The sequence below is a fragment of the Clostridium sp. AF36-4 genome, assembly GCF_003435975.1.
In the GTDB taxonomy this organism is placed as follows: Bacteria; Bacillota; Clostridia; order Lachnospirales; family Lachnospiraceae; genus Eubacterium_F.
Genome location: NZ_QTVH01000005.1, coordinates 1 through 57671 on the forward strand (window position 1 = coordinate 1; position 57671 = coordinate 57671).

Here is a 57671-nt window from a genome sequence, read left to right on the forward strand (position 1 = left end):
TGTATTATTAACCTTGCCAGTCAGTCAGAAACGACAATCCGCCAGTATCAATCGGATTTTAAATACATAGTCCGTTATCTGTGCTGTAGAAATGACAGAAAAAAACTGGATGAATATTTTCAAACAACGGAGTTTGAATTAGACCATCCGGAGGCGTTTTTAGACTGGTTGTCTGCGGTGACAAACGACAGGAGATATCGGAAAGCAAAAGAATTAATAGAAGAAACTGAAGGAAAAGGAGGAAAAATCAATATGTGTGTATTGTTAGATATGTATGAGGAACGAGGAGTAGAGAAAGGAATTTCACAAGGAATCTCACAAGGAATCTCACAAGGAATTGAGGAAATCAACACATTATATCATTGTTTGTTAGCAGATAATCGAATGGAAGATATACAAAAAGCAATCATGGATACAGAATACCAGAAAGAATTGTTACAGGAGTATGGGATTGGAGAGTAGGAAGAAAGAAAACTCCACAGAAAATATGTGGAGTATCCTATGTTGATTTTATAATTAGTTCTCTTTACAGACTTCTTTTGCCATATTAAAGGCAGCCCAGGCTTTTGGCCAGCCGGCATAAAAAGCGGCGTGTGTGATAATTTCAGCAATTTCTTCTTGTGTTACGCCATGTTTTTTTGCAATTGCGAGGTGAAATTTCAAAGAACTATCAAGGATACCGCTTGCCATTAGGGTGGTTACGGTTACGATGTTTCGGTCTCTGGAAGAAAGTTTGTCCTCTCTGGACCATACCTATCCAAACAATACATCATCGTTTAATTCAGCAAATTGTTCAAAAAAAGTGAAGACGGCCATCGGCATGGTGCCCCAGTAATTTGGGTGGCCAAGGTAGATTACATCATATGAGTCGATACTTTTCAGGTATTCTGCAAGAGCAGGTATTGATTTTAGTATAACATGGCGAGTCTTGACAGAGAATTTCCAATATGTTATTGTTGCATCAACTAAAAGTTTACGCGAAGAGAAATCGTTATTGCATGAGGGGAAAGCAGTATGTATGAACCAATGTTGGATACATTTCTTGCCGTTGCGGATTGTGGAAGCTTTACGAAAGCGGCGGAACAATTATTTATTTCACCGACAGCAATTATGAAGCAGATGAATTCGTTAGAAAATTCCGAATTATAAGCTGCATTTGATTCCTTTTGAGGATGACCACAATGGTATTTTGTTGGAGATTGAACAGCTTGGCGAAAAATTTGATTTTTTAATTGGCGTATGTGATTCGCAGACATGGCTTTCTATGTGCGACTTTCTTTCGATTGGACGTTATAAGAAAAATATATTCAAAAAAATTAGAAGTGGAAAGGAACTGACGATGAAAGCAAATTATCATACACACACAACACGGTGTCAGCATGCGTTCGGAGAGGACAGAGAGTATGTAGAAGAAGCAATTCGGGCAGGACTTCGGATATTGGGATTTTCCGACCATTGTCCGTGGATTTATAAAAGTGATTATGTGTCGAATATCCGAATGACGCCACAGGAAACGGATGGTTATTTTTCATCACTTGAAAAGCTTCGCAGGGAATATGAAAAGGATATTGATATTTTTATCGGATTTGAATCCGAATATCTGCCGGAACTGATGGAGGAGCAGGATGCTTTTTTGAAGGATTACCCGGTGGATTACATGATACTTGGACAACATTTTCTTGATTCTGAGAGTGATTTTAATTACAGTGGACGTATGGCAGATGATGAAGACAGATTGATTCGTTATGTGGATTTGTGTATTGAGGGAGCAAGGTCCGGACGCTACTTATATTTGGCACATCCGGATTTGATATACTATACCGGTTCTGATAAAAATTATCAAAGAGAAATGAAACGGTTGTGCGAAGCAATGAAACAGATGAATATTCCGTTGGAATATAATTTGCTTGGTTTGGCAATTCACCGCAACTATCCGGAGGAGCGATTCTGGCAGATTGTACGAAATACAGGTAATTCAGTGATTTTTGGAGTAGACGCTCACAGACCGGAACAGTTTGCCGATAGACAGACATTAGAACTGGCGAAAAAACAGTGTGAGGGAATGAATGTTGTGGAACAATTGACGCTTGACAGATGTAAGACAGAATGATAAGATAACAGCGTTATGTTGCGTATCAACAGGAAAGGAAAGAAAATGGCAGAAGAGCAAAAAGACAGTGAAACAAAAGAGAGGTTGCTAGCATGTGCGAAAAAGGAATTTGTGGAAAAAGGGTACGCAAAAGCTTCACTTCGTGCAATTTGTAGAGAAGCTGGCGTTACGACAGGTGCATTGTATTTCTTTTTTCAGGATAAAGATGATTTATTCTGCTCCCTTGTTTCGCATGTGCTTATTCGTGTTCGGGAACTTATTGTGGCTCATCGTGAGACGGAAGCGGATGAAGCGGCAAAATCGGTTATCTCCAGCGGACATGATGATTCGAGTGAGGTCGAGTTGACAAAGATTTTGGTACATGAACTCTACCGGAATCGAGAGGAAGTTCTGCTTTTGATTAATGGAGCCGGCGGCTCTTCGATGGAAAATGCAGTGGATTTGATTATTGATGAAATGGATGAGCATAATTTAATGCTGACAAAGGCGATGTGTGACGAATTGCAGATTCCGATGATTCATCAAGCGCTTGTGCATTGGATGTCGCATAATCAAGTTGACATGTTCCTTTATATGATTCAACATATTGAGGAGGAAGAACAGGCACTCGCATTTGCCGGACAGGCGATGAATTATCTGCTTGGTGGATGGTATGGAATGTTTGGTGTGCGTGGGTAATATTTTAAGACCTTTTACAGGTCTTTTTAAATAACATCAACATAACAATGTTATGTCAGAAAGGAAAAAATTATGTATTTAGAAATCAAAGATGTCAAGAAAAGTTATGGAGAAGATGGTAGTTTTGTACAGGTGTTAAACGGGATTACTACAGAGGTAGGACAAGGAGAAATGTGTGTTATTCAGGGAACTTCAGGCTCTGGTAAGTCAACCCTTTTAAACTGTATTGGAGGACTGGATACGATGGATTCCGGTTCTGTAAAAGTGGCGGGGACAGAAATTTTTGGAATGAAAAGGGAAGATTTGTTAGAATACCGCCGTGCAAATTTAGGATTTATTTTTCAGTTTTACAACCTTGTACCAAATCTTACGGTAAGAGAAAATATTCAGGTGTGTGAATTTCTGACAGATAATCCGCTTTCGGTCGATGAATTATTAGATACTCTGGGATTGACAGAACACCAGAATAAGTTTCCATTCCAACTTTCCGGTGGACAGCAGCAGCGCTGCGCAATTGCAAGGGCATTAGTGAAAAATCCAAAGTTGTTATTGTGTGATGAACCGACCGGAGCGCTGGACTCAAAGACGTCACGGGAAATTTTGATTTTGCTCGAGAAAATCAATGCGCGTTACGGAACAACAATGCTGATTGTAACGCATAACAACAGTATTAAACAAATGGTTCATCGTGTGATTTTTTTGAAGGATGGACAGATTAAAAAATCGTATACGAATGAAACAAGAGTACCGGCAGACAAGTTGGAGGATTTATAAGATGCAGAAAATTTTAAGAAAAAGAGTTTTACGGGATTTGAAAGAAAATTTCTTTCGGTATCTGGCACTGGGACTTTTAATTATTCTTTGCATGTATATGATTGGCTCTTTAGTTGGTGCAGGAGAAACAATTGTGCAGGGAGTGGATGAACAGGCTGAGAAAAATCACATGGAAGATGGTCAGTTTACCTGTTTTGTGCCGTTATCAAAAGATAATAAAAAAGTGCTTGCAGAACACGATGTGGAACTGGAAAAGATGTTTTACCTGGATTTTGCCAAGCAGAAAGAGACGATTCGTGTATTCCAAAACCGTCAAAAAATCAATTTAGTTGCACTGCGCGAGGGCCGTTTGGCAGAAAAAGAGAACGAAATTGTGTTAGAGAGACGTTATGCGGAGGAACATCAATATACGGTAGGCAGTCAGATTACGCTTGGAAAAATCAAGCTTCGGGTGACCGGTATTGCAACGACGCCGGACTATGATGCTCCGCTTCGCAAAATGTCGGATACGATTGTAGACAGTAAAAATTTTGGTACGGCGTTTGTCGGTAAACGAGCGTACATTAAATTGAAACAGTCTCATCTGGCAGCACAGTCAGAGGAATACTTGTATGCTTACCGTCTCAAAGGAACGACAACTTCTGACGACGTCAAAGATATTTTGAATGATTTTAAAGTGGATGCGGACGAAATATCGGATTCATTCTTTCAGGATTATTGGGATAGAACCGGTGGTAAAGTGACCGATATCGATGATGGAATTGATGATTTGTCAAAAGGTGCAAAAAAACTGGCAGATGGACTTCGGAAACTTAACCGTTATAAAAACAAACTGAACCTTGTGCCGGAAAAATTGTTTGAAAGCGCATTAGAGCAGACCGAAGATGCATTAAAGGAAAATGGCACATCAGTATCGTTGTCTGAGAAAAATTATGCCGATGAGTTGGAGCGTATGATTGCATCACAGTCGGGTATTACTGTTATGGCGTGGAAGAGTGCCAAAGAAAATCTGGATGCCCTTAAACAGTATAAGGATGGACTGTTGTCGTATACCGATGGCGTGGAAAAAGCAGGTGAAGGTGCTTCTAAATTGCAGGATGGTATGGATGAACTGAAAAATGGCGCAGATGAATTTATCGATGAGATGGATGTGAATCTTGCCAATTTGCAGTCTTTTGTGACGGCGGAAGATAATCCGAGAATTGGTGCCTCGGCAGATGATCAGAAAATTAATATTTCGGCAGGGCTTGTGTTTGGTGTCATTTTGATTGTTTTATTTGCCTATGTGATTTCTGTCTTTACTGTACATAGCATTGAAAAAGAGAGTTCTATCATTGGAACTTTGTATGCACTTGGGGTAGCCAGACGCGAACTGATGCGTCATTATCTGATGCTGCCGGTCGTGGTAACGACCCTTGCCGGAATCCTTGGCTTTTTGGCAGCAGTCAGTCCGGTCGGAATCCCTGTACAGATGCAGGATTGCCTTGCGTACTTTTCTATGCCGGAAATCACAGTTCAAGTACCGATATATTTGATTCTTTACGGCGTATTTATGCCGCCGGTTATGGCGTGTGTTGTCAATTATATTGTAATTCGGAAGAAACTTTCAAGAACAGCTCTTTCGCTGATACGAAATGAGACGAAAAAGAAAAAGCAGAAAGCGGTACAATTAGGGAAAATGAGCTTTTTGAAAATGTTCCGTATCCGCCAGATGTTGAGAGAATCCCGTGCGGGTATTACAGTGGCGGTCGGTATGTTTATTGCTTTGCTCTGTATGATGATTAGTTTAGACTGCTATGAGCTGTGTGTTCATGTGCGTGATAATAACATTGCAGACACGAATTACGATTATATGTATACGCTGAAATATCCGGAAAAAGAGGTGCCGGATGGTGGTAGTCCGGCGCTTGCTAAGACGATGAAAAAACAGATTTACGGTTATAACTGGGATGTTACGGTTCTTGGAATCGAAAAGGGAAATTCGTACTTTGATGCTAATGTTGAGAAGGGAAAAGGGAAAGTAGTTGCTTCGTCTGCCCTTGCCCAGAAATATGAGTTGTCTATTGGTGACGAATTTACGTTAAAAGATGAGGAAACGGATACCTTATATGCGTTCGAGGTGACCGATATCTGCCAGTATGCTCCGGCGTTTTATGTCTTTATGGACATTGATAGTGCCAGAGATTTGTTTGGTGAGCAGGATGATTATTATAATACCATTTTTTCGAATAAAGATTTAAAGATTCCTTCCGGACGTTTATACGCAACAACGACGAAGGAAGATATTGAGAAATCAGCGGATGTATTTATGCAGATGATGGTCAGCATGGTCATTACCATAACGATTGTTTCCACGTTAATCTTTATCCTTGTGATGTATTTAATGATGAAAGTGATGATTGACCGCTCTGCATATTCCATTTCATTAATGAAGGTATTTGGATTCCGGACAAGAGAAATTCGGAAACTTTATCTGGATGGAAACTTTTATATTGTACTTGTTTCCGCAATTGTCAATATACCGTTATCAAAGGCAATTATGGATTGGATGTACCCAAGATATCTGGTAAGCAACATTGCATGTGGACTGGATTTATCGTTTGAGCCATGGCTGTATGTGGCAGTTTTTGCTTTGATAATGATTTGTTATTTTGTTATCAATCGTGTACTGGTTGGCAGATTAAAGAAGATGACACCGGCAGAGGTACTTAAAAATCGAGAGTAAAAAAATGTGGTGGGAATTGAAAGGATGTGTTAGAATAGAGAAAATTGCAATGGAAATAAGTGAGTGATAGGTATGAGCCGGTACAAAAAAGAGATTGTTAAGCATTTGTCTGCTCTGATGCAGGAAGGGCCAATTGAAGAAAATAAAAATTATATCCAGCACGGCGATGTGACGGTTTTTGAACACTGCATCGCTGTTGCGGAATACAGTTGTAGAATAGCGGAGTTTCTGCATCTTTCCGTGAATCGAAAGGTGCTGATACGGGGAGCGCTGCTTCATGATTACTTTTTGTATGACTGGCATAATCCGGACAACGGTCATCGGCTGCATGGGTTTTCTCATCCTTATACATCACTAAAAAATGCGAAAAGGGATTATTCGATTACAAAACGGGAAGCTGATATTATCGTAAAGCATATGTTTCCATTAACGATTGTACCACCACAGACAAAGGAGGCATGGATTGTCTGCTTAGCAGATAAAATATGTGCCGGCGAGGAAACAATAAAAGGGATACGAAAAAGAAAACGGAGAAAAAGCAGATGATAATATGGAGCTGTACAATTGTTTTAAGTTTTTTTGTGTATAGTTTTTTGGGATGGCTGTGGGAGTCGACAGTTTGTTCTTTGTATAATGAGAAACAGTTGATTAACCGGGGATTTTTGGTGGGGCCGTTATGCCCGATTTACGGTGCAGGGGCATTGTGCTGTTATTTTGCACTGTATCACGTGCAGAATCCGGCAGCTGTATTCGTTTTGTCCACTCTTTTGTGCTGTGCATTGGAATATCTTGTCTCGTATATGATGGAAAAGATGTTTCACACAAGGTGGTGGGATTATAGTGATTTCCCATTTCATTTAAATGGGCGGATTTGTCTGTACGGTGCGCTGGCATTTGGAATTGGGTGCTTTTCCGTGAGGTTTTTTGTGCAGCCGGCGCTGTTTCGTTTATTTTCCTATATGGAACCACGGGGCTTATTCGTGGTGAGCGTAGTTTTTTTTGTGTTGTTTATTACTGATTTGCTTTTAACGATAGCAAACTGGAAGCAGTTAAACAAGCACTTGGCAACCATTCATGCCTACCTGAATGGTTCCGCAAATCAAATTATGGAAAATTTCTCAGAGAAAATCCCAGAGTCGCTCATTAGCGATGAAAACGGTATACGAGTAAAAATCCGCAGGGTATCAGTCCTTTTGCAGAAAAGAGAACTGCGCTTTTTTGGGGCATTTCCGAAGTTAAAGATTTATGCGTATGATAAGACGATTAAAAAACTTCAGTTGAAAGAGAGATGGAGTGAGTTTCGGGAGCGGAAATTAAAGCGGTAAAGGAGGACGATTTGTGAAAAAAGAGCAATTGGTACGTCATGAATTTGAGCCGGTATATGATAAAAATTCTGAAATTTTAATTCTGGGAAGTTTTCCTTCCGTGAAGTCGAGAGAACAGGGCTTTTATTATGGGCATCCACAGAACCGTTTTTGGAAGGTGTTAGCTGCCATTGTACAGGAGAAGATACCGGATTCCATTGAAGAGAAAAAGGAAATGTTGTTAAGAAATCACATCGCAGTATATGACGTGATTTGGCAGTGTAAGATTACCGGTTCGAGTGACAGCAGCATTAAAGATGTGGTGCCGGCAGATATTACGACTATAGTAGAACTCTCGAAAATAAGGAAAATCTATGCAAATGGAAAACTGGCGGAAAAACTTTTTTCGAAGTATCAGGAAAAGAAGGTTGGAATAAAAGCAATTGGACTTCCCTCGACGAGTCCGGCAAACGCAGCCTATTCTTTGGAGCGGCTTGTTGAAATCTGGTCAGAACAGATAAAACAGATATAAAGGACTACGAATCATAAGCGATGGATCGTAGTCCTTTTTCGATAGGCAATTGCTAATAATTACGGAGCTGCCGGTACCGGTGTCTCGGTAGGTACAGCAGTTGCATCCGTGTAATTATCCGGATTTGCTGGTGTGTTATCGGATGGTGTACCGCCAATGTCCGGTGTTTCCTGTTTTGCCGGAAGTGTTTTGGCATGTTTTACGGCGCTGTCAAATGAGGCTTTATAGGAATCATATTCACTGTATCCTTTCAGCCGTTTGATAGCAGCGTTTCCATCTTTAATCAAGGCTTTTGTTGTTGCATTATAGTATGTTCTCTTTTTCAAGGTATCAATATACCATTTTGCCTTTTTTAAACGGTTTGCCTTTAACGTATTGTTTGCCTCAGTTGCTGCGTTTTCTGCATCAATCTTTTGCTGTTTCTGTATTTTATCTGCCTCATCGGCTTTTGCTTCTTTAATAGCCTTTTCCCATTTGTTTTTAACAATATCTTTTAGTGAGTTATATTTGGTAGCAACTCGCTCTTTATAAGGACCTTGTGCATATTCGTCCGGGATTTTTGCAATAATTGCATTTACCTTGTCATATTCATCTTCAAATGCAGAAGCAGTTCTGACATCCTTAATTTTATATTTTTCAAATGCGGAAACAGCTTTTTCTGCTTCTTTTTTTGAAGCAGATATTTTGTATTCTTTCTCCCAGTTTGATTTTCTGTCATTGTTTTGCTGCGAATAATAGTCATAGCCGCCAGGACGCTGGCTGTAATAGCGTTTTAACGGATTATAACTGATTTCCTTTGTCGAGGAAGATAAGTTTCCACCGGATATTCTTCGCAGTTCAATGGTTTCCGGTAGATCAAAATTTGCCTGTTTTTTGTTTTTATGAAGTCCGTTCATAAAACTTGACCAGATACGGAGAGGATAGGTGCTTCCGTACATACCGGGCATTTTTCGAGGCGTATCGTAACCGATCCAGACTGCCGTTGTGTAATAACTTGAGAAGCCGCAGAACCAAGCATCCTTGTTGCTGCTAGTTGTACCGGTTTTGCCGGCGTAGATTTGATTGCTGTTATATCCTGCATGACCGGTTCCGTAAGCTTCATTAAATGTACCCTGCATCATATCCTTCATAATGAAAGATGTGTCTGCGGAGTAAACTTCCGTTTCACTGTCCTCAATTTCCGGTGCTTCGTAAACGGTTCCGTTTGTTTCGTGTTCAATCTTGACAAGACAGGTACGGGAACTCATTTTACCATTATTTTCCAGTGTAGCATAACCTCGGCACATATCGTTAATCGTAACACCATAAGTGAATCCGCCTAAAGAAACTGCCGGAGCCAGATTATCGGCATAGGAGAGGGAAGAAAACTGCAGTTTATCTAAATAGTTCATTGCAGTTTCCGTACCGACTTCTTTGAAAATCTGGAAAGCAACGGTATTTAAACTTCGCGCTAGTCCTTCGCGGACGGTGACATTTCCGTGATAGCCGCCGCCACTGTTACTTGGACTGTAGCTTTTTTTGTTGGTGTTATCCCAATAGACCTTGTGATCATTGATAACGGTTGAGCCATTAATAACGCCATTGTCAATAGCCGGTGCGTAATCCAAAAGTGGTTTGATGGTAGAACCGGGCTGCCGCTTTGAAAGAAAGGCACGGTTATACTGGTCGTTCTGCGTTCTGCCACCCACCACGGCAACTACATATTGAGTTTCATTGTCAATACACATGGCGGCACTCTGTAACGCATATTTTTTCGTTTTTTTACTTTTCTCCGTAAAAGTCGATAAGGTTTTTGATACGGATTTTTGCAGGCGCTTTTGAATCTTTGGATTCAGCGAAGTGTATATTTTATAACCACCTGCACGAATCTCTGCTGAACGTTTGCTGTATTCCGTGGAATATTTTTTGTTATAAGTATCCTGCTCTTTTTTGGAAGAAAAGTTGTACTGGAATTTAAAACCATGTTCCTTCATTAATTGGATGGCTGCCCGGTCAATGGCATAACTCATCATATAATTTTCTGAGGAGGAACTGGTATCCAGACCGACAATGGTTATTTCTTCATTTTTTGCCTTATTAAACTGTTTTTTCGTGATATAACCCTGTTCTAACATGTTATTAAGAACTTGAAGCTGTTTTTCTTTCGCAAGTTTCATGCTCGCAATTGGATTATAATTATTTGGGCTGTTGGAAATACCACAGAGCATGGCAGCCTGACCAAGTGTTACATCTTTGGCAGAGCAGCCAAAGTAAAATTTGCTTGCGGTTTCTACGCCATAACACCGGTTGCCGTAGAAGTTACTATTGCAGTAGAACTCCATAATATCAGCTTTGTTGTATTTTTGTTCCAGTGCCGGTGCAAGTAAAACTTCGGTTAATTTTCTGCCGAAAGACTGCTTTTGCGACAGCAGATTATTTTTGATGACCTGCTGGGTAATGGTACTTCCACCTTGAGTGATTTCTCCTTTATTTGTAATGAGGGAAATGCCCGCACGTGTAATCGACTGTAAATCAATGCCGCGGTGTTCCATAAATTTTTTGTCTTCGGTTGCTATGTATCCGTATTGGATATATTCCGAAATTTTATTGATTTTTACATATTTATAAGAACCACTGTCGATTTCGCCAATTTTCTTCCCATCTTTGTCGTAGATGACGGTGTTGGAAAACATATGAAAACTGTTTTCGTTCAGGTTTGACAGTTTGTCGTATGCCTGCTCACAGGAATCCTGATACATTGGAAGCATTTTGGCATACAAAATTCCACCGGCAATTCCACCAATAATTAAAACCAGTAAAATTACATTCAGAATTACTTTTGAAAATGTCAGGCAGAAATTCAAAATATGGTAGAGCAGGACAAAAGGGAAGGAAATAATTTTGCAGGTGATGTCAAACCAACGTTTGTCAACACGCATTTGTTTGATGCTATTTTTCCATTCGTTCCATTTGGCTTTCATGTGTTGCCTCCTTCTTCTTTTTATGCAGCTTAATGATATTATGGATCCAGACCCCCAATAATAGGAGAAGAATCCAGTTTACCACATTTTTATAAAATGGCTGCTGTATCAAACAGTAATTTGGTGATGTTTTATTTACATAAATTGTAATCTGTTGTCCGGCCTCATTGGATATGCCAAAGAGATGTGGCAGGATAAAAAATTTATCTTCCTTATACTCTGTTCCTTCATATTGATAAGAAAGTGCTGCCATCGGAATCAGGAGAAGAAAACCGTCCGTCTTTTTTGCAACAATGGTGGCGGTAGTTTTTTCATAGCTTCCGTAGTTAAGTATACGGCTGCACATATCGATGTTCATAAAGAGCAGAACCATCAAAAGAAAGAATAGTATTACCAAACGGGGCAGTAACGGCGGTGTCTTGCGAACCCGCTGTTTCCGTTCTTTTTTTTGCATAAAAGTCCTCCATTTTTCGTAAAGTATTCTTTATTATACAATTAAAAAGGCAATTTGTAAAACCTTATATGCCAATTTGTCCTTCTTTTGATGCTATTTTTCACAGAAGAGGGGTGAAAAATAGAATAGACAATTACAGAGGGATTGGATATAATAAGGACAAATGCAGGAGAGGAAAGATGGTTATGAGCAGACGAAGAATGCATCAAAAGGATGCGATTATTTTGGCAGGATTATTAGGCGGTGTGTTATTGCTGTTGTTTTCTCCACTTTGGGGACCGATGATCTGGCGTGCACCGGCATCGTTTTCAGAACCGGTGGCTGTATCCGGTCAGGCAACAAAAAAAGAAGAAAAAAAAGAAACGAAAGAAGAGCAAAAACAGCTTCCTATCGTAAATGAGGAAGGGATGACGCTTGCAGAGCGTATCAACACGCCGAAAGGATATACAAGAGAAGAGGCAGAAAAGGGAAGCCTTGCGGAGTTTTTACGAAATTATTCCTTAAAAAAATCTACAGGTGTAGTAAAAACATGGGATGGAAAAAAGGCAAAGGACATCACCAACACGCCGGCGGTTTTCAAACTTCCGTTAGCAAAGGAGAATCTTCAGTGGGCCGGCGGTTCCGTGATTCGATTATATACCGAGTATTTGTGGGAAAATCAAATGTATGACAAAATCTCTTTTCAGTTTTCCGATGGCTTTGCAGCACAGTATCAAAAGTGGAGAGAAGGATTCCGCATCCGCAAAGATGCGACCGGCGCAATTTGGGTCAATGGTGGTGAACTGGATAAAACGAGGAAAAATTTGGAAGCGTATCTGCACTGTGTTTTGACTTATACATCGGTTTCAACATTGGAAAAAGAGACGAAAAAGATTAAAAAAGATAAATTGCAGACCGGTGATTTGTTTTTGGATGTGGCGACCGGTGATGCGGCAGTGGTTGTTGATGTGTGTGTCAATGAAAATGGCGAGAAGGCATTTTTACTAGGAAAGGGAGGAAAGCCCGCAAAACAGTTCCATCTGCTCACAAATCCGGCACACGAGGAGGATCCATGGTATTATTACGAATCGGAATTACAGTACCCGTTTGTAACATCAGAGGGAGAATTTAAGAAAGGTTCTCTTCGTCATCCGACCTATTTGGATTGATTGTAGAAAATATGCACAAAAAAGCATGTAATATTGTTATTTTTTTGACAAAGTGACAAAAACCTCAAAAAATCGATAAAAAAGGTTGAAGAATTTGTCGATTGCCTATATAATGGGAAATGTTGAAAAGTTTAGTTAAAAAGAAAATTTCGAAAGGAGTTCATTATGAGCGAAAATACTTGTCTTGAGAAGCAGCCTCTGTGTGATGAGATGCTGCAGAAGATGGACACATATTGGCGTGCAGCAAACTATTTATCCGCTGGTCAGTTGTATCTGTTGGATAACCCGCTGCTTCGCAAACCACTTACTATGGATCATGTTAAAAAGAAAATTGTAGGTCACTGGGGAACAGTACCGGGACAGAACTTTGTCTGGACTCACTGTAACCGTGTTATCAAACGGTATGATTTGGATATGATTTACATTTCCGGTCCTGGACACGGCGGAAACTTCCAGATTGCAAATACCTACATTGATGGAACATACAGTGAAATCTATCCTAATATTTCTCAGGATGTTGAGGGTATGCAGAAGATGTTCAAACAGTTCTCATTCCCATGTGGAGTACCAAGTCACTGTGCACCGGAGACTCCAGGTTCAATTAATGAAGGTGGAGAACTTGGTTATTCAGTCGCTCATGCGTTTGGTGCCGTATTTGATAACCCGGATTTGATTGCAGTTCCAGTAGTTGGTGACGGTGAATCTGAGACAGGCCCACTGGCAACTTCCTGGCAGTCCAATAAATTCTTAAATCCGATCACAGATGGTGCGGTTCTTCCAATCCTTCATATGAATGGATACAAGATTAGCAACCCTACTGTATTTGCACGTATGTCTCATGAAGAAGTAGAGAATTTCTTCAAGGGATGCGGATGGGATCCGATCTTTGTAGAAGCAAAAGATGAAATGAACGATGGTATCGATCCGGAAGATCATATTGCTATGCACAAGGCTATGTGCGAGGCAATGGACAGCTGTATCGAGAAAATTAAAGCAATTCAGAAACATGCTCGTGAAAACAACGATGCAAAGAGAGTTGCTTGGCCAATGATCGTACTTCGTACTCCAAAGGGATGGACAGGCCCAAGAGTAGTAGACGGACAGAAAATCGAAGGTTCTTTCCGTGCACATCAGGTTCCTATGTCAATGGAAAAACCAGAGCATTTGGATCAGTTGAGAGAGTGGCTGCTTAGCTACAAACCAGAAGAACTCTTCAATGAAGACGGAAGCGTTAAACAGGAGATCGTTGATATGGCTCCTAAGGGAAATGCTCGTATGGGTGCTAACCCACATGCAAACGGTGGTCTTCTTTTGAAAGATCTTCGTCTCCCGGATTTCCGTGAGTATGGTGTAAAAGATGTTGTTCCTGGTGAGACTCAGGCACAGGATATGATCGAGCTTGGTGCTTATGTGCGTGACATCTTCACATTGAATAAAGAAAATAAAAACTTCCGTATTTTCGGACCGGACGAATCTATGTCTAACCGTCTGTATCATGCATTCGAAGTTGAGAATCGTCCTTGGAATGCAAATATGTACAGTGATGATGACAACCTTGCACTGGACGGACGTATCATGGATGGTATGCTTTCTGAGCATATGTGTGAAGCATGGCTGGAAGCTTATCTTCTTACCGGACGTCATGGTTTCTTTGCTTCTTACGAAGCATTTATCCGTGTTGTAGATTCGATGGCAGCACAGCATGCAAAATGGTTGAAAGTAACAAACCAGCTTTCCTGGAGACAGCCAATTGCATCCTTGAACTTCATTTTGACATCGAATGTATGGCAGCAGGATCATAATGGATTTACACATCAGGATCCAGGTTTCTTAGATCATTTGGCTAACAAGAAGGCAGACGTTGTACGTATGTACCTTCCACCAGATGCAAACTGCTTGCTTTCCTGCTTTGATCATTGTGTAAAGAGCAAGAACTATGTTAATGCAATTGTTGCATCCAAACATCCAAGCAAACAGTGGCTGACAATGGAGCAGGCTGTTAAACACTGTACACAGGGTATCAGTGTTTGGGAATGGGCTAGTAACGACCAGAATGCTGAGCCGGATCTTGTTATGGCATGTTGTGGTGATACACCAACACTTGAGACTCTTGCTGCTACAACAATTCTTCGTGATGCAATGCCTGAATTGAAGATTCGTGTAATTAACGTAGTAGACTTGTTTAAACTTGAGTCTGACAGTAAACATCCACATGGTCTTTCTGACCGTGAGTATGATGCTCTGTTTACAAAGGATACACCGGTTATCTTTGCATTCCACGGATATCCAACACTCATTCATGAGTTGACTTATGAGCGTCATAATAAAAATGTTTCTGTACATGGTTATCAGGAAGAGGGTACAATTACTACTCCATTTGATATGCGTGTTCAGAACGAGATTGACCGCTTCAATCTTGTTAAAGATGCAATTATGCACCTTCCACAGCTTGGAAACAAAGGTTCTTACCTTATCCAGCAGATGAACGACAAATTGGTTGAGCATAAACAGTATATTGCGGAATATGGTCAGGATCTTCCTGAAATTCGCGATTGGAAATGGCACAAATAATTTCACTGTAAGGTGAATGAGAGGGGGCTGTCAGTGGGCAGCCCTCTTTGTTTTGGAAAAATAAAGGGGAATGAAAATGAAGGTAGTTGCAACCATTTATACAGATTTTTCTGAAAAATTTGGAATCCCAAGGCAAGGAGCGTTGGCTCATGAGTCCGAAGGAATTATCGTATTTGAACCGGAATACCGCATGGAAGAGGCACTGCGTGGTATTGAGAAATATTCTCATTTGTGGCTTTTGTGGCAGTTTTCAGAAAATGTATCGAAAAAATGGTCGCCTACTGTCAGACCTCCGAGACTGGGAGGAAATAAGCGAGTAGGCGTGTTTGCCACCCGCTCACCATTTCGCCCGAATCCGATTGGACTAACTGCCGTTCGACTCATTGGTGTGGAGCAGACAAAAAATAAGGGAGCGGTGCTTCAGGTTGCCGGCGTAGACTTAATGAATGGAACGCCGATTTATGATATTAAGCCTTATTTACCGTATGCGGACAGTATCCCGGAGGCATCTTTAGGCTTTGCCGGTGAGCATTTAATGGATGTGCTTGAGGTAGTATGTTCTGATGAATTATGGGGGAAAATACCAGAGGATAAAAGAGGAGCATTAGAAGAGGTATTGAGCCAGGATCCAAGACCGGCTTATCATGAAGATGAGACGAGAAAATATGGTATGGAGTTTTCCGGGTTTGATATTATTTTCCATGTAAAGGAAAAGGTTTTATATGTGGACGAGATTAAGAAAGGAAACTTGACAACAAAATCAAAGTTGTTATAATAAGTATATCCTATCAAAATTATATGAAAAGGAGTGCGAATTATGGACTCATTAATATATTTAGACAATGCTGCAACGACAGCAGTTAAGCCGGAAGTTTTTGAACAGATGATGCCTTACTTTATGGACACATATAGTAATCCGGCGAGTGTTTACAGTTTTGCCGGAAAAGCAAAGAAAGCGGTTGACGATGCGAGAGAGCAGATTGCAAATGCTTTGAATGCGAAAACACCGGCAGAAGTTTATTTTACCGGAGGCGGAAGCGAGGCTGACAACTGGGCAATTAAGATGACAGCAGAAGCTTATCAGAATAAAGGAAAACACATTATTACAACGAAAATTGAGCATCACGCCGTACTTCATACGACTGCATGGTTAGAGCGCAAAGGCTTTGAAGTGACTTATCTCGATGTGGATGAAGATGGTTTGATTTCGTTGGACGAACTGGAGAAAGCTATTCGTCCGGATACGATTTTGATTTCTGTGATGTTTGCCAATAATGAAATTGGAACGATGGAGCCTATTAAAGAGATTGGTGCCATTGCAAAAAAACATGATATTTTGTTCCACACGGATGCGGTTCAGGCATTTGGTCATGTGCCGATTGACGTGCAGGAAATGAACATTGATATGCTCAGTGCAAGCGGTCATAAATTCCATGGTCCGAAAGGAATTGGATTTATGTATCTGCGCAACGGCGTAAAGATTGGACCATTGATTCATGGTGGTGCGCAGGAGCGATCCCGTCGTGCCGGCACACATAATGTACCGGGAATCGTTGGTATGGGTGCAGCGACTGCACTGGCTGTACAGAATATGGAAGAAAATGCGAAAAAGCAGATTGAAGTCCGCGACTATTTGATTTCCCGTATTGAGAAGGAAATTCCTTATGTAAAAGTGAATGGTCACAGAGAGAAGAGACTTCCAAATAATGTAAATGTATGCTTCCGATTTATTGAGGGAGAGTCCCTTCTGATTATGCTTGACCAAAAAGGAATTTGTGCATCGAGCGGCTCGGCATGTACATCCGGTTCTTTGGATCCTTCACATGTATTGCTGGCAATTGGACTTCCTCATGAGATTGCACATGGTTCGCTTCGTTTGACGTTGTCCGAAGAAACAACCAAAGAAGATGCTGATTATGTTGTGGACAATCTGAAAATGATTGTTGAGAGACTTCGCAGCATGTCACCTCTTTATGATGATTTTGTAAAGAAAGAAAGCGAGGGAAAATAAATGTACAGTGAAAAAGTAATGGATCATTTTTCAAATCCGAGAAATGTTGGCGAGATTGAAAATGCCAGTGGTGTAGGAACAGTCGGAAATGCTAAGTGCGGCGATATCATGAGAATGTACTTAGACATTGATGAAGATACAAAAATTATTAAAGAATGTAAATTTAAGACATTTGGATGCGGTGCAGCAGTTGCGACCAGCAGTATGGCAACGGAACTGGTAAAAGGAAAAACGATTTACGAGGCACTGGAAGTGACAAACAAAGCAGTAATGGAAGCTTTGGATGGACTTCCGCCGGTAAAAGTTCACTGCTCGCTTTTGGCAGAGGAAGCCATTCATGCTGCTTTGTGGGATTACGCTGAGAAGCATGGAATTAAGATTGAAGGATTGGATAAACCAAAGGCAGACATTAATGATGAAGAATAAGAAAACCGTAGTGGTAGGCATGTCCGGAGGGGTTGATTCCTCTGCGGCTGCCTACCTTTTAAAACAACAGGGATACGATGTGATTGGCGTAACGATGCAAATCTGGCAGCAGGAAGATACCTGCACCATCGAGCACGAAGGCGGATGCTGCGGTCTGAGTGCTGTCGAGGATGCCAGACGTGTGGCAAATCAGATTGGAATCCCTTATTATGTGATGAATTTCCGTGAAGAATTTCAGGAAAATGTCATTGATTATTTTGTGAAGGAATATAGAGCGGGAAGAACACCGAATCCGTGTATAGCGTGCAACCGGTATGTGAAATGGGAATCTCTGCTGCAAAAAAGTCTGGCGATTGGTGCTGATTATATTGCGACCGGTCACTATGCTAAGATTGTGCAGTTAGAAAATGGAAGATATACGCTGATTCGCTCGGATGCAAAAGGAAAAGACCAGACTTATGCCTTATATAATCTGACACAGAATCAGTTATCGCATACACTTTTTCCGATTGGCTCATACGAAAAACCGCAGATTCGTGCAATTGCGGAAAAGGCAGGCCTTCAGGTGGCACATAAGCCGGATAGTCAGGAAATTTGCTTTGTGCCGGATAATGATTACGCCGGTTTTATTGAACGCGAGACCAATGAAGTGGAAAAGCCGGGGAATTTTGTTTCGACTTCCGGTGAAATCCTTGGTACACACAAAGGAATCGGGCATTATACGATTGGTCAGCGAAAAGGCTTAGGAATTGCTTTTGGCGAGCCGATGTTTGTTGTGGAAATCTGTCCGGAGACAAATGAAGTTGTACTTGGAAAAAATGATGAAGTCTTTACGGACTGGTTAAAGGCAAATCAGGTAAATCATATGGCAGTGGACCACTTTGAAGTGGGACAGAAAGTGACTGCAAGAATCCGTTATAATCATGGTGGGGCAAAAGCGGTAATTTCAGAAGTGACAGAGGATTCTTTTTCTCTTACATTTGAAGAACCTGTCCGGGCAGTTACACCGGGACAGGCCGTTGTTTTATACGATGGTGATTATGTGCTTGGCGGCGGAACGATTTGCCGCAAAGAAAAAGAAGATTAGCACCATCCACCATCAATTGTCAGAATTTGACCTGTCAGATAGATGGGAGCTTTAGAAAGAAGTGAAATTGTTTGTGCCACTTCTTCTACACTTCCCATTCGTCCGGCGGGTATTTCTTCGCATATTTCACAAATTTCGTCTTTTGAAAAACAAGCATTCATCGGAGTATCAATCATACCGCAGGCAAGCGCATTTACGGCGATGTTACTTGGTGCAAGCTCCTTGGCGAGCGCTTTTGTAAACAGATTGATGCCACCTTTGGCTGCCGAATAAGCAACTTCGCAGGAAGCCCCTACATTTCCCCATACAGAAGAAATCATAAGGATTCGTCCCTTTTTTTTCGATATCATATAAGGCACAACTTCCCTACAACAGTAGAATACTGAAGATAAGTCACTGTTAATTACATTCATCCATTCCTCATCAGACATATCCGTCAGTAATCCGATGTGGGAAATACCGGCGCAGTGCAGGAATAAATCCACATGTCCGAGTGATTCAACCGCTTTTTGTATCAACTGCCCCGCTTCTTTTGCGTTACTCAAATCCCCACAGAGCGAAAAGATAACCGCATCGCTATTTGGTTGTGCATTCATGCACGCCTGTTTGACTTTTTGGAGTTTTTCTTTGGAACGGTGTCCTAATAAAGCCAGTGAATACCCTTCTTTTGCTAACTGGATGGCGGCTGCTCCGCCGATTCCTCCGGATGCTCCGGTGATGACCGCTGTTTTTTTCATTTTCATGCCTCGCTTGTTTTTTTACTTATTTTAGAGCATAAGAGGGTGCAGTGCAAGTAATCTGGTATATTTTTTGTTTTTTTGCAGGGAATTAGAAAAAATGTGCGTGTCATGCACCGCTCTCGCTAAGACAAACGCACAGGGGTATCGGCACGCAAACTACGCGTTGCCTGATACCCGTGTGTTTGTAATGCATTCCACTCGCATTTTTTCTAATTCCCTGTTAAAACCTAAAAATGTACCAGATTGTACATCTTGGTTTTGGTTAGTTAGGGGAGGGCAATAAGCGGTTGGGTTTTGTTTTCTCAGGATTCTAATAATTCAGTAAGAAGAATTCGCAGCGAGTGGGTACAAATACGCAAGTATCAGGCATTGCGTATTTTGCATGCCGATACTTCTGCGTATTTTGCATGCCGATACTTCTGCGTATTTGTCTGAGCGGGAGCGCCCACGAGACGCGAATCCTTCTTACTGAATTACTAGAAACTGAAAAAACTGAAAAAACTGAAAAAACGGAAAACAAAAAAAGCTAGGATTGAATTCTTCCCCATCATCTGATATAATATTAATACTTATGTGCACATGGCACGCAATTTTTGCGGGAGGAATAGTATGAAAAATCGAAGTATTGCACAAATTATACTTATTAATTTTTTTAAGACAATTGGTGTTATTGTATTGCTGTTAGGCGTAGGTGTACTCAGTTATTATCTTACAATGCTGTTTTTGAAACAGACGCAGCGAGTGGAGAGAAGTACGCAGTACGAGCATGTGATTGATGTAAATCCCGGCAGCATGGAATCCAGCAACTTAATTTACAGCTATGACAAGAAGAGCGGAAAAATCGATGCAATGGTGCTTGAATTGTTTGATGCCGGAACGAAGAACATGACATATGTGACGATTCCTGCCAGTACGCAGATTACGATTTCGGCAAAGACCTATAATGATTTATTAAAGAAAAGTTCCAAACTGCCACAGGTGATTACGATGTCAGAAATTTCTTCTTATTTTGAAGGAGATGTCAAATATGAGTATGGTATTCTTATTTTGCAGGAGGAATTAAAAGCAGATATCGGTTATTTTACCGCGATGACGTCGGATGAATTTAACAAATGTTTTGAATGGGAGAATGGCAAAAAGAAAAAACTCTGCCCGACAAAACAGCTTTTGGATGAGGCAGCGAAGTGCAGCGATGAAAGTGATATGAATGATTTGATTGAATCTAAATGGGATTCTTTGATTAGTGATGTGACATTGAGTCAGAAGCAGCATTACAGCAAAGAATTAAAACAGGTCAATCGCGAATATATTCACACATATTGTGCAAAAGGGCAGACGTTTAATAAGAAATTTAAGTTAGATAAAACAAAAACTGCCAAGATGATTGAGAAGATCTGGGAGAAAAAAGCTTACCAGAGTGCACAAAACAGCACGAGTAGTACATCTTCCACGGAAAATAAAGGAACGGTGTGGATTTATAATGGAAGTAAGATAACCGGACTTGCTGCAAAATATCAGAAAATACTTCAGGAAGACGGTTATGAAGTAAAAGGTGTTGGTAATGCGACAGGTAACATCCGTTCGCAGACAGTTATTTATGCAACAAAGAAAAAGAAAGCCAATGCATTGAAGAAATATTTCAAAAACCCACTGATTCAGACGGCTGATAATATGAGCAGCGGCGCATCTATCGAGATTGTACTCGGTACAGATGATGACATACAGTAACGAAAACCGAACATTCTGACAGAAAGCGAGGTGTTTACGTGGGGACTAAAGTAAATATCATGGACATGCAGGTGGATTTGCTGACCAAAGAAACACTGAAGCAGGAAATGCAGAATTTTCTGGAGAATGAAACGGTGAATGTAGCACATGTTATTTCACTGGATTATATGGATGCCTATGATAAAAATGAGCTGGTGCGTGAGTCGCTCGCTCATGCAGACCTTGTTCTCCCCGGTGAAAAAGCAATACTGACAAGACATCATGTTGATGTTTTGGAGACCGGCGGTATGGCAGTTGATTATCACGCGGAGTTAGAACTGCTTTCGCTTGCAAACGAGAATAACCGGACAATTTATTTGGTGCTGCGAAGTGAGAAAGAAGCCAAAATGGTATATCGCTTTTTATCCGAATATATTGACAGAGATCAGATTGTCGGTATCTATGTGGCGGATGGAGAAGTTGCAGAGGAGAGTCTGATTAATGACATTAACATGAAACTGCCGGATATTGTGCTTTTATCGATGGAGAGCACAGAGCAGGAGGAGTGGCTTGAGAATAACCGTGCGAAGGTGAATACCAAACTTTGTGTGGTGATAGGAAGTGTGATGCCGCTTTTGTTCCGGGAAAATGTGCCGGTGCCAAAATGGCTGAAAAAACTACATCTGGGAGGTGTTTACCGCTGGTTTTTGGTGATGCCGTATTCCCATTCGCTAAGAAGGCGTATATTTCATAGAAAAATGGACGATTATAATACCAAGAAAAAATTTCGGAGGTAACAAAAATGTCCATATCAGAGAAGCGTATCTTTCGTTCCTATGGTATGATTACCATGGGAACTTTTTTGATGGCTTTGGGAACCTGTCTCATTTATGAGCCGATGTCAATGGTTACCGGAGGATTTTCAGGTGTGGGAATTGTACTTGAAAAATTATTTGGAATTCCGGTGTTTGCTGTGACATTTCTTTTAAACGTCCCTTTGTTTTTTATGGCGAGAAAATTCCACACAAGGGAATATTTATTTCGTTCGCTGTATGCCATGATTACGTTCTCACTGGCATTAGCGGTGATTCCCGTTACCTCCGTTACGCATCAGGACTATTTGATGGCGGCAATACTGGGTGGTGCGTTTCATGGTGGAGGGCTTGGACTTGTGTTTCTTGCAGGAAGTTCCACCGGCGGCACGGATTTGTTAAGTACCCTTTTACATCCGCTGTTCCCAATGATGCGGCTGGCAAATATTATAGGAATTGTCGATGGTATAATTGTTGTTGTCGGTATGCTGGTTTTTGGTGTGCGGACGGCACTGTATTCCATTGTGGCGGTTTTTGTGACTTCGAAAGTAATGGATGGAGTGACATCCGGAATGCGTTATGCAAAAATTATGTATATCATTTCCGACCGGTCGGCAGAAATTGCAGAAATTATTCTGCACCAATTTGAGCGCGGGGTAACGGCACTGCGGGGAAACGGTATGTATTCCGGGAAGGAAAAGCAGATTTTAATGTGTGTTGTTTCACGCCGTGAGGCTGTTTCTATGGTAAAATATGTTAAGGAAGCCGATGAGCGGGCATTTGTGATTGTTGCTGATGCCAGAGAGGTGTTAGGGGAAGGTTTTAGCATCGGTGATTAGCATGCTAAACGGAATCTGTGCAATTTACACAAAAGATTTTTGAATTATTTAGGTATTTTGAATATGGTGTTTTTGATAAAGATAGTGTATAGTATCAGTTAGATGTTTGTGACAATATTATATCCTAGGAGGAATTTCAAATGGCAAGTTTATCTTTAAAAAACATCAATAAAGTATATCCAAACGGCTTTCACGCTGTTAAGGACTTTAACTTAGAGATTGAAGACAAAGAGTTTATTATTTTCGTAGGACCATCCGGATGTGGTAAATCTACTACACTTCGTATGATTGCCGGCTTGGAAGAGATTTCCAGTGGTGAGTTGTGGATTGGTGATAAATTGGTGAACGACGTTGAGCCAAAAGACAGAGATATCGCGATGGTATTCCAGAACTACGCTTTGTATCCACATATGTCCGTATATGACAATATGGCATTTGGTTTGAAACTGAGAAAAGTTGCAAAAGACCAGATTGACCGCCTTGTACATGAAGCAGCTAAAATCCTTGATATCGAGCACTTGCTTGATCGTAAACCAAAAGCTTTGTCCGGTGGTCAGAGACAGCGTGTTGCTATGGGACGTGCAATCGTACGTGATCCTAAAGTGTTCCTGATGGATGAGCCGCTTTCTAACTTGGATGCAAAACTCCGTGTACAGATGCGTATCGAGATTTCTAAATTGCATCAGAGACTGGAAACAACAATTATCTACGTAACACATGACCAGACAGAGGCTTTGACACTGGGTACTCGTATCGTTGTTATGAAAGATGGAGTTGTGCAGCAGGTTGATTCTCCACTTGATTTGTATATGAGACCAAACAACTTGTTTGTTGCCGGATTTATCGGTTCTCCTCAGATGAACTTCATCGATGCAAAAGTAGTTGTATCCGGTTCTGAAGTACGTTTGATGTTTGGTTCTAACTCCATTAAACTTCCGGAGAATAAAGCTAAGAAGTTGATTGATAATGGATATGAAGATAAGACAGTTACCTTTGGTATTCGTCCAGAGGATATTAAAGATGAAGAGATGTTCATCAGCAACTCTCCGGATACTACACTGGAAGCTACTGTTAAAGTATACGAGATGCTTGGGGCAGAAGTATTCTTGTACTTCACAGTTGAGACATTTGACATTACTGTACGTGTAAACCCTCGTACAACAGCTCGTCCTGGTGATACAATTAAGATTGCTTTGGATGGTTCTAAGATTCACTTGTTTGATAAAGAAACACAGGAAACAATTACAAACTAGTCTTAGCACATAACATGTTTTTGCTGGGCGTCTTCTTAAGGAGACGCCCTTTTTGTGGCGTAAGAGTTTTACAACTAAAAAAGGAGGTTATATGAGTGAGTAACGAAAGTAAGAGTAGGGCAGTGCCGGAAGAGAATAAAATGGGTGTCATGCCGGTCGGCAGGCTGTTATTTAGTATGTCGCTCCCAATGATGTTATCCATGCTGGTTCAGGCACTTTATAATATTGTAGATAGTATTTTTGTGGCGAAGTTATCGGAGGATGCTTTGTCTGCGGTTTCCCTTGCCTTTCCGCTTCAGACGTTAATTTTTGCGGTTGGCGGCGGTACCTGTGTAGGTGTGAATGCTCTTTTGTCAAGGGCGTTGGGAGAAAAGGATTTTAAGAAGGCGAATGATGTTGCGATGAATGGTGCTTTTTTGACAGTCCTCAGCTATGTTGTATTTTTAATCCTTGGTCTTACGGTAGTAAAACCATTTTATGTAGGACAGTTAAATGGGACAAGTTCTCCGATTTATGGAATGGGCGTTGACTATTTGAGTACAGTCATGATATTTTCCATTGGTGTTTTTTGTCAGATGTATTTTGAGCGACTGTTGACTTCTACGGGGAAAACTGTGTATACAATGCTCTCCCAGCTTACCGGTGCGGTTATCAATATTATTTTAGATCCGATTTTGATTTTTGGGCTGCTTGGTGCACCGGCAATGGGCGTTACCGGTGCGGCTGTGGCAACCGTAATCGGACAGTGTGGAGCGGCGATTCTTTCTGCTGTATTTAATGTGAAATTTAATCATGAGGTGGATTTGAAAATCAAAGGGTTCCGTCCGAGTGCTAAAATTATCGGACCAATTTATGCGATTGGAATTCCATCCATTATTATGCAGTCAATTGGTTCTGTTATGACTTATTGCATGAATCGGATTTTGATTGGATTTTCTTCGACGGCAACAGCAGTATTTGGTGTTTATTTTAAATTGCAGAGTTTCTTCTTTATGCCATTGTTTGGATTGAATAATGGAATTACACCGATTATTGCCTATAACTACGGAGCACAGAAAAAGCACAGAATGATAAAAACGATTAAAATGAGTCTGGTTGTATCGTTCTGTTTGATGTTTATTGGTTTCTTGGGATTTGAACTGATTCCGGACAAATTACTGGGATTGTTTGAGGCTTCGACAGCGATGCTTACAATTGGAGTTCCGGCACTTCGTATTATTGGAATCCACTTTTTGATTGCTTGGTTCTGCATTATTGCAGGTACGGTATTCCAGTCTTTGGGAAAGGCTGTTTACAGCATGGTGGTTTCGGTTATGCGTCAGCTTGTCGTACTGATTCCGGCTGCATATCTTCTGGCTCATTTTGGCGGCTTGCATGCCACTTGGTGGTCATTCCCGATTGCGGAGGGTATGTCACTTGCGGTATCAACGATATTTCTTATGAGGATTTACAAAAAAATCATCAAACCGCTGCCGGATAAGGAATAAAAATAATATAAAAAATTGTTTTTTTGCAACTTTTCCTCCTTTTGAATCGTCTTATATATAAAGACAATACAAAAGGAGGTTTTATTATGATGAGAAACAAAAGAATACTGGGTGGAGCGTTACTGTTGTCTATGTCATTGCTTGGCGGCGGTTTAAGTATGGGATTTTCAAATAACGGACAGCCTGCTATTGTGAAAGCGGCTGACACAAAAAGCCAAAGCACACTGGCGGGATGGAATATAGGCAAAGAGGTAACCTATAAAGGTTCGGAAGCTACATATCATGCGTATTTATCCGAAGATGGAAAAAATGCATGGATTTATCTTGTAGAAACAACAAACAAGACAAAATCCTTAAAGTTTCCGGATGCGGTAGAAGGAGCTGTTGTGACAAGAGTAGGTTATGACACGGCACTTTGCAAATTGGAAGATGCAGATGAATTTAACCAAAACATTTCCGGTGTGACCGTTGAGTATGCACATGGTGTTGACGGCTGGAGCGAAAAGACGATAAATGTTGAATCCGTTGTTCTGCCAAAGAACTTGACGATATTAGAGTCAACAGCGCTTAGCGGACTTCGTAAAGTTAAGAGTATTACAATTCCAGACGGTGTGCAGAAAATTAGTGCGGAAACATTTTATGGCTGTAAGAGTCTTAAGGAAGTGCAATTGCCAAAATCACTTGCTTCCTTTGACAATTACACATCCTTTTCCGCCTGTCCGAAACTTTCCAAAGTCACACTTTCGAAGGAAAATAAAAGTTTTAAAATGCAGAAAGGCCTGTTATTAAATAAGAAGGGGACAAAGCTTATCTGGGCAGTGCCGGCGAAAAATAAAATTACAGTTCCTGATAGTGTTACTTCGATTGCGGATAATGCACTCAAAGCAGGAAAAGCAACAAGTGTTTATCTTGGCAAGAAGGTGAAAATAATTGGTAAAGATGCCATTGCCGGAAAGAAGATAACGAAGGTAAGTATTTCTAAGAAAAACAAACGCTTGGGAAAACAGGGACAGTGCATTTACGAGAAAAAGAGTGGTAAGTTATTAATTGCTGTTGCGAAAAAGAATGTAGTAAAAATAGGAAATAAGGTAAAACTGATTAGTGAGGATGCTTCTCTTTGCGGCAGTCGTCAGTTGAAGAAATTGGATATCGGGGCAAGTGTAAAGACATTACAGGGAGCATGGGGTGAATTTTATCGTGCCGGTTATGTGACGACGACAAAAGTTTATTTTCGTTCTAAGAATCCACCGAAACTGACACAGAATAATGATAAAAATTATTGTTATCTTCCAATTTTCAGAGATGTGTATGTGCCGAAAGCATCCTTGAAAAAGTACAAAAAATGGTATAAGAAAAATGATGCCCTTCAATTTGTGAAGCTTAAGACCTTTTGACAATAACCCGAATAAATGATACAATGGGGAGAAATGAGGTGTTGTGAACGAAAAGTACAAAAGGAGCATTTAAGGAGGGGCATAAATGATATCAAACCAGATTTTGCAAAATACAATTGATGGTGTAAAAGGAATTACAAAAATAGACCTTAGTGTAGTGGATGCCGATGGAAATGTATTGGCAGAGACGGCAGGTGACAGTGAAGATTACTGTGCGACTGTTAAGATATTTGCGGATTCGCCGGCAGACAGTCAGGCGATTTTGGGATACCAGTTTTTTAAGGTTTATGATGAGAGCCAGCTAGAATACATTGTTGTGGCAAAGGGAGAGGCCGAGGATGTATATATGATTGGAAAGATTGTTGTATTCCAGATTCAGAACTTATTAGTTGCCTATAAAGAACGTTATGACAAAGATAACTTTATTAAGAATCTTTTGCTTGATAACCTCCTTTTGGTTGATATTTTTAACCGTGCGAAGAAACTTCATATCGAGATGAACGCACGCCGGGTTGTTTATATTGTAGAGACAAGTAAGGAAAAAGATAATGGTGCCTTAGAGACTGTACGCAGCATGTTTGCCGGTGGCAACAAGGATTTCATCACGGCAGTGGATGAGAAAAACATCATTATCGTAAAAGAAATTAAGGACAAAGATACTTACGAGGATTTGGAGAAAACCGCACAGGTTATCGTAGATATGTTAAATACTGAGGCAATGGCACGTGTACGTGTGGCGTTTGGAACGATTATCAAGGATATCAAGGAAGTTTCAAGATCCTATAAAGAAGCGAAGATGGCACTGGATGTTGGAAAGATCTTTTACAGTGACAAAAAGGTAATGGCGTATAGTAATCTGGGAATTGGACGGCTGATTTACCAGCTTCCGCTGCCACTTTGCAAAATGTTTATTAAAGAAATTTTCGATGACAACACACCGGATAATTTCGACGAAGAAACCTTGACGACAATTAACAAGTTCTTTGAAAATAACTTAAATGTTTCGGAAACATCGAGACAGCTTTACATCCATCGAAATACGCTTGTTTATCGTTTGGATAAATTGCAAAAGAGCACCGGACTTGATTTGCGTGTGTTTGAGGATGCGATTACATTCCGCATTGCGTTGATGGTTGTGAAGTATATGAACTATTTGGAGACCATTGAGTATTAATTGACGAGAGAGGTTTTGTATCATGGAAACAAAGAAAAAGGTGATACCTATTATTGCAATGGATCATATCAGTAAGCAGTATTCTACAGGTGTGGAAGCGCTAAGTGATGTATCCATTCGCATTCATAAAGGCGAATTTGTATTCGTAGTTGGTAAAAGTGGATCTGGCAAGTCCACTTTTATTAAATTGCTTTTAAAAGAGTTAAATCCGACCGAAGGCCGTATATTTGTCGGTGGCAGACAGGTGACGAATTTGAAGCGCAAACAGGTTTCGTTATACCGGAGAAAGATTGGTGTGGTATTTCAGGATTTTCGTCTATTAAAGAATAAGACGGTATTTGAAAATGTTGCCTTTGCACAGGAAATCATCGGCATGACCAAAAGGGATATTGCAAGAAATGTTCCAATTATGTTAGAGATGGTTGGGTTAAAAGGGAAAGAGAAGATGTATCCGCACGAATTATCCGGCGGAGAGCAGCAGCGTGTAGCGATTGCCAGAGCACTGATTAACCAGCCGACCATTTTGCTGGCGGACGAGCCGACGGGAAATCTTGACCCCAAGACAGCATGGGATATTATGATGTTGTTGGAGGAAGTAAACAAAATGGGTACAACAGTTGTTGTTGTAACTCATAATAATGATGTTGTGGATGTCATGCAAAAGCGTGTTATAAATTTAGAGGATGGCGTTTTGGTAAGAGATGAAAAGAAAGGTGGTTATCAGGTTGAAGGGGATTAATTTATTTTTTCACAGCATCAAACAAGGACTAGCAAATCTGAGAAAAAACCGGATGTTTACCCTAGCTTCCATGGGAACGATTGCAGCCTGTCTATTTGTATTCGGCTTGTTTTATTTTGTGCTTAGTAATTTTCAGAATATTCTTCACTCGGCAGAACAGTCAGTGGGAATTTCTGTATTTTTTGAAGAAAATCTTTCGGAAAAACAGATTGCTGATATTGGACAAAAAATTGAGAAAAGAGATGAAGTGGAGCGGATAGAATACATTTCTGCTGCACAGGCATGGGAAGACTTTAAACAGGAAAACTTTTCTAAGACACCGGAACTGGCAGAAAGCTTTGGGGATGATAATCCGTTAGCGGAATCAGCATCTTATGCTATTTACTGCAAGGATTTGGAACGACAGTCTACGTTAGTAGAATACTTAAAAAACGTAAAAGGAATCCGAAGGATTAAGGAAGCGGATGAAATCGAAGAAGGCTTTTCGAGTGTTAATAAACTGGTTGGTGGTGTGTCACTGGTGCTGATTGTTGTGCTTTTACTTGTATCCGTATTTTTGATTCATTCGACAATTGCGACCGGAATCGCCGTAAGAAAACCGGAAATTGCGATTATGCGTCTGATGGGAGCGTCTGACTTTTTTATCTGGGCGCCGTTTATTGTGGAAGGCATAGTGATTGGTTTGATTGGTTCAATTCTTCCGCTTATTGTGCTTGGAATTTCGTATGGACGGATTCTTACTTATATAACAACACATTTTTCTCTTTTTTCGGAGGGACTTGCTTTCCTTACGACAGGAGAAGTTTTTGTGATGTTAGTTCCGATTTCACTGATTTTGGGTGTTGGAATTGGATTCTTTGGCAGTTTTATTACGGTGCGGAGAAATTTAAATATTTAGGAAGTGATAAAGATGAGAAGAAAATGGCTGTTGTGTGGCATATTGTGTGGCGTTGTGTCGCTTTCTGTGTTTGGACAAAACGTAGGTGCCACAAACTATGACAAGCAGATTAAAGAAACAGAAAAACAGCAGAAAGAATGGGAAAACAAGGCGGATAGTCTGCAAAAGGAAATTGAAGAGATTCAGGCCGATAAAGACGATACCTTAAAATATATTGAGAAGTTAGATAAAAAAACAGCATCTCTGGAAGAAGAATTAGAGAAACTTCATGCACAGGTTACGTCGTCTGGAAAAAAGTTAAAGGCAATTCAGAAGGAATTAGCAAAGGCACAGAAGGAAAAAGAAAAGCAGTATACGACGATGAAGCGGCGCATAAAATATATGTATGAAAATGGAAATCAGGAATATCTTGATATTATATTTGGAGCAAAAAGTATTTCTGATTTGTTGAACCGCTCAGAGTATGTTGAAAAAATTTCCGAATATGATAACAAAGTGTTTGCGCATTTTAAGAAGGCAGCACTTACGGTGCAGCAAAAGGAGAAACAGCGTGAACAGCAGACAAATGAGTTAAAGGAATTAGAAACAAAAACAAGGGAAGAAAAGCAAGCGGTGTCCGAGTTAAAGGCGGATAAAAAAACAGAATTGGATAAGATTGATAAAGCGATGGAAAAATCGCAGGATCAAGTAAGTGAGTACACGAAAAAAGCGCTGGAAGCGGAAAATCAGGTGGAAGCACTGCTTCAGAAAAAACAGGATGAGATTGACCGTGAAATGGCGGCAGGCGGCGGAAATTCCGGCGGCAGCACAACAGGACTTGGCTGGCCGTTAAAAGGTGGCGCCGGACGTATTTCTTCGGGATTTGGTGGCAGAAAAAGTCCGACTGCAGGTGCCAGCACATATCATAAAGGTGTCGATTTGGCTGCACCTTCGGGAACGCCGATATTAGCAGCCGGCAGCGGAAAAGTAGTGACCGCTACGTATAGTTCGAGTGCCGGAAATTATATTATGATTTCGCATGGCAACCGTTTGTATACGGTATATATGCACTGTTCCAGACTTGCAGTGAGTGCCGGAAAACAGGTAACAAAAGGACAAGTAATCGGGTATGTTGGCTCGACCGGTATATCGACCGGAGCACATCTCCATTTTGGTGTTACGAAAAATGGAAGTTATGTGAACCCGTTAAATTATATTTCGAGATAATGGAGGATTGTGAAAGATGAGGAAAAGACGAGGCAGTGGTTTTTTTGCCGGAATATTTGTTGGCGTATTGTTTTCTATGACATTTTTTCTTGTCATGTATTTTTTAGATATACAGATTCTGCCGGCGTCCTCTCTTGCGTCGGATATTAGAAACCGTGCAGAAATTGTGGAATCGTACATTGACAGCTATTACTGGAAGGACGATGTATCGGATCAAACAATTTCGGAATATGCCGCAAAAGGAATGGTAGCGGCACTTGGCGATAAGTATTCAGCGTATTTTACCAGTGAAGAATTAAAAAGCAGTATGGAAGATGTAGAAGGAGATTACGAGGGAATCGGTGCAAGTGTGCGCTACGATGAAAAAACAAAAAACAAGACGATTCAGGAAGTGCAGAAAGGCAGACCGGCACAGAAAGCCGGATTAAAAGCCGGAGATATTCTGCTTTCTGTAAATGGCGAGGACGTAACAAAATTGTCATTAAATGATACGATTCAGAAGATTAAAGGAAAAGAAGGAAAAAAATCAGAACTCGTTGTTTTGCGGGAAGAAAATGGAGAAAAGATAAAGAAGAAAATTACGGTGACCTGTGAAAAGATTGTTAATCAGACGGTTACACATCGGATGTTGTCCGGGAAAACCGGTTATATTGCCATTACTTCTTTTACAAAGGAAACGGTAAAACAATACGAGAATGCGCTTTCTGACTTAGAGAAGAAGGGACAGAAGGGATTGGTTGTAGATTTGCGAGGCAATGGCGGTGGTTCACTGACGGCGGTTGTGGATATTCTTGACCGGATGCTTCCAAAAGGAAAACTGATAACGGAAAAAAATAAGGTAAATGGTGATAAAGTATATACCTCAACCGATGAAAAGCATTTTGATAAGCCGGTGACAGTTTTGATTAATGGGGGAAGTGCCAGTGCTTCGGAAGTTTTTGCCGGCTGTATGCAAGACCGGAAAGCGGCTTCGTTAGTCGGTGTGAAAAGTTTTGGGAAAGGAATTGTACAGACTATTTTTTCTCTGGAAAAATCGTGTGGTGGCGGAATTAAACTGACAACCGGGGAATATTTGCTGCCAAGCGGCAGATGTATTCAGGGCAAAGGGTTGACTCCGGATGTGGAAGCAAAGAATCCTTCTGATTTGAAGCAATTCGGTGGAAAAGACGATTACCAGCTGCAAAAAGCAGTGGAAGTGATAAATGAAAAAACAGCCGAATAAGTAAAAGACACAAAAATTTCACATTTTGTGTCTCTCCTAGAGTTGCGTTAGCGAATCAAACGGTGTTATACTCGACTAATAGTCATTTTAGAAAAAGGGAGGAACTTTCAGATGTTATCTAAGTTCAGTGTTCGCAAACCATTTACCGTATTGGTTGCGGTTGTTATATGTCTGGTACTCGGATTTTTGTCATTTCAAAATATGAGTACGGATTTTCTGCCAAATATGGAATTTCCGTATGCACTTGTTATGACTACATATCCGGGAGCAAGTCCGGAAGAAGTAGAAAAGGCTGTTTCCGAACCGGTGGAGCAGGCGATGGAGCGTATCAACAACGTCAAAGAACTGCAATCTATTTCCATCCAGAATATGTCAATGGTTGTTATGTCATTTAATGATGGAACGGATATGGGTTCTACAGTTGTAGATATGAGAGAAAGCCTTGATATGGTGACATCGCAGTTTGATGATTCCATCGGAAATCCGACAATTATGAAAATGAATCCCGACATGATGCCGATTATGGTGGCGGCACTGGATTATGATAAATTAGACAGTGCGGAAGTTACGAAAAAGGCGGAAAAGGAAATTATTCCGGAATTGGAGAGTGTGGAGGGAGTTGCCTCTGTCAATGAATCCGGTTCTATTGAGAAAAAGATTCAGGTCATTATTCAGCAGGATAAGATTGACAAGATGAATGAGCTTGTGCAAAAGGCGATTGAAGGAAAATTAAGTGATGCACAGGATAAGATTGATGAAGGAAAGAAGAAACTGGAAAATGGCAAAAACAAATTAAAGAATGGAAAAGAGACCGCCGCCGATAAGATGGCGAAGGGAGAGACGAAACTTAGTCAGGCATCGGATAAAATTAAGGATGGCCTGAAAGTTATTAATGAAAATATTACGAATATTAAAAAGCAGCAGGCAACGCTTAAAAAGAGTGAAAAACAGTTAAATACGGGGCTTGCCTCGCTCGCTGCCAATAAAACAAAACTGACAAATACAATTAAGACACTGACGGCGACGCAGACGCAGCTTACGACACTGAACACGACGCTTGAAAAGCTCAAAGTTCAGGAGACATCTCTGAAAACGCAGCTTGAGAATGTCGGTGGGAATTCACAGGAACTGAGTACTTCTTTAGCGTCGGTTCAGGCACAGTTACAGGTTGTCCGTGGCAAATTGAAGGATGCCGGCATTACGGAAGAAATGCTTCCATCCAAAGTAAACGAAGTGAATACGGCACTTACTTCAGCAAACAGCGGACTTAAGCAGGTGGAAACCCAAGAGAAAACGCTGGCAAAGAATAAAGCCAAAATTACAGCGGCAAAGAAAAAAATCAATGCCGGTCTGAAAAAACTAAATGCAACAAAGAAGAAATTAGAGAAAGGTCAGATTTCGACAACGGAAGCGACCGAACAGCTAAATAAACAGAAAATTCTTTCCAGTATCCAGTTAAGTGTTTCGGAAGCACAAATGGATAATGGAAAAAATAAGTTAGATGAAGCAGATAAACAGTTAAAGGACTCGAAAAAAACGACAAAAAGTAATGCGAACCTGAAAAAAATCATTACAAAGGAAATGGTTGAAAATGTATTAAAAGCGCAGAACTTTGATATGCCGTCCGGTTATATTACCGAAGGAGATGCTTCTTACCTTGTACGTGTAGGTGATAAGATTCAATCCGAGAAAGAAATCAAAAACCTCGTTGTCTGCGATATGGATTTGGATGGTTTAGACCCGATTAAACTTTCAGATGTGGCAGATATTGCGGTTACGGATAACTCGGATGATGTGTATACCGTAGTAAACGGCAACCCGGCGGTACTTGTTACGTTACAGAAACAGTCCGGATTTTCAACCGGAGACGTAACGAGTGCACTGACGGAACGTTTTGACCAGTTGCAGAAAGACAATCAGGGACTGCATGTTTCTGTTTTGATGAATCAGGGGGTATACATTGACCTTGTAGTGGATGCTGTAGTGCAAAATCTTTTGCTTGGTGGGTTGCTTGCTATTTTGATTCTGCTGTTTTTCCTGCGCGACTGGCGGCCAACCTTTATCGTTGCCTGCTCGATTCCGCTCAGCGTAATTGCAGCAGTTGTAGCGATGTACTTTAGCGGTGTAACACTGAATATTATTTCCTTATCCGGTTTGGCACTTGGTGTTGGTATGCTTGTGGATAACTCGGTTGTCGTAATTGAAAACGTTTTCCGTCTTAAGCAGCATGGGATTTCAACGAAGCGTGCAGCAATTGAGGGAGCAAGCCAGGTGGCAGGAGCTATCGTGGCATCTACACTGACAACGGTTTGTGTGTTCGCACCGATTATTTTTACAGAAGGTGTGACAAAGCAGTTATTCGTCGACTTGGCGCTTACCCTTGCTTACACACTGGGAGCAAGTCTTCTTGTAGCACTTACCTTAGTTCCGGCAATGTCGGCCGGATTAATTAAGAGAAAGCCAAAGAAAGAGTCAAAGATTATTGCGGCAGTTCAGCGTGCGTATGGCAGGGCAATTCAATGGGTGCTGCGGTTTAAGTGGCTTGTTTTGGCTGGCTCGGTTGTTCTCCTTATATTGTTTGCGGCATTGGCAGCCGGCAGAGGATTTTCCATGATGCCGGATATGGAAAGTACGCAGATGACGGCTACGCTTACGATGGATAATGGAACAAAACTGGCGGATACGAAAAAAGCGTCCAATCAAGTGGTTGAAAAAATCCGTGAGATTTCGGATGTTGAATCAGTTGGTGCCTATACAGGAACGGGTTCATCCATGTCGATGCTTACCGGTTCCGGCGGTGAAAATACCGTAACTATGTATATCATTTTGAAGGACGATAGGCAGTTAAGCAATGAAGAAATCACAAAACTGATTACGGAAAAAACGAAAAATATTGAGGGGAAAGTAGAAGTAAATGCTTCTGCGATGGATATGAGTGCCCTGATGGGCGATGGTGTCACCATCAATATTAAAGGAAAAGATTTGGATAAATTGCAGACGATTTCGGAAGATATGATGAAGAAACTTGAAAAAGTAGATGGTCTTGATAACATTACGAATGGTCTGGAAGATGCCGGTAAAGAGTACCGCATTACTGTGGATAAAGCGAAAGCAATGCGTTATTCACTTACGGTGGCTCAGGTTTATCAGCAGATTTATGCAAAAGTAAAAGAGGCTTCTTCGTCTTCTACGGTATCGAATGATACCGATGATTTAGGTGTTTATGTCAACTCGGCGGAGGATGAGGACTTGACAAGAAATGATGTCAAAAATCTGAAAATTGATTACACCGATTCGATGACTCAGAAGACAAAAAAGGTTTCTCTTAGTAAGATTGCTGATTTTAGCACTGCGGATTCGCCAAAATCGATTTATCGCAAAGGGCAGACCAGATATATTGCTGTAAAAGCGGATATCAAGGATGGTTATGTGGTAAGCGACGTTTCGAGAGAGGTTGAAAAAATCGTAAACCAGACAAAGAAACCGGCCGGTTATGAAATGGAATTAGATGGTGAAAATGAAGCAACCACAGAAGCAATGGGACAGGTGCTTTTGATGATGGTACTTGGTGTGCTTTTGATGTATTTGATTATGGTGGCACAGTTCCAGTCGCTGTTATCTCCATTTATCATTTTGTTCACGATTCCGCTTGCCTTTACGGGAGGTTTCCTTGGACTGTGGATTTCGGGAAGTGACGTCAGTGTCATTGCCATGATTGGATTTGTAATGCTTTCCGGTATTATTGTAAACAATGGTATTGTGCTTGTGGATTATATCAATCAGTTACGCCGAAGCGGTGTCGAGAAACGACAGGCAATTGAGGAAGCAGGCGTAACGAGACTTCGTCCGATTCTGATGACGGCATTGACGACGGTACTTGGTTTGATTCCAATGGTTGCCGGCAGCAGTATGGGAGCGGATATGACAAGACCGATGGCAATTGTTACGATTGGTGGTCTGGTATATGGTACGCTGCTTACGTTGTTTGTTGTACCATGTATTTATGATTTGTTAAACCGCAAAAAAGATATGAGAGAAAAAACAGTAGATGAAGAATCTATGATAGAAGAAGCAATGGACGAAAAAGAATAAGAACAGATTGGAGGAAGGATTATGAATGCACCGATTGGCGTGTTTGATTCGGGAATTGGCGGATTGACAGTGGCAAAAGAGATTATGCGGCAGATTCCGGGGGAAAGTCTTGTTTATTTTGGAGATACAGCCCGTGTGCCATATGGTTCCAAATCAAAAAATACAGTTTGTAAATATAGCAAGCAGATTGCTAAATTTCTCCTGACACAGGATGTTAAAGCAATTGTAATTGCCTGCAATACAGCCAGTGCACTTGCCAGAGAGGAACTTGAAGATATGGTGGATGTGCCGGTGATTGACGTGGTGCAGCCGGGAGCGAGAATGGCGGCGGCATCGACTAAGAATAACAAAATTGGCGTGATTGGAACCCAGAGTACAATAAAAAGTGGAATTTATGAGAGCTATCTTCACAAAATAAATCCGGAATTGACGGTAGTGAGTAAAGCGTGTCCGCTATTTGTACCTCTTGTGGAAGAGGGGCTGTTTGAAGACCGTATTACGGAAGATGTTGTTTCCAGATATCTGCATGATATGAAAGAGTATGAGATTGATGCGCTTGTTTTGGGATGTACTCATTATCCGCTTTTGCGCGGTGTGATTGGGCGTGAAATGGGTGAGTCGGTAAAACTGGTGAACCCTGCTTATGAAACGGCAAAATCGTTAAAGGATCTGTTAAAGGAAAAAGATTTACTGAATGTATCCGGTGAGAAACCGGAGCACAAATTTTTTGTCAGTGATGGTGTGGACCAGTTCCGTTCTTTTGCCAATTCCATTCTGCCATATCAGGTGGAAAATACAACGGTGGTAGATATTGAATCTTATTAGTTAATAACGCATACATTTTAGAGATAGAAAAATGTGAGGCGTTAGATGAAGCGAAGGATTTTTTGGAAAAAGTTTCTTGTTTGCATGATTTTATTTTTCTGGACGCCATTTTTATGTGGACTGTTATTTTGGAAAATGGAAGTGAAAAAGACTCCGAAATGGGAGCAAAATACAGAAAATATCCGGGATTTTCAGGTGGTACCAAAACGGCTTGCCGGATTTGAAACATGGGGAAAAGACGAATATGAAGAGTTCGCAAAGGACTTTTTATATGCGGACGGTAAACTGGAAAAGACAAGCAAATCACTTCCGTCCTTATCGTGGTATCGTATCCTTTTGGAAAGAGAAACATGGGAGCCCTATGCCGTTTACTATCAAAAACTTCTTTCCGGGATAAAATGTTTTCCGGTTGTCTCAGATAAGAAAGAAAAAGAGGGGATTTCTTTTGAGGATTCATGGGGGATGTCCCGCAGTTATGGGGGAAAACGGCTCCATGAGGGGACGGATTTAATGCCACCGAAAAATCAAAGAGATACGTTTGCTGTTGTAAGTGTCTGTGATGGTGTTGTGGAAAAAATCGGATGGCTGGAATTAGGCGGCTACCGCATTGGAATCCGCAGTAAAACGGGCACTTATTTTTATTATGCTCATCTTTCTTCCTACGCGGAGGGGATGAAACAGGGAAAGACTGTGAAAGCGGGCGAGCTGCTAGGTTATATGGGAGACAGCGGTTATGGAAAAGAGGGAACGGTTGGAAAGTTTCCGGTTCATCTGCATTTTGGAATTTACTTTACGGCAGGTGACAAAGAAATCAGTGTGAACCCGTATCCAATTCTAAAGGCGATGGAAAAGCCTCTTTCCACCGCACGGTTTTTGTGATAAACTTTATTTGTGTGTAAAAAGCATGATTTAAGAAAGGAAAGAAAATGATGTACGAAAAATGTACCTTGGGATATCTTACGAAACGTAAGAAAGCAGAAATTTTATGGATTGTATTTTTTGTAGTGCTTGGCGTTGCTATTTTTTTAACCGGATATTTGTGGAGTGGTGTGCGTGCAAATATTTTTACTGTAATGGCAGTGTTACTCGTGCTTCCGGCGGCGAAACATCTGGTTGCGCTGATTGCGATGTTTCGTAAAAAAGGAGTTACGAAAGAGCGGTATGATAAAGTAAAAACGGCAGCAGGACAAGCGGTTTTGTATACCGATTATGTATTTACCTCGACGGAAAAAATTATGCATTTAGACTTTTTGCTTGTGAAAAATGGTAATGTTCTTGGCGTGATTGCGAAGTCCAAACAGGATGTGCCGTATTTGAAACAATATTTGACGGATGTTGTGAAAAAGACGGCACCGTCGTATCATGTGCGCTTGTTTGAGTCGGATGAAAAACTGATTTCACACCTGCAGCGCTTAACGCAGGAAGAAGCGTCAGAAAATTCGGAAAAAACACTGGTGGATTATTTACATTCACTTGCGATGTAGTGGAGAAGACGATGAGAGAGGTGACGATTGGAGCAAAGGAAAGCGGACAGCGTTTTTCTAAGTTTCTGGAAAAGTATTTCAAAGAGGCGCAGACAAGTTTTTTGTATAAAATGCTGCGAAAGAAAAATATCAAGCTAAATGACAAAAAGGCAACGGGCAGTGAAATGCTGCAAACGGGCGATAAAGTAACTGTGTATTTTTCAGATGAGACCTTTGAGAAATTTCGCGGAGAGACTAAAAAAGTGATTTATCCGGTAATAGATTTGGATATTGTTTATGAAGATGAGGATGTCCTGATTGTGAATAAGCCTGCCGGTATGTTGTCTCAAAAGGCGAAGCCTCAGGATGTTACACTTGTAGAATATATACTTGGTTATTTACAGAAAAAAGGTGAGTGGTCACCGAAAGACAGCCTGAAACCGGGGATTTGCAACCGGCTTGACAGGAATACAAGTGGTCTTGTGATTGCCGGGAAAAGCCTTCGGGGCCTGCAAAAAATGTCGGAGCTTTTAAAAGACCGAACGATGGATAAGTACTATCTTACAATTGTGGAAGGTGTTATGAAAGAACATTCGGTTGTCCGCGGATACTTAAAAAAGGATGAACAGACAAACCGGGTTCAGATTTTTTCGGAAGACGGAGAAGACCGTGTGTGGATTGAGACCGGGTATGAGCCGTTACGGACCAATGGCACAGTAACACTTTTGAAAGTGAAGCTGGTGACGGGCAAGACGCATCAGATTCGCGGACATCTGGCATCTTTGGGACATCCGCTATTGGGGGATGTAAAATATGGTGCAGCAAAGAGAGCGGATATGAAGCATTATTTTTTGCATGCGAAAACATTGTGTTTTCCTGAAAATATGGGAGAACTTAAAAATCTTTCAGGCAGGGTAGTAACGGCAAAAGAGCCGGATTACTTTGCGAAAATGATAAATAAACAATTTGGAAAGTGAGGAAAAAATATGAAACGTGCAGTGATTTTATTTGCAGAAGGATATGAAACCGTGGAGGCGCTTTTAGTCGTTGATTTACTGCGCCGTGGCGGTGTGGAAGTGACGATGGCTTCAATTACAGAAGATGAATTTGTGAGAAGTTCACATGGCGTAAATGTTGAGATGGACGCTGTTTTAGGAGAAGTGGATGTACTTGATTATGACGCTGTCATTCTTCCGGGAGGAATGCCGGGAACCATTAATTTGGGTGAAAGCGATGCAGTCAGAAAGGCAATTCTTGCTATGAATGATGCCGGAAAAATTGTTGCAGCCGTGTGTGCGGCACCTGGAGTTCTTGGTAAATATGGTTTGCTAGAAGGAAAGACGGCATGCAGTTTCCCACAACATGAAAAGAATTTGATTGGTGCAACGGTAGTTCGTGAGCCGGTCGTTGTTGACGGTAATATTGTGACAAGCCGCGGTCTTGGAACAACGATGGATTTTGGTTTGAAATTATTGGAGCTGCTTGAGGGAAAAGAAAAGTCAGACGAAATTGCACATAAAACTGTGTACCGGGAGAAAAATTAATGGCAACCTGGAATTCGAGAGGACTTCGCGGTTCTTTTTTGGAAGAACTCATAAATATGACAAATGACAAATACCGCTCGCAGAAACTGGCACTAGTGCAGAAAGTGCCAACGCCGATTAAACCGATTACGATAGACCAGACAACAAGACATATTACGCTTGCCTACTTTGAACAAAAAAGTACGGTGGATTACATCGGGGTCGTTCAGGGGATTCCGATTTGCTTTGATGCAAAGGAATGTGCGACTGATCGGTTTCCGCTTGCGAATGTGCATGAACATCAGATTCGCTTTATGAAAGAGTTTGAGGAGCAGGACGGCATTGCATTTTTATTGATTTATTTCAAAGCAAAAGATACCTTTATGTATCTGCCGTATGCAAAGTTAGATGAATTTTGGAGCCGGATGGAAGAGGGCGGAGTAAAGCATTTCAAATATGAAGAATTAGATCCCGCATATGAAATTTCGACCTATTCCGGAACATTTGTCCATTATTTAGAACAGATGCAAATGGACTTAGAACAAAGAGACAGCCGCTAAGCAATTTTTATCAGCAAAGCGGCTGTCCTCTTTTATTTCGCATTTAGGCTGCGATTATTTCATGCTCTCTTCCTGTTTCTTAATCATCTGACGAACCATCTCGCCGCCGATTGATCCAGCTTCACGGGAAGTAAGGTCACCGTTGTAACCATCTTTCAAGTTTACACCAATCTCGTTTGCAACTTCCATTTTGAAACGATTCATAGCCTCTTTAGCCTGTGGTACTTCCATCTTGGATGAATTTTTGTTTGTCATGATTTTTCACCTCCGTTTTATTTATTGTGAAGATAAAGGAATGCCGAGAAACGGCATCCCTTTTGTTGAAATGCTGTTTTTTTTCTCCTGCATCCGATTTATCTTGGTAATATTGTTGCCACAAAAAAGAAAAATATAATGGAAATTTGTGGCATAAAAGTAATGAAAAAAAATACTGACAAAAAAATACGAAAATGCTATAATGAAGTTCAATAAGAGGATTGTATAGTTTTGAGAGAAAGCTGTGCTTTTGAAAGGAGAAGTAGGATGCGCTTTCGTGATGTTGGGGTACAATTAGAGTACGACGGTGATTTTAAAATTTATAGAGAAGATGGAATTTCCCGGTATGGAAAACCGGATTATTTATTTTTGTATTTTCATACGGAGTGTTGTGTTGTGCTTGATAAGCAGCCGGTTTATGTTAAGCCGCCATCCGTGATTTTATATGATATTGGTGCTAAGCAGCACTATTATGCCGTAAATGATTCCTATAAAGATGATTTTGTGCATTTTTGGCTGGATGACAGCCGTTCTTTTGTGGATGAAATCAATCTGCCGATGAATACAGTAATTCACCTGCCGGAAAATACGTTGATTCCTTCGATGATGAAACAACTCTATCAGGAATATATTTCGATGAATGAGTACAAAGAGACGACGATGGAATGTTTATTTAAAATGATTTTGATTAAAGTTTCCGAGATGTCAGAAAGACGCAAGGTTGCCAAAATACCGGACCGATATGATGAATTGTTTCAGAATCTGCGTTCTCAGGTATATTTGGAGCCGTCGAAAGACTGGCATGTATCGGAGTGTGCCGGTGACAATGGGCTAAGTACACCGTATTTTCAGAAATTGTATAAATCATATTTTGGAAATACGTTTGTGCAGGATGTTGTACAGAGCCGGATGGAGCACGCCAAACATTTTTTGCTGGTTTCCAATTATTCGATTAAGGAAATTGCGGATTTGTGTGGCTATCACAATGAAACATTTTTTATGAAGCAGTTTAAGAAAAATATTCACGTGACACCGAGCCAATACCGGGCGCAGGCACGAAAAAAATTACAGGAATAGCAAAATCGTCATTTTTTTGCCACATTTTCCTGTTACATTTAATACAGTAGTTACTTTGTTGACTACTACTCCCACCCTATTATACGAAGAGGAACACCTAGTCTTTTGACTGGGTGTTCTTCTTTATGTAAAGAAAATCTTGCCAGTTTCCGCCAGATTTAGTATCATAAAGGTAATGGCTTGAGAGGGGCGTTGATATGAAAAAAGAGTATTTTACAATTCCAAATCTAATGGGATATTTTCGGATTTTGTTAATTCCTGTATTTTGTATTTTATATTATCATTCGGAGAATGCAGGCTGCTTTTATGGGGCGGTTATTGTTCTTTGTCTTTCGTTTTTGTCGGATTTTTTTGATGGGAAAATTGCAAGACATTTTCATCAGGTGACCGAATGGGGAAAAATGTTAGACCCTATTGCGGACAAACTGACCCAAGCGGCACTTGCGATTATGTGTACCGTGCATTTCCCTGCGACCATCTGGTTGTTTTTATTATTTGCAGCAAAAGAAATTTATATGGGGCTGATGGGATTATTTGTGATTCGAAAGAAAAATCAGGTTTTTGGTGCCAAGCGGTTTGGAAAAATTGGTACGGCAGGCTTGGATTTTGGAATTTTAGCACTTATTTTATTCCCCGGCATGCCTCTTTTAGTATCGAATTTATTGATTCTGGTATTGATGATTTTAATGGTTGTTACCTGGATTTTGTATCTTCGGTTCCATATCGAATTACTCACAGATAAAACGTTTGGAAAAATAAAAAAACGTTATAAAGCAGTGGGTGTGGCAGGTGTTTTTCTCTATCTGATTTTGGGAGCGGCACTTCCATATCTGAACCAGCCAAAAGTGAGTGAAGAATATAAAAAAGAATTTGCAAATAAAGTTTTTGCATCGGAAAACTCGGCAGGAGACCGCGTGATGCTCATTGAAGATAATGGGGAGGCATTGGCGGAAAGAATTCGAATGCTTGAGCATGCAAAACAATCCATTGTTTTATCCACGTTTGATTTTCATTCGGATATCAGCGGGAAAAAGATGTTGGCTGCCTTGTGGGCAGCGGCAGAACGCGGCGTCAAGGTGAAAATTTTGGCGGATGGCTGCAATTCATGGATCCGTATGACGGGAAATGCCTATTTTTATGCACTTGCTTCCCATGAAAATGTGACGATAAAAACGTATAATCCGGTCAATCCCCTGTTGCCGTTTCGCGCGATGAGCCGGATGCATGATAAGTATGTGATTGTTGATGATTCTTTGTATCTGCTAGGAGGAAGAAATGTCTATGATTCTTTCCTTGGAGTGCAGGAAGGACCTAAAAATTATGACAGGGATGTTTTAGTTTACCACGAAGGAGAAAAAGAAGGCTCCATTTATCAGGTAAAAGCCTATTTTGAAGCAATCTGGAATGATTCGTTGTGTAAGGCATGGAATGATAACCATTTGCTTTGGTTAATTCCCGGTGTAAAAAGGGCAGCGCAGGAACTGGAAAAACAGTACATTTCTATGAAAAAACAGGAACCTGGATGGTTTCAAAACATATCATATCAAGAAAAAACAGTGGTGGCAAATCGGATTACACTGCTCTCGAACCCGACTTGCCTTTACAGCAAAGAACCGCAGGTGTTTTACGGTTTGTGCGAACTGATGAAGCAGGCCAAAAAAGAAGTTATCTGGCACACACCGTATATTATCAATAATGATTATATGTATGGTGAAATTGCAAAGATAGCCAAAGAGGTCCCTGAATTTACCGTTATGACGAATTCAGTGAAAAATAACGGGAATCCGTTTGGCTCCGTGGATTATGCACTTCACAAGGACGAGGTGTTAAAGATGGGGGCGAAAGTGCTTGAGTACCACGGTGGTGTTTCTTACCACGGAAAGAGTGCGGTGATTGATGACAGACTTGCAATTGTCGGTTCTTTTAATATGGATATGAAGAGTGCTTATCAGGATACGGAGTTAATGCTGGTGATTGACAGCAGGCCTTTGTGTGAGATATTGAAAAAAAGTTTTACTTCCTATCAAGAAGAAGCGGATGCAGCAGACGGTACAGTGGACAGTAAAGAGGAACTTTTTGATGATACAACAGGTGCGTTAAAAAAAGTTTCCAACTATGTAATCTCAAAGCTGAATCCGTATTTGCGATATTTGTTCTGATAATTTGTTGAAAAATTTGTAGAAATGGTGTATTATAAGGTGGACTATGAAAAAGTATGGAGGAATATCATGAGCGACAAGTTAAAAGTAGGTATCCTTGGCGGTACCGGTATGGTAGGCCAGCGTTTTATTTCGCTGTTGGAAAATCACCCTTGGTTTGAAGTAACAACAATTGCAGCAAGTCCAAGAAGTGCGGGGAAAACATATGAAGAGGCAGTAGGCGGCCGTTGGAAAATGCAGAAACCGATGCCGGAAGCAGTAAAAAATATAGTTGTAAAAAATGTAAATGACATTGAGGCAGTCAGCAGCGAAGTTGATTTTGTTTTTAGTGCCGTAGATATGACAAAAGAAGAAATCAAAAAGATTGAAGAAGATTATGCAAAAACCGAGACACCGGTTGTTTCTAACAACAGTGCACACCGCTGGACACCGGATGTTCCGATGATTGTACCGGAAGTAAATCCGGAGCATTTAGAGGTTATCGAGAGCCAGAAAAAACGTCTGGGAACTAAGAGAGGCTTTATCTGTGTAAAACCAAACTGTTCGATCCAGAGTTATGCACCGGCACTTACCGCATGGAGAAAGTTTGAGCCGACACTGGTTGTTGCTACGACTTATCAGGCAATTTCCGGAGCAGGAAAGACATTTAAAGACTGGCCGGAAATGGAGCATAATATTATTCCATATATTGGCGGCGAAGAAGAAAAGAGTGAGCAGGAGCCGCTTCGTATTTGGGGTAAAGTGGAGAATGGACAGATTGTAAAAGCGGATGGCCCATTGATTACAAGCCAGTGTATCCGTGTACCGGTACTGGATGGACATACGGCTGCGGTATTTGTTAATTTTAAACAGAAACCAACGAAAGAAGAGCTGGTTCAGGCACTTGTTGAGTTTAAGGGTGCACCTCAGGAATTGGGATTGCCAAATGCACCAAAGCAGTTCATTCAGTATTTAGAAGAGGATGACCGTCCACAGGTTGCTTTGGATGTAAATTATGAAAATGGATTTGGCGTTAGTATCGGACGTCTTCGAAAAGACGCATATTTTGACTGGAAATTTGTGGGACTTTCTCATAATACCGTACGTGGTGCAGCAGGTGGTGCTGTGCTGATGGCGGAACTTTTGAAAGCCAAAGGATATATAACAGCTAAATAAATTGGGAAAGGATGATGGGAATGAGTAAATTTCGTGTGCTGGTCAAAGGAATTGTGCAGTATCAGGATTCTTATTTAGCAGTGGAGCGCTGGTATGATGACCGTATTTTTGACCCTTATCAGTGGGAATTTATTGATGGGGAGATGGAATTCGGAGAGACACCGGAAAAAGCAGTAGAGCGCATTGTGGCGGAAAAAACAGGAGTGGCTGTTCAGGTAAATAAGCCACTGTACACCTGGGGATTTACCGCAGGTGAGATTTGTACATGTGGAATTGCTTTTCTGTGTGATGCACAGATGGATGAAGTGATTTTGGCAGAGGAACTTCGTGACAGTAAGTGGGTTCCAAAAAGCGAAATTGCTCAGGTAATCACCAATCAGGCAGTTGTTAAAGATATCGAGAAGGCGGGTCTGACAAGTAGTTTTGACCTGGATGATTTTGGAAAGGTGGATTTGTTTATTGAACCTATGGATTAAGAATGGACATGTTTTAGACCCTGCCAATCATCTGGATGAAGTGTGTGATGTATATGTGAAAGAGGGAAAGGTTGCCTGTGTTGGCAGCCTTTCGTCGGATAAAATTCCAGACGAATGTACGGTGATTGATGCAGAAGGAAAATACGTGATGCCGGGACTTGTTGATTTGCATGTGCACCTAAGAGAACCCGGTTTTGAGTACAAGGAAACAATTTATTCCGGTACGCACGCGATGGCAAAGGGCGGTTTTACAGCGGTTTGCCCGATGCCAAATACAAAGCCTGTGACAGATTCTCCGGCAATGATTGAAAAAATTCTTAAGATTGCCAAAACAGACAGTCCGATTCGTGTTTATCCTGTTGGGGCTGTTACGAAAGGGCAGCTTGGCGAGGAAATGACGGATATTGCCGGTATGGTAAAAGCAGGAGCAAAAGCAATTAGCGAAGATGGCAAGTCCGTGATGAATGCCGAAATTTACCGTGAAGCGATGAAAGAAGCAAAAAAAGCGGGAATTCCGGTGCTTGCCCATTGTGAAGATAAAAACATGGTAGGCCACGGAGCAATGAATGCCGGGGAAAAAGCCAAAGAACTTGGAATCTGCGGAATCACCAATGCGGTAGAAGATGTGATTGTGGCAAGAGATATTCTTCTTGCGAAAGAAACCGGAGTTCATCTTCATTTGTGTCACTGTTCAACAAAAGACAGTGTAAAAATGGTTCGTATTGCAAAAAAGGATGGCGTCAGTGTATCAGCAGAAGTATGTCCACATCATTTTGCAATGACAGAGGATGAAATCGCAGGAGACGATGCGAATTATAAAATGAATCCACCACTGCGAAGTGCTGCGGATGTAGAAGCTTTGGTGGATGGTTTAGCGGATGGCACGATGGAAGCAATTTCTACGGACCATGCGCCACACGGCGAAGAAGAAAAGAAACAGTCGATTGCAAAAGCACCGTTTGGAATTGTTGGTTCAGAAACGGCATATGCACTTTCTGTGACACATCTTGTGAAGACGGGAAAATTAACCCCGCTTCAGTTAGTTGAAAAAATGAGTACGAATCCATGCCGGATTCTTTCGGTACCAGGCGGAACACTTTCTGTGGGGGCACCGGCGGACATTACAATTGCGGATATGGATTCGGAATATGTGATTGATAAGAATACCTTTTTATCAAAAGGTAAGAACACACCATTTGATGGAGCAAAAGTCAATGGTCGTGTGTATTATACGATTGTAGGCGGAAACATTGTTTATCAATATGAATAAATGGAGGACACCATGATTGATCAATTAGTTGAAAAAATTAAAAAGACAAAGGCACCGGTTGTTGTTGGATTAGACCCTATGCTTTCTTATATTCCGGAATGGATTTTAAAAGATGCCATTTCAAAATATGGAGAGACCATGGAGGCGGCCGGAGAAGCGATTTGGGTATATAACAAAGGAATCGTGGATACGGTTTATGATTTGATTCCGGCTGTAAAACCTCAGATTGCCATGTATGAGCAGTTTGGAATTCCGGGACTTGTGGCTTTTCAGAAAACAGTAAATTACTGCAAAGAAAAGGGACTGGTTGTTATCGGTGATGTGAAACGTGGCGATATTGGTTCGACTTCAACGGCTTACGCAAATGCTCATTTGGGCAGTGTGACCGTTGGGACTACCGTTTGCCGTGGCTTTGATGAGGATATGATTACGGTCAATCCGTATCTTGGTACCGATGGTGTGAAACCATTTGTTGATGTCTGCAAAGAGGAAAAGAAGGGTATTTTTGTTTTGGTAAAGACTTCAAATCCATCTTCCGGCGAATTTCAGGATAAGTTAATCGATGGAAAACCATTGTATGAGTTAGTTGGTGAACATGTGGCAAAATGGGGCGAAGATTGTGTTGGCTCCTGCGGTTACAGCGAGGTAGGTGCGGTTGTTGGTGCTACTTATCCGGAAATGGGTAAAGTGCTTCGTAATATTATGCCAAAAAGTTATATTCTGGTGCCGGGTTATGGTGCACAGGGAGGAACAGCAGATTCTCTTCGTCCATACTTCAATGAAGATGGACTTGGTGCAATTGTAAATTCATCCCGTGGTATTATTTGTGCTTACAAACAGGAGAAGTATGCTTCATTTGGTGAAAAAAATTATGCCGATGCTTCTCGTCAGGCAGTAATTGACATGATTGAGGATATTAACCGTATTTTCTAATGATTTTAGAAAATAGTTTTGGAAAGGAAATGATGATGGCAAAGATACAGTGTATGGCAAAGGTAACGGAAGTTTCTGTTCTTGCAGAGGGGATTGTATCCATGTGGCTGTCGGCTTCGGGAGTTGCGAAATCGGCAAAACCGGGACAGTTTATTTCGCTGTACTGCGATAATTCGGATACACTTCTTCCACGTCCGATAAGTCTTTGTGAAGTGAATCAAAAAGATGGTCTTCTCCGCATTGTATTCCGCATTGTTGGTGCGGGAACAAAGGAATTTGCGGCGAAAAAAAAGGATGATGAAATCCGGATTCTCGGACCTTTGGGAAATGGATTTCCATTGGATGCTTGTGAAAAAGACAAGACGGCAGTGTTAATTGGTGGTGGAATTGGAATTCCGCCGCTTTTGGAACTTGCAAAGCAATTGCCTTGCAAAACAACGGTGGTGGTTGGCTACCGAAATGCCGATGCTTTTTTGCGGGAAGAATTGGAAGAGGCGGCAGACCGTGTTGTAATTGCTTCAGATGATGGCAGTATAGGAATAAAAGGAACCGTTTTGGATGCCATGGAAGCAGAAGGTGTGACCGGAGACTGTATTTTTTCCTGTGGACCAACGCCGATGCTTCGCGGTGTGAAACAATGGGCTTTTGAAAAACAGATTCCGGCGTGGATTTCAATGGAAGAAAAGATGGCGTGCGGTATTGGTGCCTGTCTTGCCTGTGTATGTGAGTCAAAGGAAATCGACTCACATTCAAAAGTGAAAAATAAACGTATCTGTAAAGATGGTCCGGTCTTTTTATCGACAGACATTGAGTTATAAGGAGGAGGAAAATGAGCAAACAGTTAGAAGTAAATTTCGCGGGAATCACGTTTCCAAATCCAATAACGACGGCGTCCGGTACATTCGGCTCCGGACTCGAATACAGTGAATTTGTGGATTTGAAGAAACTTGGTGCCGTGACGACAAAAGGCGTTGCCAATGTGCCGTGGTCCGGAAATCCGACACCGCGTATTGTGGAAACCCACGGTGGTATGCTCAATGCTATTGGGCTTCAGAATCCGGGAATTGATACTTTGATTGCACGTGATTTGCCATATCTGTATGAGCATGGTGCACATATTATCGTAAATGTGTGCGGGCGTTCCAAAGAGGATTATGTGGAAGTAGTTGAACGTCTTGCGGATGAAGACGTGGATATGTTAGAGATTAATATTTCCTGTCCGAACGTAAAGGCAGGCGGGATTGCTTTTGGACAGAAACCGGAAATGGCGGAAGAAATTACGAAAGCTGTGAAAGTAGTGGCAAAGCAGCCGATTGTTATGAAACTTAGTCCGAATGTCACGGATATTACAGAGATGGCAAAAGCGGTGGAAGCCGGAGGTGCAGATGGTGTTTCGCTGATTAATACGCTGACCGGTATGAAAATTGATGTAGCAAGAAAAACATTTGCTCTTGCCAATCAGACCGGCGGTATGTCCGGTCCATGCGTGAAACCGGTTGCAGTGCGGATGGTATATCAGGTGGCAAATGCTGTTTCCATTCCAGTCTTAGGAATGGGTGGTGTACAGAATACCGAGGATGCTCTTGAATTTTTGATGGCAGGTGCTACCATGGTGGCAGTCGGTACGGCAAACTTTTTTAACCCGTATGTAACATCCCAGATTATTGATGGATTAGAGGAGTATGTAAAGAAGGAAAAACTTTCGAGTATCCGAGATATTATCGGATGTGTAAAATAGTAAGAAATTAAGTTTAGATACAAAAGGAAGTGTTTCGAAACACTTTGTTACACTTTAGAATGGAGGTCAATATGAAATCGTATATGCAGATGAGCAGGGAGGAACTCCTGTCATTGAAAGCTAGTCTGGAAGAAGAGTTTAAAACGGAAGAGGCGAAAGGGTTGTCTTTAAATATGGCACGTGGTAAGCCGGGAGCTTCTCAGCTTGCATTATCTATGCCGATGCTGGATGTGATTAACAGCAAATCTGACATGAAAACTTTATTAGGAAATGATACCAGAAACTATGGTGACTGGGATGGAATCGGAGAGTGCCGCCAGTTGTTAGCTGATATGATGGAAGTAAAAAAGGACAATGTAATTGTATGTGGAAATTCCAGCTTGAATATTATGTATGATACGGTTGCTCGTTCCATGATTCGTGGTGTGAATGGTTCAACTCCGTGGTGTAAACTGGATAAAGTTAAATTTTTGTGTCCGGTTCCCGGATATGACAGACATTTCAAAATTACGGAGTTATTTGGTATCGAGATGATTAACATCCCGATGGATGAAAATGGTCCGGATATGGATTTAGTTGAAAAATATGTGAATAACGATGAGGCAGTAAAAGGTATCTGGTGTGTGCCAAAGTACTCTAATCCGACTGGTATCACATACTCGGATGAGGTAGTAAAACGTTTTGCAAATCTTCATCCGAAAGCAGAAGATTTCCGTATCTTCTGGGATAATGCGTATTGTATTCATCACATTTACGATGAAATTCATGACAAAATTCCAAACATTTTGGAGGAGTGTGAGAAAGCAGGAAATCCGGATATGGTTTACATGTTTGGTTCAACTTCAAAGGTAAGTTTTCCTGGCTCCGGTGTTTCTGCAATTGCGACATCACTAGCTAATGTGGAATTTATCCGTCAGCACATGACTGTGCAGATTATCGGACATGATAAGATTAACCAGCTTCGTCATGTAAGATTCTTTAAGGATATTGACGGTCTTAAAAATCATATGCAGAAGCATGCAGAAATTCTGCGTCCGAAGTTTGAGGCTGTTTTGCAGATTTTACAGGAAGAACTCAAGGGGCTTGAAATTGGTTCCTGGGTGAAACCGCGTGGTGGTTATTTCATTTCCTTTAATGCAATGCCTGGTTGTGCAAAAGCGATTGTTGATAAATGTAAGCAGCTTGGTGTAGTTCTTACGGGAGCAGGCGCTACCTATCCGTATGGAAAAGACCCGGAAGATTCCAATATCCGAATCGCCCCTTCTTTCCCAACACCGGAAGAAATGGCAGAAGCAACAAAAATCTTTGTTCTTTGTGTCAAATTAGCATCCGTTGAAAAACTGTTAAATGACTAGGAGGAACGAAAATGGAACGATATAAGGAAGAGTTTATTGAGTTTATGGTAGAGAGCGATGTTTTGAAATTTGGTGAATTTACGCTGAAAAGCGGAAGAAAATCACCATTTTTCATGAACGCAGGTGCTTATGTAACCGGCTCTCAGTTAAAACGTTTAGGCGAATATTATGCAAAAGCGATTCATGACCAGTATGGAGATAATTTTGACGTTTTATTCGGACCTGCATACAAAGGAATTCCGCTTAGCGTAGCAACCACAATTGCTTTTTATGAATTGTATGGCAAAGAAATCCGTTACTGTTCAAACCGCAAAGAAATCAAAGATCATGGTGATACCGGAATTCTGCTTGGAAGCAAAATTAAGGATAAAGAGCGTGTGGTAATTATTGAGGATGTTACGACTTCAGGAAAATCCATCGAAGAAACTTTCCCGATTATTCAGGCACAGGGAGATGTGGAGATTGTTGGACTTATGGTTTCCCTAAATCGTATGGAGCAGGGAAAAACAAAAGAAAAGAGTGCGCTGGATGAAATTCGTGAAGTATATGGATTCAAAACGGCTGCTATCGTTTCAATGGAAGAGGTAGTTGAGCGTTTGTATAATAAAGAATGCCTTGGAAAAATTGTGATTGATGACAAAATGAAGGCATCCATCGACTCATACTATGAGAAGTACGGTGTTCAAAAGTAAATGATTGGAAAACTTGTCGCATGACGCCGGGGATTTTGTGTTCCCGGCGTTTTTCGCTGAAAAAACGTGTATTTGAACAAATTTTTGGTTTCTTTTTTGGTACTAATTGATAATTTACAAGGAGAAAATAAGGTGCTAAGATAGGAAACACTCCACCTCCAATAACAAAAAGGAGGTACTAAAATGAAAATTGCTTTTTGGAGCAATGCCAGAGGACATTCCGGTGTTACAAGTAATTTGGCTTGTATCAGCGTATTATCAGCATTAAGTTGTCCGAATGAGCGGACAATTGTCTTTGAAAATCACAAAAATATTGTGAATCTGGGGAGCACTTATTATCATCCGCAGTCTGCCGGATGTGTAAGAGAGCCCATGTATTACCAGACCGCAAGCGGTCTGGAGAAGGTTCTTCAATTAGTGGAAAAAGGAGAAGAACTTTCCGAAGAAAATTTATATGGTTTGACTAAGGATTACTTGGGAAAACGTCTTTTTTATCTTCCTTCAGAACCGGTAAAGAGTTCTGATTATCTGGAGTATTATTTAGAACGGGAAGCAGTTCGGACGATGGAATGTTTAGAGCGGCTTAGCGATATGGTTATGGTCGATACGTCGGCCGCACAGTTAGCGAGCTCGCGTAAAATTTTACAACAGGCTGATTTGGTTGTTGTGAATTTGAATCAGAATCTTCCGTTGCTTTCTCATTTTTTTCGAAATTATTCATCCATACAGGAAAAGGCATTTTATCTGATTGGAAATTATGATGGAAAGTCGGAGCTTACAAAGTCGGCGATTATGAAACAGTTTCATATACCCGGCGCAAAGATTGGCACGATTCCGCATGATACCGGTTTTTCCGATGCAATGTCAAGGGGACAGCTGATTCCTTTTTTGTTGAAAAATTATATGCAAGAAAATTCTCTTTCCCATGAGATGTTTATGCAGGCGGTGAAAGAGACAGTGTCTTTGCTGCAGGAACAGATTCGGAAGCATGGATGAAAGGAGAGGTGGAGCATGAAGAAAATGAGAAAAAGAATTGCACTTTTTTTCGCTCTTTCGCTCTGTGTGAGTGTACGGCCGGTTTTAGCAAAAAGGATGGTATCTGATTTTTCGGAGTTTAAGCAGTTGTGTGAATCGGATACGAAGGAAACTATCGAGCTGACTTCGGATATAATCGTGGATGAACCTGTAGTGATACGAGGAGAGAAAATAATTCATGGCAGAGGACATAATCTGGTTCGGAGTGCTTTGCATGGGAAAGTTTATGGTGGATGTCTGTTTTTAGTGCAGGGGAAAAAATGTGAATGGAGCCAGTTGACGGTTTCCGGCAGTGCAGGGGAAAATACAAAATCTAAGATATTTGGAAGGTTAATCGAAGTCAGACAGGGAACATTGGTGATTGGGAAAGGATGCTTTCTGCAGGATAATGTGAATGAAACGCTTGCGGTCAACGGAGGTGGAGCAGTTGAGATTGGCAGCGGAGGTGTTTGCATTATGAAAGCAGGGAGCGTGCGTAACAACAGAAATGTTTCCGGTGGAGCGGCCTTTTATGTAAAAAAGGGCGGCCGATTACTGATACAGGGAGGTGTAATTACTGGTAACAAAACGATAGGAGTCGGTGCTGTGGAAGGGTTTGATGGAAGAGGTGGAGCGATTTACTCGGAAGGCAGTGTCTGGTTTAAAGGTGGAGTTATATCGGGAAATACGGCCAAAGGTTATCGAAAAGGTGATATTTGTTACGGAGGTGTCGGTGGAGCTGTTTATGTGGCAAAAGGCGGTTCGTTATTTGTTCAGGGCGGCACATTGACAAACAATCCGGATGAAAGGGAGGAGCAGATTTATGCTGATGGCAAGGTTACCGGCTGGGAAAATAAGAAATCAAAGAAAAAGGAGCCAAAACAAAATCAGTCAGAGATAACTAAGTCGAAGCAAAAAAACACAAATGAAAACCAACAAAAACATAACCTTATGCCAGCTAAAACGGCAAAACCAAAGCCGGAAAAGACAGATACCATAAAAAAGGAAAAACAACAAAAGACAGATTCGACAGAGCATAAAAAAACAATAATGCCGGTTATGGATAAAAAAGAAGAAATACATGGGCGGGTTTTGTATGTCGAGCCGGATAATACAGATTTTGTTGAAGAAAAGTGGCATTTTTCGGTAGATGCACTGAAGGTGGCACGACAGTTTATACACCGTCAGGAAAAGCCCTTTAGCAGAGAGGTAAATGATAGCTTTTTAAGACAGTTTGCAAAGGCGAAAAAAGGAGTGGTAAAAAATGAATGAATTTCAAAAAGATTATTTGCTGAAGCGTCAGGACTATGGTGTTTTATATCCTTACGTGATGGAAGAAACGGTCACAGATATTCATTGGAATGGCAGACAGTTATGGATTGATGACTTGGAAAAGGGGCGGTATATGGCACCGGAAGTTTTATCTGAGTCATTTGCAAATCGGTTTTCCATGCTATTATCGAATTTATCAAATAAGGCATTTAACAGGGATAATCCGGTTATGGAAGTGGAAACGGAAGAACTTCGTGTCTGTCTGGTGCATCCAAGTGTTGCGTATTCCGGGCTTTCGATTTCACTGAAAAAAACACCTGCCGTGCGCCGGCTGAAAAAAGAGGATATGACAGGAAATGGCTACTGTGATGCAAGAGTGATTGAATTTCTGATTCAATGTATGGCAGCGCATTGCAGTATTGCAATATGCGGATGTTCCGGTTCCGGAAAAACAGAATTATTGAAATATCTGACGCAGTATATTCCTGCTGCGGAGCGAACCGTTACGATAGAGGATGTGTTAGAGATTCATTATCAGAAAATGAATCCTAATAAAGATTGTGTGGAGATGAGAGTGGCGGAAAACTTTTCTTATACGCAGGCAATCCAAATATGTATGAAACAATTGCCAAACTGGCTGATTTTGTCCGAAATCAAGTCCGAGGAGGTGAAATGTTTCTTAGAGTCAATTCGTACCGGAGCTTGTGGAATGACTACGATGCTTGCAGAGGATGTAAGGAGTATTCCGGAGAGAATCTTAGCTATGGCAGGGGAAAAAGAAGATAGCAGATGGATTGAAAATGACACGTATCGTTACTTGGATATTGGTATTTTAGTGAAAAGTAAACGGGATGAGACAGGACTTTTGCACCGCTTTATTGACCAGATTGGTGTGTTTGAACGGGAACCGGTAAGGGGAGGAGAAACTGCGAACCGGATGATTATGCTCGTGGAAGATGGAAAAGTTGTTAATTACCGTCTTCCCAAAAGTTTGTCGAGAAAATTTCAAATTGGGGAAATTGTTCCCGGAAATGATTGGAGGCTTTCATGAAAGTGTGCGATGAATCTCTTTATCATGAGATTGCTGTGATTTATCGTTTCCTCCATTTGTATGAGCGAATGGAAACGATGGAAGGGGAAGCACTTGATTTTATAACACGTGATTTTGATGCGTGGAAAAGGAGAAGAGAACAAAGAAGGCAGTCTGAGAAAAAGATAAAAAAAGAGTATTTGTTATCGGTGATACTGGCATTTATCCTTTGTTTGGTTTCTTTTCTTATGTTGCATTTTTGCTCTCTTATGTTGACGGGAAAAGAAACGAATATACTTGGTTCTACTGCTGTTTTTTGTGGTATGGTTTTGTTGACTGTTACTTGTTTTTTATTATGGCTTTGGAAGAAAAAGAGGAAAAAGGACAGTACCGTCTTAGCGCAGGAGATGAGACAGATGGCTTCTTACTGGATTATGACAGTTGCCTGTTCTTTGCAGACAAAAGGTGTTTATCAAATGATTTTGCTGTCGATTGAGGGAATGGATGGCTGGTTTCGTGAAGAGTTGGAAACTTTATTGGAAAATATTCGGCAGGATCCGGCCTCTTATAAACCATATGATTCTTTTTGTGAGGAATTTGATGACATGGAGTTTCGCATCGCAATGAGAGTATTGGGAAGGGCAAATGTCGATGGCTGTGAGCAGGCAAAGCAGGAGATATTTTTTCTTATGGAACAGTTGTATAGTAAGTACGATGAGAAAGAGGAGAGTAGCAGTAAAAAACATGCGTTGCGTCTGCGTGCATTTCGTCGGATTCCACTTTTTATTGCCGGTGTAAAAATCATGTGGGACAGTGTTTTAGTATTTTCTCTTCTTGTTCAGCAGATGACGATTTGGAATGGAGGGTGAGATGAGCCGATTAGTGGATGAATTTATACTTATGTTATTGTTCACAGCGCTTTCTTTTCTTTTGGTGTTCTATCTCTCTCAAAATGTGAGATATGGAAGTGCCAGAACGTATTACCGGGAGGCTGTATATCAATTGCAGAAAAGTGATTATTCGGAAGAAGCAAAAAAACAATGTAATAAGGAGGCAAAAGACAGAGGCTATCAGGTACAGATAAAGAGTAAAACGACAGGGTATGTTCGTGTTATTCTGTGGTATGATGTCGTTTTTCCTTTTGGATTACGAAAAAAATATGTGATTGATGGGTATGAATATGCAGGATAGGAGGTGATTTGTGTGAAGACAATTGTGATATCGATGATTGGAATTGGTTCAATTTTATTTGTTGTTATGATTCAACATACGGCGTCAAAACGAATGTGGTCATATGAAAGAGCGGAAACTTCTTTATCATCTGCTATGGAGCAGACAATGTCGGAGGTGATGGAGGAAAACCATTATGGAATTGAAAATCGCAATGAGATGCTAGCAGCCCTTTTACAGTCCCTGATTGCAAAATGGAACCATGAAATTGATTTGACGGTTCTGGTTCATAAAATGGATTATGATAAAAGACAGATGGATGTGGAGGTCTGCGGCAGAATGAATATGGATGAGGGAAAAGAAGAGACGGTGAGTGTGAGAAGAAAAATTGTTTTTGAAAAAGATTAAATGGCAAGAAGCCGAAAGAAACTATTCGGCTTCTTCCGGCTCCTCTGTTATTTTTGGTTTGAGTTCAAGTTTTACTGTATCAATTCGATTTCCGTCGACTTTAAGTACTGTGTACCTGGCAAATTCATCTTCGGCTGTTTCCCCTTCAGTTGGAAAATGCTCCAACAGGTTAATGACATGCCCCGCAATCGAGTCATAATCATCGGATTTAAGCGGTACGCCGAGTGCCTCGGCAATGTCATCTAATGGTGTAGAACCAAGCACTTTGTAGACGGAATCAGAAAGTACTTGAATGTCATCTTCTTCGTCTGTGTCGTACTCATCACGTAGTTCGCCAACGATTTCCTCAATGAGGTCTTCCATGGTAATCAGACCGGCGAGAGCACCATATTCGTCCAGAACAATGGTCATCGGAATGGAGTCCTTCCGCATTTCCATGAAAAGTTCGGAGACATTTTTGTATTCATAAGTGACATGAGCTTCCCGCATCAAAGATTTGATGTTCAGGTTTTCTTTGTCGCCTTGATAAAAAACGAAATCTTTCAAGTTGATAATACCAATGATGTGATCAATGGTTTCTTCGTATACCGGAAGTCTTGCGTATTTGTTTTCCGTAAATTCCGTCAGCAGTTCGTCATAGGAAATGTTTGCCTCCACCATGGCAATATCCATACGTGGAATCATAACATCTTTGGCAAGTGTATCACCAAAGTCTACGATATTGGTAATCATCTTACGCTCCTCGCTTTCGATGACACCTTCTTCGTGACTGACATCAACAAAGGTACGCAGCTCATCTTCTGTAATACTGCTTGATTTTTTTGAAGTGTCCACACGCAGTAAAAACATTAAAAATCTTGCAAATTGGTTGACGATAAAAATAACAGGCGTCAATATGTGAGTGATAGCGGAAATTGAACTCGAATAGAAGAGTGCTAATTTCTCTGCATTTT

General features: G+C 41.0%; 54 protein-coding genes and 2 pseudogenes (1 of these 56 running past the window's edge). 49 read left to right on the plus strand and 7 right to left on the minus strand.

Annotated elements, in window-relative coordinates:
* Positions 1-462: hypothetical protein (locus tag DW005_RS13760; protein WP_181974932.1), on the plus strand; the 462-nt coding region annotated here is incomplete at its 5' end.
* A gap of 54 nt (positions 463-516) precedes the next feature.
* On the opposite strand, the pseudogene DW005_RS14135 reads toward DW005_RS13760, so the two are convergent.
* Positions 517-738 (minus strand): annotated as a pseudogene (locus tag DW005_RS14135) (carboxymuconolactone decarboxylase family protein); the annotation flags it as partial.
* Positions 739-786: 48 nt separating this feature from the next.
* Positions 787-900: pseudogene (locus DW005_RS14140) on the minus strand (flavodoxin); the annotation flags it as partial.
* Positions 901-1014: 114 nt separating this feature from the next.
* Here DW005_RS14140 and DW005_RS14395 point away from each other — a divergent pair.
* From DW005_RS14395 to DW005_RS03845, 8 genes are all read left to right on the plus strand, one after another.
* Positions 1015-1149 (plus strand): LysR family transcriptional regulator, encoded by a 135-nt coding sequence (locus tag DW005_RS14395; protein ID WP_022377747.1) that lies wholly within the window; start codon positions 1015-1017, stop codon positions 1147-1149.
* A gap of 40 nt (positions 1150-1189) precedes the next feature.
* Positions 1190-2110 (plus strand): histidinol-phosphatase, encoded by a 921-nt coding sequence (locus tag DW005_RS14145; protein WP_347461399.1) that lies wholly within the window; start codon positions 1190-1192, stop codon positions 2108-2110.
* 45 nt (positions 2111-2155) lie between these two features.
* Positions 2156-2788 carry a TetR/AcrR family transcriptional regulator gene (locus DW005_RS03820; protein ID WP_181974933.1) on the plus strand — a complete coding sequence of 211 codons (633 nt, stop codon included), beginning with the start codon at positions 2156-2158 and terminating at the stop codon, positions 2786-2788.
* A gap of 72 nt (positions 2789-2860) precedes the next feature.
* Entirely contained in the window at positions 2861-3562 is a 702-nt protein-coding gene (locus tag DW005_RS03825) for an ABC transporter ATP-binding protein (protein WP_117478234.1), read from the plus strand.
* 1 nt (position 3563) lies between these two features.
* On the plus strand, positions 3564-6287 hold the full coding sequence (locus DW005_RS03830; RefSeq protein ID WP_117478235.1) for an ABC transporter permease: 2724 nt from the start codon (positions 3564-3566) through the stop codon (positions 6285-6287).
* Between the two features lie 72 nt (positions 6288-6359).
* Positions 6360-6833 carry an HD domain-containing protein gene (locus DW005_RS03835; protein WP_117478326.1) on the plus strand — a complete coding sequence of 158 codons (474 nt, stop codon included), beginning with the start codon at positions 6360-6362 and terminating at the stop codon, positions 6831-6833.
* Positions 6830-7612: a putative ABC transporter permease gene (locus tag DW005_RS03840; RefSeq protein ID WP_181974934.1), complete on the plus strand. Its 783-nt coding sequence runs from the start codon at positions 6830-6832 to the stop codon at positions 7610-7612. Before DW005_RS03835 ends, DW005_RS03840 begins: the two co-directional genes overlap by 4 nt.
* Positions 7613-7625: 13 nt before the next feature.
* Positions 7626-8123, plus strand: a complete 498-nt coding sequence (locus DW005_RS03845) for a DNA-deoxyinosine glycosylase (RefSeq protein ID WP_117478237.1) — start codon at positions 7626-7628, stop codon at positions 8121-8123.
* A gap of 59 nt (positions 8124-8182) precedes the next feature.
* Here DW005_RS03845 and DW005_RS03850 read toward each other — a convergent pair whose 3' ends face one another.
* Entirely contained in the window at positions 8183-11083 is a 2901-nt protein-coding gene (locus tag DW005_RS03850) for a transglycosylase domain-containing protein (RefSeq protein WP_117478238.1), read from the minus strand.
* On the minus strand, positions 11052-11537 hold the full coding sequence (locus DW005_RS03855) for a hypothetical protein (protein WP_117478239.1): 486 nt from the start codon (positions 11535-11537) through the stop codon (positions 11052-11054). Before DW005_RS03855 ends, DW005_RS03850 begins: the two co-directional genes overlap by 32 nt.
* A 185-nt stretch (positions 11538-11722) precedes the next feature.
* On the opposite strand from DW005_RS03855, the gene DW005_RS03860 reads away from it, so the two are divergent.
* The 6 genes from DW005_RS03860 (at position 11723) to mnmA (ending at position 18780) form a co-directional block, all read left to right on the plus strand.
* On the plus strand, positions 11723-12685 hold the full coding sequence (locus tag DW005_RS03860) for a DUF4846 domain-containing protein (protein ID WP_181974935.1): 963 nt from the start codon (positions 11723-11725) through the stop codon (positions 12683-12685).
* Between the two features lie 165 nt (positions 12686-12850).
* Positions 12851-15256, plus strand: a complete 2406-nt coding sequence (locus tag DW005_RS03865; RefSeq protein WP_022377736.1) for a phosphoketolase family protein — start codon at positions 12851-12853, stop codon at positions 15254-15256.
* A gap of 76 nt (positions 15257-15332) precedes the next feature.
* A complete protein-coding gene (gene tsaA / locus DW005_RS03870) occupies positions 15333-16031 on the plus strand; it encodes a tRNA (N6-threonylcarbamoyladenosine(37)-N6)-methyltransferase TrmO (RefSeq protein ID WP_117478241.1) in 699 nt (232 codons plus the stop codon).
* Between the two features lie 42 nt (positions 16032-16073).
* On the plus strand, positions 16074-17267 hold the full coding sequence (nifS, locus tag DW005_RS03875) for a cysteine desulfurase NifS (RefSeq protein ID WP_022377734.1): 1194 nt from the start codon (positions 16074-16076) through the stop codon (positions 17265-17267).
* The gene (gene nifU / locus DW005_RS03880) at positions 17268-17693 is read left to right on the plus strand and encodes a Fe-S cluster assembly scaffold protein NifU (RefSeq protein ID WP_022377733.1); all 426 of its coding nucleotides are present in this window, start codon (positions 17268-17270) and stop codon (positions 17691-17693) included. It abuts the gene before it with no gap.
* Positions 17683-18780, plus strand: coding sequence for a tRNA 2-thiouridine(34) synthase MnmA (mnmA, locus tag DW005_RS03885; RefSeq protein WP_242989363.1), 1098 nt, complete (start codon positions 17683-17685; stop codon positions 18778-18780). The genes nifU and mnmA overlap by 11 nt, the downstream gene beginning before the upstream one ends.
* Here mnmA and DW005_RS03890 read toward each other — a convergent pair.
* Positions 18777-19517 carry an SDR family NAD(P)-dependent oxidoreductase gene (locus DW005_RS03890; protein WP_117478243.1) on the minus strand — a complete coding sequence of 247 codons (741 nt, stop codon included), beginning with the start codon at positions 19515-19517 and terminating at the stop codon, positions 18777-18779. The two genes, mnmA and DW005_RS03890, sit on opposite strands and share 4 nt — an antisense overlap.
* 612 nt (positions 19518-20129) lie before the next feature.
* On the opposite strand from DW005_RS03890, the gene DW005_RS03895 reads away from it, so the two are divergent.
* The 18 genes from DW005_RS03895 (at position 20130) to DW005_RS03980 (ending at position 40714) form a co-directional block, all read left to right on the plus strand.
* Complete coding sequence (locus DW005_RS03895; protein ID WP_022377730.1) at positions 20130-21248, plus strand: LytR C-terminal domain-containing protein; 1119 nt, start codon at positions 20130-20132, stop codon at positions 21246-21248.
* A 38-nt stretch (positions 21249-21286) separates the two neighbouring features.
* Positions 21287-22024: a WecB/TagA/CpsF family glycosyltransferase gene (locus DW005_RS03900; protein WP_147324412.1), complete on the plus strand. Its 738-nt coding sequence runs from the start codon at positions 21287-21289 to the stop codon at positions 22022-22024.
* A 5-nt stretch (positions 22025-22029) separates the two neighbouring features.
* Positions 22030-22878: a YitT family protein gene (locus DW005_RS03905; RefSeq protein ID WP_117478246.1), complete on the plus strand. Its 849-nt coding sequence runs from the start codon at positions 22030-22032 to the stop codon at positions 22876-22878.
* Positions 22879-23018: 140 nt separating this feature from the next.
* Positions 23019-24131: a sn-glycerol-3-phosphate ABC transporter ATP-binding protein UgpC gene (gene ugpC, locus DW005_RS03910; protein WP_022377727.1), complete on the plus strand. Its 1113-nt coding sequence runs from the start codon at positions 23019-23021 to the stop codon at positions 24129-24131.
* A 140-nt stretch (positions 24132-24271) separates the two neighbouring features.
* A complete protein-coding gene (locus DW005_RS03915; protein WP_347461421.1) occupies positions 24272-25618 on the plus strand; it encodes an MATE family efflux transporter in 1347 nt (448 codons plus the stop codon).
* Between the two features lie 86 nt (positions 25619-25704).
* Positions 25705-27012, plus strand: coding sequence for a leucine-rich repeat domain-containing protein (locus DW005_RS03920; RefSeq protein ID WP_117478248.1), 1308 nt, complete (start codon positions 25705-25707; stop codon positions 27010-27012).
* 85 nt (positions 27013-27097) lie between these two features.
* The gene (locus DW005_RS03925; RefSeq protein WP_022377724.1) at positions 27098-28186 is read left to right on the plus strand and encodes a helix-turn-helix domain-containing protein; all 1089 of its coding nucleotides are present in this window, start codon (positions 27098-27100) and stop codon (positions 28184-28186) included.
* A 22-nt stretch (positions 28187-28208) separates the two neighbouring features.
* A complete protein-coding gene (ftsE, locus tag DW005_RS03930) occupies positions 28209-28925 on the plus strand; it encodes a cell division ATP-binding protein FtsE (RefSeq protein ID WP_022377723.1) in 717 nt (238 codons plus the stop codon).
* Positions 28912-29823 carry a permease-like cell division protein FtsX gene (locus DW005_RS03935; protein ID WP_242989355.1) on the plus strand — a complete coding sequence of 304 codons (912 nt, stop codon included), beginning with the start codon at positions 28912-28914 and terminating at the stop codon, positions 29821-29823. The genes ftsE and DW005_RS03935 overlap by 14 nt, the downstream gene beginning before the upstream one ends.
* A 12-nt stretch (positions 29824-29835) precedes the next feature.
* A complete protein-coding gene (locus DW005_RS03940; RefSeq protein WP_117478250.1) occupies positions 29836-31029 on the plus strand; it encodes a M23 family metallopeptidase in 1194 nt (397 codons plus the stop codon).
* 16 nt (positions 31030-31045) lie between these two features.
* Positions 31046-32251 carry a S41 family peptidase gene (locus tag DW005_RS03945; protein ID WP_117478251.1) on the plus strand — a complete coding sequence of 402 codons (1206 nt, stop codon included), beginning with the start codon at positions 31046-31048 and terminating at the stop codon, positions 32249-32251.
* A 111-nt stretch (positions 32252-32362) separates the two neighbouring features.
* Complete coding sequence (locus tag DW005_RS03950; protein WP_117478252.1) at positions 32363-36343, plus strand: efflux RND transporter permease subunit; 3981 nt, start codon at positions 32363-32365, stop codon at positions 36341-36343.
* A 21-nt stretch (positions 36344-36364) separates the two neighbouring features.
* Positions 36365-37168, plus strand: coding sequence for a glutamate racemase (gene murI / locus DW005_RS03955; RefSeq protein WP_022377718.1), 804 nt, complete (start codon positions 36365-36367; stop codon positions 37166-37168).
* Between the two features lie 45 nt (positions 37169-37213).
* Positions 37214-38047, plus strand: coding sequence for a M23 family metallopeptidase (locus DW005_RS03960; RefSeq protein WP_242989356.1), 834 nt, complete (start codon positions 37214-37216; stop codon positions 38045-38047).
* Positions 38048-38094: 47 nt separating this feature from the next.
* Positions 38095-38652, plus strand: a complete 558-nt coding sequence (locus DW005_RS03965; protein ID WP_147324413.1) for a PrgI family protein — start codon at positions 38095-38097, stop codon at positions 38650-38652.
* Between the two features lie 11 nt (positions 38653-38663).
* Positions 38664-39608, plus strand: a complete 945-nt coding sequence (locus DW005_RS03970) for an RluA family pseudouridine synthase (RefSeq protein WP_117478253.1) — start codon at positions 38664-38666, stop codon at positions 39606-39608.
* Positions 39609-39617: 9 nt separating this feature from the next.
* Positions 39618-40175 carry a DJ-1 family glyoxalase III gene (locus DW005_RS03975; protein WP_117478254.1) on the plus strand — a complete coding sequence of 186 codons (558 nt, stop codon included), beginning with the start codon at positions 39618-39620 and terminating at the stop codon, positions 40173-40175.
* Positions 40175-40714 (plus strand): Holliday junction resolvase RecU, encoded by a 540-nt coding sequence (locus DW005_RS03980; RefSeq protein WP_117478255.1) that lies wholly within the window; start codon positions 40175-40177, stop codon positions 40712-40714. The genes DW005_RS03975 and DW005_RS03980 overlap by 1 nt, the downstream gene beginning before the upstream one ends.
* Before the next feature lie 54 nt (positions 40715-40768).
* Here DW005_RS03980 and DW005_RS03985 read toward each other — a convergent pair whose 3' ends face one another.
* Positions 40769-40969 (minus strand): alpha/beta-type small acid-soluble spore protein, encoded by a 201-nt coding sequence (locus DW005_RS03985; RefSeq protein WP_022377712.1) that lies wholly within the window; start codon positions 40967-40969, stop codon positions 40769-40771.
* 267 nt (positions 40970-41236) lie between these two features.
* On the opposite strand from DW005_RS03985, the gene DW005_RS03990 reads away from it, so the two are divergent.
* From DW005_RS03990 to DW005_RS04065, 16 genes are all read left to right on the plus strand, one after another.
* Positions 41237-42046: an AraC family transcriptional regulator gene (locus DW005_RS03990; RefSeq protein WP_117478256.1), complete on the plus strand. Its 810-nt coding sequence runs from the start codon at positions 41237-41239 to the stop codon at positions 42044-42046.
* 197 nt (positions 42047-42243) lie between these two features.
* Positions 42244-44205, plus strand: a complete 1962-nt coding sequence (locus DW005_RS03995) for a CDP-alcohol phosphatidyltransferase family protein (RefSeq protein ID WP_117478257.1) — start codon at positions 42244-42246, stop codon at positions 44203-44205.
* 69 nt (positions 44206-44274) lie between these two features.
* The gene (asd, locus tag DW005_RS04000; RefSeq protein WP_117478258.1) at positions 44275-45360 is read left to right on the plus strand and encodes an aspartate-semialdehyde dehydrogenase; all 1086 of its coding nucleotides are present in this window, start codon (positions 44275-44277) and stop codon (positions 45358-45360) included.
* Between the two features lie 20 nt (positions 45361-45380).
* Positions 45381-45836: an NUDIX domain-containing protein gene (locus tag DW005_RS04005; protein ID WP_022377708.1), complete on the plus strand. Its 456-nt coding sequence runs from the start codon at positions 45381-45383 to the stop codon at positions 45834-45836.
* Complete coding sequence (locus tag DW005_RS04010) at positions 45820-47106, plus strand: dihydroorotase (protein WP_117478260.1); 1287 nt, start codon at positions 45820-45822, stop codon at positions 47104-47106. The genes DW005_RS04005 and DW005_RS04010 overlap by 17 nt, the downstream gene beginning before the upstream one ends.
* 12 nt (positions 47107-47118) lie before the next feature.
* The gene (pyrF, locus tag DW005_RS04015) at positions 47119-48039 is read left to right on the plus strand and encodes an orotidine-5'-phosphate decarboxylase (RefSeq protein ID WP_117478261.1); all 921 of its coding nucleotides are present in this window, start codon (positions 47119-47121) and stop codon (positions 48037-48039) included.
* 35 nt (positions 48040-48074) lie between these two features.
* Complete coding sequence (locus DW005_RS04020) at positions 48075-48857, plus strand: dihydroorotate dehydrogenase electron transfer subunit (protein WP_117478329.1); 783 nt, start codon at positions 48075-48077, stop codon at positions 48855-48857.
* 11 nt (positions 48858-48868) lie between these two features.
* Positions 48869-49777 carry a dihydroorotate dehydrogenase gene (locus DW005_RS04025; RefSeq protein ID WP_117478262.1) on the plus strand — a complete coding sequence of 303 codons (909 nt, stop codon included), beginning with the start codon at positions 48869-48871 and terminating at the stop codon, positions 49775-49777.
* Between the two features lie 71 nt (positions 49778-49848).
* On the plus strand, positions 49849-51132 hold the full coding sequence (locus tag DW005_RS04030) for an aminotransferase class I/II-fold pyridoxal phosphate-dependent enzyme (RefSeq protein ID WP_022377703.1): 1284 nt from the start codon (positions 49849-49851) through the stop codon (positions 51130-51132).
* 11 nt (positions 51133-51143) lie between these two features.
* The gene (gene pyrE / locus DW005_RS04035) at positions 51144-51824 is read left to right on the plus strand and encodes an orotate phosphoribosyltransferase (protein ID WP_022377702.1); all 681 of its coding nucleotides are present in this window, start codon (positions 51144-51146) and stop codon (positions 51822-51824) included.
* 183 nt (positions 51825-52007) lie between these two features.
* On the plus strand, positions 52008-52820 hold the full coding sequence (locus tag DW005_RS04040) for a hypothetical protein (protein WP_117478263.1): 813 nt from the start codon (positions 52008-52010) through the stop codon (positions 52818-52820).
* 15 nt (positions 52821-52835) lie between these two features.
* Positions 52836-54110, plus strand: coding sequence for a hypothetical protein (locus DW005_RS04045; RefSeq protein ID WP_117478264.1), 1275 nt, complete (start codon positions 52836-52838; stop codon positions 54108-54110).
* On the plus strand, positions 54103-55161 hold the full coding sequence (locus DW005_RS04050; protein ID WP_117478265.1) for an ATPase, T2SS/T4P/T4SS family: 1059 nt from the start codon (positions 54103-54105) through the stop codon (positions 55159-55161). The genes DW005_RS04045 and DW005_RS04050 overlap by 8 nt, the downstream gene beginning before the upstream one ends.
* On the plus strand, positions 55158-56009 hold the full coding sequence (locus DW005_RS04055; protein WP_117478266.1) for a hypothetical protein: 852 nt from the start codon (positions 55158-55160) through the stop codon (positions 56007-56009). The genes DW005_RS04050 and DW005_RS04055 overlap by 4 nt, the downstream gene beginning before the upstream one ends.
* A 1-nt stretch (position 56010) precedes the next feature.
* Positions 56011-56331, plus strand: a complete 321-nt coding sequence (locus DW005_RS04060; protein WP_117478267.1) for a hypothetical protein — start codon at positions 56011-56013, stop codon at positions 56329-56331.
* 12 nt (positions 56332-56343) lie between these two features.
* Complete coding sequence (locus DW005_RS04065; protein WP_117478268.1) at positions 56344-56718, plus strand: hypothetical protein; 375 nt, start codon at positions 56344-56346, stop codon at positions 56716-56718.
* Between the two features lie 21 nt (positions 56719-56739).
* On the opposite strand, the gene DW005_RS04070 is transcribed toward DW005_RS04065, so the two are convergent.
* Positions 56740-57671: the 3' portion of a hemolysin family protein gene (locus DW005_RS04070; RefSeq protein WP_022376597.1), read on the minus strand. Its footprint extends 376 nt past the window's final position; 932 of the gene's 1308 nt are visible here — the last part of the coding sequence; its start codon lies beyond the right edge, outside the window; its stop codon occupies positions 56740-56742.

Excerpts from the sequence above, each read along its gene's own strand:
- DW005_RS14395 (WP_022377747.1), top strand. The coding sequence starts at position 1,015 with ATGTATGAACCAATGTTGGATACATTTCTTGCCGTTGCGGATTGTGGA.
- DW005_RS03820 (WP_181974933.1), top strand. The coding sequence starts at position 2,156 with ATGGCAGAAGAGCAAAAAGACAGTGAAACAAAAGAGAGGTTGCTAGCA.
- DW005_RS03825 (WP_117478234.1), top strand. The coding sequence starts at position 2,861 with ATGTATTTAGAAATCAAAGATGTCAAGAAAAGTTATGGAGAAGATGGT.
- DW005_RS03830 (WP_117478235.1), top strand. The coding sequence starts at position 3,564 with ATGCAGAAAATTTTAAGAAAAAGAGTTTTACGGGATTTGAAAGAAAAT.
- DW005_RS03835 (WP_117478326.1), top strand. The coding sequence starts at position 6,360 with ATGAGCCGGTACAAAAAAGAGATTGTTAAGCATTTGTCTGCTCTGATG.
- DW005_RS03840 (WP_181974934.1), top strand. The coding sequence starts at position 6,830 with ATGATAATATGGAGCTGTACAATTGTTTTAAGTTTTTTTGTGTATAGT.
- DW005_RS03850 (WP_117478238.1), bottom strand. The coding sequence starts at position 11,083 with ATGAAAGCCAAATGGAACGAATGGAAAAATAGCATCAAACAAATGCGT.
- DW005_RS03855 (WP_117478239.1), bottom strand. The coding sequence starts at position 11,537 with ATGCAAAAAAAAGAACGGAAACAGCGGGTTCGCAAGACACCGCCGTTA.
- DW005_RS03860 (WP_181974935.1), top strand. The coding sequence starts at position 11,723 with ATGAGCAGACGAAGAATGCATCAAAAGGATGCGATTATTTTGGCAGGA.
- DW005_RS03865 (WP_022377736.1), top strand. The coding sequence starts at position 12,851 with ATGAGCGAAAATACTTGTCTTGAGAAGCAGCCTCTGTGTGATGAGATG.
- tsaA (WP_117478241.1), top strand. The coding sequence starts at position 15,333 with ATGAAGGTAGTTGCAACCATTTATACAGATTTTTCTGAAAAATTTGGA.
- nifS (WP_022377734.1), top strand. The coding sequence starts at position 16,074 with ATGGACTCATTAATATATTTAGACAATGCTGCAACGACAGCAGTTAAG.
- nifU (WP_022377733.1), top strand. The coding sequence starts at position 17,268 with ATGTACAGTGAAAAAGTAATGGATCATTTTTCAAATCCGAGAAATGTT.
- mnmA (WP_242989363.1), top strand. The coding sequence starts at position 17,683 with ATGAAGAATAAGAAAACCGTAGTGGTAGGCATGTCCGGAGGGGTTGAT.
- DW005_RS03890 (WP_117478243.1), bottom strand. The coding sequence starts at position 19,517 with ATGAAAAAAACAGCGGTCATCACCGGAGCATCCGGAGGAATCGGCGGA.
- DW005_RS03895 (WP_022377730.1), top strand. The coding sequence starts at position 20,130 with ATGAAAAATCGAAGTATTGCACAAATTATACTTATTAATTTTTTTAAG.
- DW005_RS03905 (WP_117478246.1), top strand. The coding sequence starts at position 22,030 with ATGTCCATATCAGAGAAGCGTATCTTTCGTTCCTATGGTATGATTACC.
- ugpC (WP_022377727.1), top strand. The coding sequence starts at position 23,019 with ATGGCAAGTTTATCTTTAAAAAACATCAATAAAGTATATCCAAACGGC.
- DW005_RS03915 (WP_347461421.1), top strand. The coding sequence starts at position 24,272 with ATGGGTGTCATGCCGGTCGGCAGGCTGTTATTTAGTATGTCGCTCCCA.
- DW005_RS03920 (WP_117478248.1), top strand. The coding sequence starts at position 25,705 with ATGATGAGAAACAAAAGAATACTGGGTGGAGCGTTACTGTTGTCTATG.
- DW005_RS03925 (WP_022377724.1), top strand. The coding sequence starts at position 27,098 with ATGATATCAAACCAGATTTTGCAAAATACAATTGATGGTGTAAAAGGA.
- ftsE (WP_022377723.1), top strand. The coding sequence starts at position 28,209 with ATGGAAACAAAGAAAAAGGTGATACCTATTATTGCAATGGATCATATC.
- DW005_RS03940 (WP_117478250.1), top strand. The coding sequence starts at position 29,836 with ATGAGAAGAAAATGGCTGTTGTGTGGCATATTGTGTGGCGTTGTGTCG.
- DW005_RS03945 (WP_117478251.1), top strand. The coding sequence starts at position 31,046 with ATGAGGAAAAGACGAGGCAGTGGTTTTTTTGCCGGAATATTTGTTGGC.
- DW005_RS03950 (WP_117478252.1), top strand. The coding sequence starts at position 32,363 with ATGTTATCTAAGTTCAGTGTTCGCAAACCATTTACCGTATTGGTTGCG.
- murI (WP_022377718.1), top strand. The coding sequence starts at position 36,365 with ATGAATGCACCGATTGGCGTGTTTGATTCGGGAATTGGCGGATTGACA.
- DW005_RS03960 (WP_242989356.1), top strand. The coding sequence starts at position 37,214 with ATGAAGCGAAGGATTTTTTGGAAAAAGTTTCTTGTTTGCATGATTTTA.
- DW005_RS03965 (WP_147324413.1), top strand. The coding sequence starts at position 38,095 with ATGATGTACGAAAAATGTACCTTGGGATATCTTACGAAACGTAAGAAA.
- DW005_RS03970 (WP_117478253.1), top strand. The coding sequence starts at position 38,664 with ATGAGAGAGGTGACGATTGGAGCAAAGGAAAGCGGACAGCGTTTTTCT.
- DW005_RS03975 (WP_117478254.1), top strand. The coding sequence starts at position 39,618 with ATGAAACGTGCAGTGATTTTATTTGCAGAAGGATATGAAACCGTGGAG.
- DW005_RS03980 (WP_117478255.1), top strand. The coding sequence starts at position 40,175 with ATGGCAACCTGGAATTCGAGAGGACTTCGCGGTTCTTTTTTGGAAGAA.
- DW005_RS03985 (WP_022377712.1), bottom strand. The coding sequence starts at position 40,969 with ATGACAAACAAAAATTCATCCAAGATGGAAGTACCACAGGCTAAAGAG.
- DW005_RS03990 (WP_117478256.1), top strand. The coding sequence starts at position 41,237 with ATGCGCTTTCGTGATGTTGGGGTACAATTAGAGTACGACGGTGATTTT.
- DW005_RS03995 (WP_117478257.1), top strand. The coding sequence starts at position 42,244 with ATGAAAAAAGAGTATTTTACAATTCCAAATCTAATGGGATATTTTCGG.
- asd (WP_117478258.1), top strand. The coding sequence starts at position 44,275 with ATGAGCGACAAGTTAAAAGTAGGTATCCTTGGCGGTACCGGTATGGTA.
- DW005_RS04005 (WP_022377708.1), top strand. The coding sequence starts at position 45,381 with ATGAGTAAATTTCGTGTGCTGGTCAAAGGAATTGTGCAGTATCAGGAT.
- pyrF (WP_117478261.1), top strand. The coding sequence starts at position 47,119 with ATGATTGATCAATTAGTTGAAAAAATTAAAAAGACAAAGGCACCGGTT.
- DW005_RS04020 (WP_117478329.1), top strand. The coding sequence starts at position 48,075 with ATGGCAAAGATACAGTGTATGGCAAAGGTAACGGAAGTTTCTGTTCTT.
- DW005_RS04025 (WP_117478262.1), top strand. The coding sequence starts at position 48,869 with ATGAGCAAACAGTTAGAAGTAAATTTCGCGGGAATCACGTTTCCAAAT.
- DW005_RS04030 (WP_022377703.1), top strand. The coding sequence starts at position 49,849 with ATGAAATCGTATATGCAGATGAGCAGGGAGGAACTCCTGTCATTGAAA.
- pyrE (WP_022377702.1), top strand. The coding sequence starts at position 51,144 with ATGGAACGATATAAGGAAGAGTTTATTGAGTTTATGGTAGAGAGCGAT.
- DW005_RS04040 (WP_117478263.1), top strand. The coding sequence starts at position 52,008 with ATGAAAATTGCTTTTTGGAGCAATGCCAGAGGACATTCCGGTGTTACA.
- DW005_RS04045 (WP_117478264.1), top strand. The coding sequence starts at position 52,836 with ATGAAGAAAATGAGAAAAAGAATTGCACTTTTTTTCGCTCTTTCGCTC.
- DW005_RS04050 (WP_117478265.1), top strand. The coding sequence starts at position 54,103 with ATGAATGAATTTCAAAAAGATTATTTGCTGAAGCGTCAGGACTATGGT.
- DW005_RS04055 (WP_117478266.1), top strand. The coding sequence starts at position 55,158 with ATGAAAGTGTGCGATGAATCTCTTTATCATGAGATTGCTGTGATTTAT.
- DW005_RS04060 (WP_117478267.1), top strand. The coding sequence starts at position 56,011 with ATGAGCCGATTAGTGGATGAATTTATACTTATGTTATTGTTCACAGCG.